Genomic DNA, 57671 nt, shown 5'->3' with positions numbered 1-57671 from the left:
CGGAGATTTAAGATACAATGATCCAATCTGCTGAAAGGACAGAGATAAGAAAATATAAATCTTCTTATCTCTGTCCTTTACTATATCATATAGCAAACAGGCTGCTAAATCAGTTCGTGAATTTCTTGAATATGGAGATTCAGATGATCTAAATATCCTTCTATCATTTCTTTTAAAGTGATTTTTGTCCCTTCGAAGTCACACCAGTAACTATCAAGCTTTGTTTGATCTACCGACTTTATTACCTGAATGATATGTAGATTAAAGAATTTCCATAACTGAATCAGATTATTCCAGTCCGTATGCTGATAATCCTGCAAGGCTATCCACAGATCATTATCCTGCCGATAATCAGGAAAGAAAAGCTGGTCCTTACTGTATTGCAACCTGATCATCCGTTGATGATTGTTTGAGGCGGAATCAATCAAATGTCCGAGAATTTGTTTGATAGTACGATTCTGCCTGTTACGTTTTTGTGTGATTGTCTCTTCCGGCAGGCTGGTTAATACTTTTTCTTCTGTCTCTATAACATTATAAATCCCTTCTGTTATTGGGGAAAAATCAAACTTTGGCATAATTCCTCTCTTTCTGTTTTAAAGTTTCTTTTGCACAACTGAGCAATAATGCAAATATAGACAAATGAATGAAATATATGTGGAATTACATTTTATAAAAGCAAACTTGTTTGTTATTCTGATTGTTAGGATAACATCTTTTCCATATAACCTTTATATTTGCATGATATTAGAACTAACAATTATATAAAAAAGATATGAGAACAGTATTGGCAGCATTAGGAGTTTTGTGTTTCATGGGAAGTTGTTCGTCAGGTATGACAAGTTCAAAAGGCATTGTTTGTGATGCGACCATGAATACAGTGGCGATTGTTACAGACAAGAATGATACTCTTTCATTCAGTACGATGAATGCGAATAAAGAAGAAGTCGATGGCTTGCTTCTGAATGATACTCTGGAAGTATTCTATGCCGGTAAATATACACCGGGGATGCAAGCTTCAAAATTAGTCCAGTATCCGCAATCTCCCAAACTTGGAGGTGATCGGGATGAACACGGTTGTATCGGCTCTGCCGGATATGTGTGGTGTGAAGTGCAGCAAGACTGCATCCGGTTGTTTGAAAAAGGTATCCGGACGGAAGCTGTTGATGGAAGCACTGCTTCTGCTTTCATTGTGTTCAGCCCCGATTCCACACGACTGGAACTTTTCTTCTCTGATGATCAACCGAATGAGATTTTGGAGAGACGTGGCTTACCTTCAGGAGGCTATGCATGGAATGTGGAAGATGATGATACGAAAAATGTACGTTTCGTAGATGGTGTATGGACAATCAGCCAGAGAAATAAGCTGATTTATAGCCAGAAAGCCGGAAACTGACCGCAAACGACCGATTGCCCGGCAGGTGGTTTATGTTGTAATACTTCTGGTAGTCAATTTGGAATAGACATTTTCAGCGTACTGTCTGCCTATGGGAATCGTTGCAGAACATCCTTTCAATGTTATTTCCCGTTTCGAGAATCGTTCTATTTTATTGATAGATACAATGTAAGAGCGATGTGTACGCAAAAAACGATCTTTAGGAAGCATTTTCTGTATAGCTTTCAAACTGGTACGGGATAGTATATAGTTACCGCTTGTACGGAATATTTTTGTATAATTCTCCATCGCTTCGATATAAAGGATATCGGATGTGGTAACGGATATGTTATTGTATTCTTGCTTTATAATGATATTTTCCGGTACTTTGTTGCGCTTCGCTTCTATAAAGCGAAGTGCTTTTTCTACTGCTTTCTCAAATCGTTCATAGGCAAAAGGTTTATGCAGAAAATCTACTGCATCAAGTTCAAAACCATTCAGAGCATATTGTGCATGAGCTGTTGTGAAAATCAAGCAACTTTCGGGAGGCAGCGCATGAGCGATGTCCAGCCCGCTGGTGCTATTCATTTCAATATCCAGAAAAACCAGATCCGGTTTGCACCGGCCAATCTCTTGCAGTCCGATAAGCGGTTCGCTGAAAGCTGTCAGTTCCAGTCCACCTTTTCGTTCGCAGAACTGTCTGATAATGAGCAATGCGATGGGTTCGTCGTCAATAGCGATACAACTAATCTTTTTCATCATAACTGAATACTGAGCCGGATTTTAAACTGGCGGTTTTCTTCTTTCATAATCAGGGTAAAACGGTTGGGATAGAGTAATTCCAAGCGTTTGCGACAGTTTTCTATGCCGATGGCATGAGGGTTAGCATGATTTTCTTTCATAACCGTATTTTCGGTTTCAAAGAGAAGTTCTCCCTTTTTCACTGTGATACGGATAAGAATCAGGCAGTCTACATCCGATGAAACCCCGTATTTGAAAGTATTCTCAACGAAAGTAATGAGAATCATCGGAGGAATCTTCGCGTGTTCGTCATCTATTTGGGTTTCAAATACCACTTGTGTATGCTTGTTTAATCGCAGTGACTGCAAATCGACGTATTGACGGATATATTCTACTTCATTATTTATGGAAATTGTTTCCATAGTGGTCTGAGCATACATATATTTCAGAATATTGGAAAACTTGATGAAAGCGGATTCCGTTTTATTTGATTTGGTTAGTACCAGCCCGTAAAGAGCATTCAGTGTGTTAAAGAGAAAATGCGGGTTGATCTGTGCCTTGTAGAGTGCAAGTTCTGCCCTGTTTTTCTCCGCTTCAATTTCCTGTCTGGATAGTATCTGACGAAAAAGTTCGAAAATCAGTTCGATAGAAAGGCTGAAGCCTGTAACTACAAGAAAGAAAAACCATACGGTTTGCGACCGCAGGTGTTGCCGGGCTTTATGGATTAAAGGGTCTAGCTTATTTGGTTCCGGTGGGTAAGGGAATTGGGTAAGTAGCAGGGTGATAATGACAAGTATTCCCATTAGTAGAAGGATATGTCCGAATTTCCGTTGCATGAAGAGCCTTGGCAGTCTGGCTTTGCGGTAAACGAAGTATAGGCCGTAAAGATAGACAATGAGTGTCAGCATAAAAACAGTGTGATGTACAATCCATCTGTCCACCGGTACCAGCATGATGATAGGCGGCATTATGACCAGGCAGAACAGCAGGTCAATATAAATAGGGATATTGGTTCGTTTCATATTCTCCTTACTATGGATTTAACTCCCGGAAGTATATTTTGTCACTTCTTTGCAAAGATAGAAGATTGTTTTGAAAACCCAATCATTCTTCTTTTGTCGTTCGTCATCACATTTTTGCTGTTCGTCACTACATCTTTATTTTATTGTTTGATAATTCCTAGATTTGGTCAATCGCATTGATTACTGAATGAACTGCTTATGAATCATTAACAATCATTTTAAATAAAGTCACAATGAAACAACTAATCATTTTTGTCGTGCTTTGCTTGCCGCTGCTATACTCCTGCGGAGTTCCGCAACAGCAGGAAACAGACACTACGTACAAGACGCTTACCATCAAATCCGGCGATCAGATCCTGAAAACCGGTTATACAGCTACTCTTCGAGGACGGCAGAATGTTGAAATCCGTCCGCAGGTAAGTGGAATTATCACCGAAATATGTATTAATGAAGGTGATGCTGTCCATAAGGGACAGACACTTTTCATTATTGACCAGATCCCCTATAAAGCTGCATTACAAACTGCGATTGCCAATGTTAAGAGTGCAGAGGCTAAACTTGCTACGGCTAAGTTGACCGCAGATAGTAAAGCCGAACTTTACAAAGAACAGGTAGTATCTGAGTTTGACCTGCAAACAGCCCGGAACGAACAGATTGCTGCTGAAGCTGCATTGGCACAGGCGAAAGCACAGGAGGTCAATGCACGCAATGATCTCTCTTATACTGAAGTGAAAAGTCCGGTGGACGGGGTAGCCAGTATGATTCCTTATCGTGTAGGGGCGTTGGTGAACAGTAGTATCACCGAACCGTTGGTTACTGTTTCGGATGATAGCGAGGTATATGCTTATTTTTCGATGACAGAAAACCAGATTCTTGATTTTGTACAGCAGTATGGTTCACTGAAAAAGGCGATAGAACATCTGGATAAGGTAGAATTGACAATGAGTAACGGAAAGACTTATTCCTCTTTAGGAAAAGTGGATGCTATCAGTGGTACGATAGATGAGGGGACAGGAGCGATCAGCCTGCGTGCCGTTTTCTCTAATCCTGATCAGTTTTTGCGTAATGGTGGAAGTGGTACGGTAGTTGTCCCGACGGTAAAGAAGCAGTGCATCATCATTCCCCAGGCAGCTACTTATGAATTACAGAATCGTATATTTGTTTACAAGGTGGTCGACAGTAAAGCACAGTCTGCTCCTGTAGAGGTCTTCCGGTTGAATAACGGCACGGAGTATGTTGTTGAGGACGGACTTGCACCAGGCGACGTAATCATAGCCGAGGGTGCCGGACTAGTACGTGAGGGAACAGTAATCAAGAGTGAGCCGACTAAAGAATAACATGACGATATGAAAATCAGAACATTTATAGACCGACCTATTCTGGCAGGAGTTATTTCGGTTGTTTTCTTAATTATCGGATTGATAGGACTTTCACAGTTACCTGTTGAGCAATTCCCGGAAATCGCGCCTCCTACCGTCAGTGTTTCGGCCAACTATACCGGGGCCAATGCGGAGACAGTGCAGAAAAGTGTAGTCGTACCGTTGGAGGAAGCACTCAATGGAGTGGAGAATATGATGTACATGACTTCCACAGCTTCCAATACAGGGGCGGCAAAAATTACAGTTTATTTCCGGCAAGGAACCGACCCCGATATGGCAACAGTCAATGTGCAGAATCGTATTGCTACAGCCCAGGGCTTATTGCCGGCCGAAGTGACCCGAAGCGGTATCACTGTCCGCAAACGTCAGACGAGTAACATTAAGGCATTGGCACTATATAGTCCCGACAGTTCTTTTGACGAAAGTTTTCTGAATAATTACCTGAAGATTAACATAGAGCCCCGTCTTTCACGTATTGCCGGTGTGGGTGAAGTGAATGTGATGGGGGCTGACTACTCGCTGCGTATCTGGCTCGATCCCGGAAAAATGGCCAAATATGGTTTGGTGCCATCTGATGTGACTAAGATTTTGGATGAACAGAATCTGGAAGCTCCTACAGGGACACTCGGAGCAGAGTCAAAGAATACTTTTCAGTATGTACTGAAATATCGTGGTCGTTATGAAGAAGAGAAAGATTACGGGAATCTGGTCATCCGTTCTTTGGGAGGAGGAGAAGTACTCCGTCTGAAAGATGTGGCCCGTATTGAATTGGGTTCCAGTTCTTATACATATATCGGAGAAGTGAACGGGCATCCCGGTTCCAACTGTATGATTGCACAGACTTCCGGCTCGAATGCCAACGAGATCATTGAAGAAATAGACAAGGTAACGGCAGATATATCAAAGAGCTTGCCTGAAGGAATGGAACTGGTGGATCTGATGAGTTCGAAAGAATTCCTGGATGCATCTATTAAGAATGTTGTCAAAACATTGATTGAAGCTATATTGCTGGTAGTACTTGTGGTATATGTATTTTTGCAGAGTCTGCGGTCTACCTTTATCCCGGCTATTTCTATTATTATTTCTCTGGTCGGAACATTTGCTTTTCTTTATGTCGCGGGTTTCAGTCTCAATATGCTGACTCTGTTTGCATTGGTACTGGTCATCGGGACAGTGGTAGATGATGCCATAGTCGTGGTCGAAGCGGTGCAGGCCAAGTTTGATGAAGGATACAAATCGGCTTATCAGGCAACTATTGATGCAATGGGTGGCATTACTTCGGCACTGGTTACAACTACCTTTGTTTTTATGGCAGTATTTATTCCTGTATGCTTTATGGGAGGAACTACCGGAACTTTCTATACTCAGTTCGGATTGACCATGGCAGTTGCCGTTGCAATTTCGCTGGTCAATGCCCTGACCCTGAGCCCTGCTCTCTGCGCATTGATTATGACTCCCCATATGGAGGCTGTTAAAGGAGAAAAACTCAGTTTTTCTTCCCGCTTCCACATGGCGTTTGATAGTGCGTTCCATCGACTGGTACTGAAATATAAGAGTGGTGTGTTTTTTATGTTGAAACGTAAATGGCTGGCTGGCGCATTATTATTGGTGGCCTGTGCCGGACTATTCATTCTTATGAAAACCACAAAGACCGGACTTGTACCTCAGGAGGATATGGGGACTATCTTTATAGATGTGCGGACATCACCCGGAAATAGTCTGGAAGAAACCAGAATCGTCATGGACGACATAGATAAGCGGATCAATGATATCCCGCAAATCAGAATGTTTTCGAAAGTGACGGGCAATGGTATGATTAGTGGCCAGGGGGCTTCTAACGGTATGTTTATCATCCGATTGAAACCGTGGGATGAACGCAAGGAAAGAGAAGAGGGGATCAATGCGGTTATTAATGAGATATACCGTCGTACAGACGATATTTCTTCTGCGCAAGTGATGGCTTTTGCATCACCGATGATCCCCGGATATGGTGTGAGCAGTGGTTTCGAAATTTATGTGCAGGACCAGAAAGGCGGTTCGGTGGAAGATTTGCTGAAATATACCCGTCAGATGATTGAGGCGCTGAATGCGCGACCGGAAATCGGACGTGCTTCCACTTCGTTTGACACTAAATACCCGCAATATCTGGTGGAAGTGGATGCGGCTCTTTGTAAACGGAATGGGGTGTCTCCCTCGGATGTGTTGAGCACCTTGTCGGGTTATATCGGCGGTAATTATGCATCGAATATGAATCGTTTCTCCAAACTTTATCGTGTGATGGTGCAGGCTTCGCCGGAATTTCGTCTGGATACGGAAGCGCTGAATAATATGTTTGTCCGCAACTCCGACGGAAAAATGTCACCTGTCAGCCAGTATCTGACACTGACACGGGTATATGGCGCCGAATCATTGACACGTTTCAATCTTTTCTCTGCTATATCCGTCAATGGTGCTCCGGCGGAAGGTTATAGTTCAGGACAGGCTATTGAGGTGGTACGCGAAGTGGCAGAACAGACATTGCCTGCAGGTTATGGTTTTGAATTCGGAGGTATGTCGCGCGAAGAATCTTCTACGGGAAATACCACTACGCTGGTTTTTATTATCTGCGTAGTGTTTATCTACCTCATTCTGTGTGCACTTTATGAAAGTCTGTTTATCCCGATTGCGGTGATTCTTTCCGTACCATTCGGTCTGGCAGGTAGTTTCCTTTTTGCTAAGATGTTCGGTCTGGAGAACAATATTTATTTGCAGACAGGTCTGATCATGTTGATTGGTCTGTTATCGAAGACAGCTATCTTGCTCACGGAATACGCTTCCGAACGCCGACGACAGGGAATGAGCATAATGCAGGCAGCTATATCGGCTGCACAGGTTCGCCTGCGTCCTATCCTGATGACATCGCTTACGATGATATTCGGTATGCTACCGATGATGTTCGCATCGGGGGTAGGAGCTAACGGAAATATATCTATCGGAGTAGGAACTGTGGGTGGAATGCTGATTGGTACGGTCGCCCTGTTATTTATTGTACCTATGCTGTTTATTGTTTTCCAGTACTTGCAGGAAAAGCTGATGCCGGCACGTAAGCTGCCAAAACTGGAAGAGGAAAATCTTTAATTAATGAAACGTATGAAAAAGATAATAATATGTTTATTCCTGTCCGTTGGATTGAGTGGATGTCATATATACCGGGCTTATGAACGTCCGGATGAAGTGGTTGCCGATAGTCTTTATCGTCAGTCTGTTGCTGCCGAGGACACCGTTTCGCTTGCTTCCCTTTCATGGAAGGAGTTGTTTACCGACCCGCAGTTGCAGCAGCTTATTGACATTGGTATCCGGAATAATACCGACTTGAATATCGCCCGCTTGAGAGTGGAAGAAGCAGAAGCATTACTACTTTCTTCTAAGTTGGCTTATCTGCCCTCTGTCTCCCTTACTCCACAAGGGACAATGAGCAGTGCGGGTGGTACAAAAACTTCCAAAACCTATAATTTGGCAGCTTCGGCTGACTGGGAACTGGATATTTTTGGAAAACTGACCAATGCAAAACGGGGTGCTAAAGCTGTTCTTGAACAGAGTGAAGCCTATCGGCAGGCTGTACAGACACAGTTGGTAGCTACTATTGCCAATAGTTACTATACATTACTGATGCTCGATAAACAGTTGGATATTACCCATCGCACTGCCGAAACATGGGACGAAAACTTGCGTGCAATGAAGGCCCTGAAAAAAGCCGGACAAACGACTGAGATGGCTGTCGCCCAAACGGAAGCAACCAAACTCTCGACAGATGCTTCCGTACTTTCTATTGAACAGCAGATCAGTGAGCTGGAAAACTCTCTTTCCGCATTGCTCGGTATGACATCACAAACAGTCAAACGTTCCACTCTCGATAGCCAGGAGTTTCCCGAATCTCTTTCAACCGGAGTACCGTTGCAGTTGCTGCAACGCCGTCCTGATATTCGTCAGAAGGAAGCAGAACTGGCTGCCGCGTTTTATGCAACCAATCAGGCGCGTTCCGCTTTCTATCCATCCATTACGTTGAGTGGCTCTGCAGGATGGACGAACTCTGCAGGTGGTGTTATTGTTAATCCCGGTCAGTGGTTGCTTTCAGCTGTAGGTTCGCTGGTTCAACCGCTTTTCAATCGTGGACAGAATATCGCTAATTTGAAAATAACGAAAGCCCGACAGGAAGAAGCTCTGCTTACCTTCCGCCAGAGTCTGCTTGATGCCGGAGCGGAGGTGAATGATGCTTTGGTGCAGTGGCAGACGGCGCGGGGGCGTCTTAGACTTTCCAAGCAACAAGTTGCCTCCCTTCAGTCTGCTGTCCGTAGTTCCGAACTGTTGATGCGGCATAGCTCGCAAAACTATCTCGAAGTGCTTACTGCGCGGCAGACTCTTTTGCAGGCAGAATTGTCTGTTGCTTCCAATCGTTTTGACGAGATACAAGGAGTCATTAACCTTTACCATGCATTGGGAGGAGGTGCTTCTTTATAGGTCTAATGCTAAAAAATGTGATAATTTAGTAGACGTGGAGCAAAAAAAGAGGAAGAATGTAATTTTTAATACCCAAAAATACTATATTTGTATAGCCGTTGAAAGGTGCGTTCATTGAGACTAAATATCGAAAAGCGTTCAGCTTTTTTACGTAGTAACGAAACTACCAATTTCTTTTACCCTTTGGGTGAATATTACAACACGTAAAAATGACTGAACGCCTACGCTTGTTATACATATACTTTGCGTGGGCGTTCTTCTCATTTGTGTTGTAGGGATTGGTAGTTCCTGTTGCTACATTTGGGAAGAAAAGGCTCACGTTTTTTTATATCTATTCTTGACATAACATTCAAAACATATGAAAAGATCTTCATTTTGGGTTTTATCGTAAAAGTGCGTTGCTTTTTTAACGAGTTAGTTTTCCTTTTTATTAATTAAAAAAAAGACTACTATGGATAAGAAAATCGTAGGTGCCAACGCAGGCAAAGTATGGCACGCCCTTAATGAGGCTGATGGAATTTCGATTCCCGAACTTGCCCGGAAAGTAAACCTGAGTGTGGAAAGTACGGCTCTGGCAGTCGGTTGGCTGGCTCGTGAAAATAAGGTAGTGATTGAACGAAAGAATGGATTAATTGAAATTTATAATGAAGGTCATTTTGACTTTTCTTTCGGATAAGTATAATGAATATAATGCTGGTTAGGTTATATAATGAAAGAAGCTCTCGATAAAAAACTGAATTCAGTGATATTGAAAGCTTCTTTTTATTATATACCTTGTGTAAAAATGTCTTGTTGAAGAGTAACTGTAATGGAGTGTTCACCCTTCCCTGTTATGATAATTACCTTATTTCTTTGTCAGAAACTTCTTGCTCAACCACTTTCTTACAGGCTCGTCATACAGTTTCAGGCAAAGGTAAGCCAACACAATGCTTCCGAAGAAGACACATAAGGCTACCGGCCATGACTGGGAGAAAGTGATATGTGGCTCTTTGCTCCATAGCCAGGCATAGAACAGATACATGAAAGGATAATGTATGATATATACCGGATAAGATATATCTCCCAGGAATTTACAGATCTTGGCTGTACCTTTGTCCGTCGTTTTTCCCGAAGCACCCAGATAGACAAGTAGCGGGAAAATAAGAATGGTGCATATAGCATCGTAAATACCGTTCATCCACTGCGAAGTATGACCGCCAACGTACGGCATGGAAAGTAAAACGAGAGTTGCTACGCTGCATATCCAGAAAGCACCTTTGATATGGACAGGTTTAAAGATGCGTGACATCAATAATCCGATAGAGAATGCGAACAGCATACGTAGAAAACCTCCGATCAGGTTATAGTCGATCATCGACCAGCCTACTCCTAAATGATAGTTGCCGGAAAGATTGAATATCGAGAAGGAAGCCAATCCGATTCCTGCTATCACAACGAGTATCGTAAGTGCTTTGGTAGACAGTCGGCGAATAAATAGGGCATACAAAATATTACCGATATACTCGAAGAACAAAGACCAGCTGGGACCATTCAAAGGGTACATCTCGCCGTTTCCACGGACCTCGGGACCCGTGCCCGGAACAGCCGGAATCAGGAAAAGATTGAGAAGCATAGCCACCATTACCATTGATATGGAAACACGGGTACCGTCCCATTGCTCGCAGCCTTGTATGCAAAATGTGATAGCCCCCAAAACGGCTCCCATAACAACCATCGGATGCAGACGGATTAACCTGCGTTTGAAAAACTCTTTTTGGATCATCGTTGTTTTCCAGCGGTCATCATAAGCATAGCCGATAACGAATCCCGACAGAATAAAGAAGAAATCGACAGCCAGATACCCATGATTGAATTTTTGGTCTATGGGACTTGTAGCAAAACCTTCGAATACATGATACCATATCACTAAAAGAGCCGCAACCCCTCGCAGTCCGTCAAGGAGTACGTAATGGGGTTTAGAGTCTGCAAATGCAGAGGAAGAGATTTTTTGCATGTTTTAAGTTATTGTTCAAATTAGTATTAGTCATTGAAGAAGCCGCAAAAATACGGAATTTATAAGTTTAAAAATTTGTCCTGCATCAAAATCTTGCCGTGTATGGGAATTATTTGTATGCTCTGAGGCGGCTGAGTGTTGATAGTGTGATGCCCAGATAAGAGGCGATATATCCCAATTGTATCCGCTGGCACATTTGAGGAAACTGAAGTTTGAATGCTTCATATCTTTCTTTTGCAGACAGGGTGAGGCGGTCTTTGTGCGAACGGTGCAGGCGTCTGTATTCGTTTTGATGAATCACTCTTCCCCAGTTTGCCAGTTCGATATTGGTCTGAAACAGCCGGAGCAGATCGGTTAGTGATATTCTGTATGCGACGACGTCCTCAAGCGTTTCCACAAACTCTTCACTCATCTTATTATAATACAATTCATCCATGCTGAAGACAATCGCTCCTTCGCACGCAAAGGAAGTCGTTATTTCCTCTCCGTTTACCAGCCAGAAAGAGCGGGTCATTCCTTCTTCAATAAAATAAGCCGATTTGCAAAATTTGTCAGCCTCTATCAGTTGATGTCTCTTTGGAAAATGACATAATACTGTATTTTCTTTTAGTATTTGTATCGTTTCATCCGAAATGGGATACAAAGAGTTCATCTTATCTATAATGTTTCTCATAAAGTAGCCTTAATAATTTTCTGTCAAGTGCAAAAATAGGAAAAACAATTCTGCCTACAATAGATGCTGGTGAAAAAGGGGGTGTTTTATCGGTTCGCTCACTAAGGAGGAGAGAAACCGGAGAGTGGGAACTGCTGCTGAAAGACAAAGAAGGTACATTTCATTCTTTGGTGAAATGTACCTTCTTTGATATCGGGAAGAGGCTAAACACATGAGTATAGCCAGCTTATTCCGGAAACGGTATACATCAATTGACGTTGCTTACCTTGGATTCTGCTGTATATTCGGATTGGCATCTATCTCGCTTTGTGGAATAGGCAGAGCTATTCTCAGGTCGGTAGCTTCTATCTTTTGTGCGTTAGACGCTTTCAAAGTCTCAAGATGCCAGCTGCCCTTGCGTTCAATAGCCAGACCATTGCGTAAGTAGTCATAGAAGACTTCCCCTTCTCCAACCAGTTCCTTGCGGCGCTCTTTAAGAATCCTGTCCAGAGTAAAAGTCTCCGTTGATACTTGCTGACTGGTATCCGTGGTACGGCGGCTGATGATGTCATTCAGATAACCTTGTGCTTCTTCAAGATCCGTTCCTTTTTTCAGTCCTGCTTCAGCCGCGTTCAGATAGACTTCGGAAAGGCGGATGATGCAAATGTTATTAGTTTTGGGATCATCTCCGGTCTTGCCGGGGAACTTGGCAAGATAGACTTTCTCGTGCATGGCGGCAGCCGGAAGTCCGGTGTTGTTTTCGATGACAGATTCCTTTGTCAGGCAGTGGCGTACATCCTTGGGGTCTTCATTCAGCAGGTTCAGGAAATCTTCCGACAAGATCAGATTATTCCAGTCGACCGTTGCTTCGTTGGCATAAACCATCGGAGCACCCTCACCGCCCGTACCTCCTGAAGGTTCGGATAAAGTGATGTAAAGTTCGAATAATGATTCTGACTGGAAATCCTGCCCCCATACATTGGGATATTCCTCATAGCTGTAAAGCTGATAACGTCCGCCGTTGTTTTTGATGACGTCCGTAGCGGCATCATAAGCCTTCTGATATTCACCCATATTCAGATAGACTCTTGACAGTAATGCCTGAGCTGCCCAGTAGTTTATATAGCCATTGGATGTCTCTTGTCTCAATCCGGACAGTGCATTGCTCATGTCGCTGACTACCTGTTCGTAGCATTGTGCTACAGTGCTGCGTGACGGTTTATGTGTGGGATCGGAAGGGGAGGTCTCGATGGGTACTCCCAATGAAGCCCCCTTGTCATTCGTATAAGGCATTCCGAACAACCGGGTCAGGTTGAAGAGGGAAAGTCCCCGCATCACCAGTGCTTCGGACTTGATGCGGTTCAATTCTTTAGTATCACTGCTTTGAATACTGCCCGACTCTATTTTCTGTATCAGATTATTTGTCTGTCGTATTACTTTATAAACAGTATTCCACGGCAGTACAATATTCAGATTATCGGAAGCGAGCACATTGTATTCGTAATAGGGAGATACACGTTTTCCGTCTCCTTTGGTGATACGTGCCTGTACATCGGTGGCACGGCAATCGCCGTAATACCAATAGTTGTCTCCGTAGTAGCTATGGCCGGATGCCAGACGATAAATTCCGTTCAGAGCGATCTGGGCATCGTCCAGTGTTACGATGGCCTGTCCGGTTTCTACCGAGCTGGTGGTGTTAAGGTCTAGCCAGTCTGCCGAGCAGGAGCTGTTCAGTAGAGCCATTGCTGTAAGTATGTATATATGAATTCGTTTCATTATGTTGTTTATTTAGTTAGAATGATAGGGATGTTAGAATGATAATTGAGCTCCGAAACTGAAAGTACGCATGGCGGGAGCCTCACAAAAGACTTCACCGTTAACGGGTGTTTCGGGGTCATACTGTTTCCATTTGGCCCAGGTCAGCAGATTATTTCCCGAGAAATATACCCGTACTTTGTCAATCATCAGCTTTTGAGTCCACTGGTTGGGCAGTGTGAAGCCGAGGGTAAAGTTTTTCAGGCGTAAATGATCGGTACTGTGGATATAGCGGGACGAGTTGGTGGAAGTAGCCGGTTCACCATATACGAAACGTGGGGTATCCGTCTGATCTCCGGGCTTTTGCCAACGGTTCATCATGTATGCGGGCAAGTTGTATCGTGAACTGTAGATGGAACTGCTGCCGTTTTCAATATAAGTTCCCAGTTTGTCGAATGAGTAACCGCCCAGTGAATAAGTTAGTGTAAAGGTCAGGTCTATCCATTTGTAATTCAGGATATTGGTGAATCCTCCTGATACTTTGGGAGTAGCGGTTTTGTACGGAATAGATTCTGCTTTGGCAGCGTCGGTGGTGAGTTCCCGATTGTAGCTTCCGTCTTCATTTTTTGTATTCAGATAATATTGGGCAGAACCGGTCAGCGGGTCTACTCCGGCAAACTCTTTTACATAAAACGTATGATAGGGGAGTCCCACTTTATGGATGAACCATGTTCCCTCAATCGTCTGGTCTAATAGTCCGTTGAGTGAAACGATCTTATTCCGGTTATGGCTCAGGTTGAAAACACTGGTCCAGTTAAAGTCGTTGGAAACAACATTCAGCGTACGCAATTCAAACTCTACTCCCTTGTTGTTCAGGCGTCCGATGTTGCTTAAATAACTGGTAAATCCGGTAGTGGCGCTGATGGGGAGACTGTAAAGCAAGTCTTTGGTATCCCGGTTGTAATATTCCAGACTCGCAAAAATACGATTGATAAATGAAAGATCGATGCCCAGATTCAGGCTGTAATTCTTTTCCCATGTCAACAGATCATTGGGTTGTGCCGATTCATACGATCCGGCTGCCTCCATGTAGTTTTCTCCATAACTGTACAATCCTTTGTAGCCGTAGTATGAACCGGGCTGATTTCCGTTTACACCATACGAGGCACGTATTTTGACATCACTCAGAACTGGCTTTACGGCTTTCATGAAATTCTCGTTGCCTAAATGCCACATACCTGACACAGACCAGAAATTTCCCCAGCGGTTGTTGGGTGAAAGGCGTGAACTTCCGTCGCGACGGTAACTTCCGGCGATGTAGTAACGGTCGTCATAGTCATAATTCAGTCGTGATAGATAAGAAATCATCCGATAGGCTTGGGTGGCAGACTTAAAACTGTTCAATACGGCGGCATTATCCGGTTCTGTCAGTTTATCACTGGGGAGTTTGGACTTTTCACCCGAAGCGTGGTCTGTCTGGTAGCTTTCTATTTCATAAGCCGCCAATACATCGAGATGATGTTTGCGGGCGAAAGTACGCACATAGTTCAGTGAGGTCGATGAGATCAGTTTGCCGTATTCAATGAAGCCTTTGGCTGTCTGGGCGTCGCTTCCGCTTTTAGGACCTGCCGAGCTCAGAGGGTTATAGTAGCGTGAATCCTTCTGGATAGTATAATCATAGCTTAATGTCTCTTTTAGTTTGAGACCTTTGATCGGCTCTATCGCTGCGTAACCGGTTGAAAACATACGTGTCATGCGCACACGGTTGTAATCGGTGAGTATGTCGCGCAACGGGTTCAAGCTGGTGCCGTCATAAGCTCCTACGTAGTTTCCTTCTTCATCACGCACCACCATGGAAGGGGTCATGGTCATGGCTACGCACAAGAAAGGGTTGATGGATGATCCGCGTTCCTCATTCATTTCCTGATTCATTTGCGAGAACATCATATTTGCTCCTACTTCCCCGTATTTGCCGACTTTCTGCGTCATGTTCAAGCGCGCAGAGTAACGGTCCAGGCTGGAGTTTTTGGCCAATCCTTCTTGATTGTTGTAGCCGAGCGAAGCATAGAATGTAGAACGGTCGTTACCGCCGGAGACGGAAGCTTCATAACTCTGATGCATAGCGGTGCGGAGCAGCTCTTTTCGCCAGTCCGTGTATCCCATGGCCGGCTTATATGCATATGTGCCGATATTGGAATTGGCATATTCATTCGGAGACTCCATACCGTTGTCTATTGCGTAATTCAGCAATCCTTCATAGAGCAGTTCTTTCCGTTGGTCACCGTTGAGGGTAGGGCGGAAGTCGACGGCCGCATGAGAGAAGCCGCCTGATACGTTCAAGTCCACGCGTACCTTTCCGGTATTTCCTTTTTTAGTCGTGATTAATATGACGCCATTGGCGGCGCGGGAACCATACAGGGAAGCCGCTGCCGCATCTTTGATTACAGTCACGTTTTCAATATCCGACGGATTCAGTGTACTCATTATATTGGTCTTGGAGTTGTTCATATATGCTGCATCAGGACCACCGGAACTCATACTCCCGGAAGTAACCGGTACTCCATCAATGACAAACAAATGTTCCTGTGAAGCGTTGAACGATCCCATTCCTCTGATGCGAATACTTTGGTTGGCACCCGGTTGACCGGAACTGCTGGTTATTTGTACACCGGTAGTCATACCTTGCAACTTTTGCTCAACGCTCATCACGGGTACTTCTTTCAGCATGTCTGTACGCAGCGTATTGGCCGATCCTGTGAACGAGGATTTGGAGAAATTACCATATCCTGTTACTACTACTTCGTCAATATCCATCGTTTCGGGGATCAGTACTATTTTGAGTTCTTTCTCTCTGCGGGGGACGCGTATTTCCTGTGTCTTCATTCCCACATAAGATACGACCAGCATCTTGGTTCCGGTTTCCACGGACAACTGAAACTGACCGTTGATATCGGTAATCACTCCTTTGGTGGGATTCCCCTTTACACTGACGGTGGCACCGATAAGTGGTTCATTATCCTCTGATGATATAACAACACCGGATATGTTCAGTTGCTGAGCGGATGCATATGAAATACTCAACAAACAAAACAGTAAGCTAAAACATAATGTTAACCTTTGATTAATCTTCATACTTTTATATTTAAAAATACATTTGCTATAAAGTCGATACAAAGGATATACCAATAGGATATAAAGAAATGCTGAAAAGATAAGATACAGATTAACAGCGGGGTTGAAAAAAATGATATTATTGGGGAGGTGTGGAAAAATGTGGAAAGGTGTGGAAAATATCCCCAATCATTGGTACGATAAATAGCATGGCTATATGGATTATCGTACCGATAATGATTGGGGATATAGATATTCACTGTGTAGGCAGCATTCGCTCCTATGTTCAGATAAACGTCAGTTTCTGCGGTAATTCAGATAAACTTCTGCTATAGGCATGATAAACGTAGTGTTCAAACAAGTTAATCTAATCGGCAGATGGATTTACAGAATTACTTAAAGTTCACACTTTGGCATCCGCTGCCCTCCGATGTAAAGTCCCTTCACTTTTAGGTTCATGATTCCTGAAAATGTTGAAGATGGATGTGCTATCGGTTTTACAAAATAGATGTTTTTCATCACAAAATTTTGTATCATCTGGTTGTTGTCTACCATAGTTTGGATAAGAGCCCATTTATTTCCCGGTTTCCAGAACGAACAATTTTTAATTTCGATCTTTTCATATAAAGGCCAAGAAGTGGAACTATTGTAGTTCACGAATCGGATGTCTCCACTACCATTTCTGCCGACTATTGCATGATAATTATCAAAATAGAAGCCTTTTAGTAGTCTGCCGCACGTGTCGGTTTCAGGATTGTTGCTCTTGGTATTGATTCCTGCGCGTATACAGTGGGCTAAGCGTGTCCATCCGATGGCATTGCTAATACGGATGTTCTCGGTATCGGAGTTGCTCCAGTTGAGGCGATCTTTGTTGTAGACACCTGCAGCCGCGAAAGTATTTCGTATTTCTGCCGGATTTGCGTCCGTATTGGTTAAATTGATGGATTTGTTTTCAGTGTAGGTGCGTCTCGGAAATTCATTCGAGGGATTATAATGACCAGTTGCAAACGCATCGTCATTTCCTAAAGTAATGGAGCCATTGACTGTGATGTTCTTGCCACTTGAAAGATTGAGTCCGTCAATCCATCCATGATTGTAGGGAGAAAGGCCTTTTATGTTGTTCAGATTAATGTCCACGACATCATGTGTTTCCCAATTCCATTGCTGAGAATCTCGCATATATGTATCATTAAATGTGATGTTGTTTGATTTCTTTATCACTACACCACCTTGATGTGGGGTGTTTTTTGCGTCTTTTCTGTCGGTTGAGAAAGAGAGGCAGCCTTGCCCATCATGTATGCCACGACCGGAAATTGTTATATAGCTGGAGTAGGCAATGTATATTGCAGGCTCGATAGCTTCTCTACATTCTTTCTGACGGTTTATCATGAGTGCATTTTCGTCGGTATAAACGAAAAGAGGTTTTCCACCATTGTTGGCGTCTCCGTTCCAGTTGTGTATTTTAAGTCCCGACCAGAGATAGACACCGGCGGGGATGTATAATGTATTGAGTTCGGGTGTATTTTTGATTTTTTCCAAAGCCGCTTGTAGTGCATCAGAGAGGTCGTTGTTGTCTCTTGCTCTTAAGTTGGGGAAGGCTACTCTTTTGCTTGTATATGAGACGAACCGACCTGCTTCGTGATTCCAGGTGAATAATCTTCCATCATTAAGACTAGCGTCTGTAACGCTCCCCGCAGGGCGGCAGATCTGTCCGACTGAGTCCGTATTTGGATTTTTTCGCAGATAGTTTTCAGAAAACGTCTTGAAATTAAGTACATTGGGGGCAGAAAGCGAGGGTTGCTTTGCTGGTTCCTCCAGAGGGTCGTTTATAAGCGTAAGTTGCGGGTTAGTTGTGGAGGCATCTTGCGGATCATCCCCGTTGATAATCACTATGGCATATGGCAAGTCTTTCACCATTTCGAATGTGAGTGTTTTTCTGTCAGCACTGATCACAAGCGCCTTTTGTGGATAAAAGCGCACTGGGTGGATAGTAACACTGTTGATCTCGGTCCCTCCTATGATATTGATCTCAATTTTAGGTGTCAAGCTGTTTGAGGCAAAGCGGGCAACATCCATATTATGCCCTTGATTTCCGTTAACAGTATTGTCGTAACGGATGGCAGGTACACTAACATTTGCGACTTTCACACCAAATCGTGCGGATATAACGTCATTTCTTACATGTGAAGGGTAGGCTACTCCGCTCGGTCCTGTGGCTGGGATGGTAAATGGTGTGTATGCATGTACGATATTGTTTTGTGCATACAAAGGTACTTCTGTCAATAAGAATAACATTACTGTCAGAATGTTGCAAAATAAAAAAATTCTATTCATAAAATTATTTATATAATAACTATTATTTATTTCAAATTATAGGTTTACAAAGAACGGAATTTTTTTTGAGAGTAATTAGGCTGAAAAGACACAGGGGGTATCCTTTTACGTTGCATTGCTTAAAAAAAAAGAATTATGATTCAAATTAACCTATAAAATGCAATAAATAATCCCGAAGGAGTGAGTTTTATTCAACCTTGCATTATAAAATTGAAAAATAGAAGGGCAAAGAATCTGTAAGAGCGGTTTCACTGAACGATACAAAACATGTATTTGTCGGATGAACTTTATTTTATCATAAACATATTAGCATTTGTTTTAAAACATCCTATACAGTAAGGAGTTATCTCTCTATCTTTGTTTGTTTGCCGATATGAAAATCAATTACTGAAGATTTCTCACAAACCGGACTGTTTGGGTTATTGACAGAGAATTCAGGAGAATTTTTTATATGGTGGAGTGATAATCTTGAAATGGAATATTTGCAGGCATCCCAATATACCATACCTTCTGCTGATCGAAGTTGGGACGGTTGGAGCAATCTTATGGGGTATATGCAGCTATACATAATATTAATCTTTAAAAGAGTCTGATATCAATGAAGTTTGCTGAATATTGACCTTTGTGTTGGCACGGATGGTGTTTATTGTTTAAAGCCGACTATGATAATCATAATATAAAGAGATATAGTATGAGATAAAAAAACATTTTATGGTATAATTTGAATAATATAACACCATGATAGGAAATATACTACTTTTTGCTTCAATATGAATGAAGGAGCTACATCTAAATTAGTCATTTTTGCTCCCATAAATTCCTAATAAAGAAGTTAAATGAGAAGAATAATTTGCTTACAGTTATTGATATGGTTGGGCTTTTTTTCACTGGTAGCTCAAACATTGAATATTTATCCTATTCCCAAAGAGTTGATCTATAGCAAGCATAATGATGACTTTACAGTTTCAGTACGTTTACCCGGAAAAGAGTGGCAGGATCTATATGAGTATCGTGTTTTGGTAGATATGGATAACCCACAACCGGCCTCGATGGTGCAATTTGACTTCTCCGGCAGGGTGGAACTTCGCATAAGACCTAATAATCAAATGATTCATAAAGTAAAGATACGCCCCTTGTCAAAAGGAATTGAGTATACAGTACGTGAAAATATGATTTATTTCTCTTTGGATAAACCCGGAAAGTTCTCGATAGAGATTAATGAAAATAGAGTAAACAACCTGCATGTATTCGCTAACGAACCAGAGACAGAAGTGCCCAATCCAGATGATCCTGGAGTGGTCTATTTTGCTCCCGGATTTCACCGTCCAAAAGATTTGCCGGGAAATGCATTTACTATATCTTCCAATACTACTGTTTATCTAGCTCCCGGGGCAGTTGTGAATGGAAAGTTTATCTGTAATAATGTTGAAAATGTAAGATTTATAGGCCGGGGATATATTGATAATCCGGTACGTGGATTTGAGTTTACGCATAGTAAGAATATAGAGATAAATGGTATTACAGTTATCAATCCTGATCATTATACCGTATTGGGAGGAGAAGTAGACGGATTGAAGATTAATAACCTGAAAGCGTTCAGTTGCAAGGGGTGGAGCGATGGCATTGACCTTATGAGCTGCAAAAATGTAGAGATTAAAGATATATTTATGCGAAACTCTGATGATTGCATAGCTCTTTATGCACATCGCTGGACATATTATGGGAATGTAAAAAATATAAAGGTATCTGACGCTATTTTATGGGCCGATGTGGCACATCCGATAAATATCGGAGGGCATGGTAAGGGAAACATTCTAGAGGATATTACTTTCTCAAATATAAATATACTACAGCATGATGAAGATGACAGGTTATATCAAGGCTGTCTTTCTATTAATGTGGCTGATGATAATGTTGTTCAGAATGTAAACTTTGAAAATATTTGGATTGATAATATTGAAGAAGGTCAGCTTTTTAATTTTAGGGTATTATATAATCCAAAGTATAGCGTATCACCCGGAGGTGGTATTCAAAATATTAAAGTCAAAAATATATATTATACTGGATATGGGGAAAATCCGTCAATAATTGAAGGGTATAGTAAGGAGCGTTTAATAAACAACATTACTTTTGAGAATATAATAATTAATGGAAAACAAGCCGGTATACTAGAAGATGCCAATATAAAAGTTGGAAAGTATGTTGAAAACCTAACGTTTCGGTAAGTCAATTTTCATGAATAAAAAATCAGTTATATATAATGAGAACAATTTATTTATTTTTTAGCTTCTTCATACTATCTATATTTTCTGTTTTTGGATCTATAGTAGATGTAGAGAAAACGCATATAAGAATAACCTCCCCTGATAGTTTGATACATTTTCATTTTTATCAGCGGATGGATTCTGACGAACAATATCATCTTTATTATTCCATATCGTACAAAGATAAAGTGACCATAAAAGAATCCCGAATGGGATTAGAACTTGATAATAAGGTCTGGGAAATGGCACTCGCAGAAGATATTCAACGAAAAGACAGATGGTATTACGATTTGATTTTTCGTACCGTCGAATATAAGAATTGTAGGAATAACTGGAAACCTCTTTATGGTGAACGTGGCTTGATTACAGATAATTGGAATGGTGCTCTTCTTAAATTTGAAAAGAGTAATAATTCGGGTTATTCCATGGATATTGAAATTCGAGTCTATAATGAAGGAGTTGCTTTCCGTTATCTTTTTCCTGAACATCCGAATGCTATTTACCATAAAGTCATAGCTGATGATACGGAATATACCTTCGAAAAGGGGGCACAGACTTGGTGTGCTTCGTGGGCACAGGGAATTTATAAGCAATTAAGCATACCCGAATGGAAAGGAATTTATGAACGTCCTATGACGATAGGGTTACCCAATGGATTATGGGTTTCTATAGCGGATGCTGATGTAGCTGATTGGTGTTTAAGCCGCTTTAAAAAAAATATTCAGAAACAAAATACAATATCAACGGATATGTATGATGTGGTTGATGTTGTGACTCCTGGAAAGACACCATGGAAAGCTATCTTGATAGCGGAAACACCAGGTAAGTTGCTTGATAATAATGATATGATCCTGAATCTGAATCAAGATTGCACACTTGATTTTAGTTGGGTGAAACCCGGCAAGATTCTGCGGGAAATAACGTTAACTACTGAAAATGCCATTGAGTGTATTGATTTCTGTGTGGAACACAATCTCCAATATATTTTATTTGATGGAGGCTGGTATGGTCATGCTACTACATTTCGGGCGGATGCGAGCTATGTGTCTGTACCAATTGATCTAGCAAAAGTGATTGCATATGGTAAGGAAAGAGGAATAGGTGTCTGGTTATATGTTAACCAACACGCTTTACAAAAACATGCAAAGACACTATTTCCTCTCTATAGGGAGTGGGGTATAGTAGGTTTAAAGTTCGGATTTGTACAATATGCAACCCACCGATGGTCAGTCTGGATGCATGATTTAGTTAAATTGGCCGCTGAAAATCAGCTTATGGTAAATATACACGATGAATATCGTCCCTCAGGTTTTAGCAGAACTTATCCTAACTTGTTGACCCAGGAAGGGATTCGGGGAAATGAAGAGTTTCCGGATGCAACTCATAATACCATACTACCATTTACCCGTTTGATTTCCGGTGCTGCGGACTATACTATTTGTTACTATGATAAACGGCTGAAAACAACACACGCTCATCAATTAGCAGCGTCAGTAATTTTTTATAGTCCGTTGCAAACATTATTTTGGTATGATAAGCCTTCTTTTTATAATAATGAGCCTGAAATTACTTTTTTTGAAAATTTGCCAACAGTATTCGATGATTCAACTGTGCTTTTGGGAGAACCGGGTAAACAAGTTTTTATGGCACGCCGGAAAAAAGATGATTGGTTTGTTGGCGGTATTACCAATAATAATGGTTCTAACGAGATAATTACATTAAACTTCTTAGAGCCGGATAAAACTTATTTGGCAATTGTGTACACCGATGATGAGAATGAGAGGACCTCAACTCATGTTAAATGTTCCAGTTTTCTAACGGATTCGTCACAACAAATGAAATTTAAATTAAAACCTAGTGGTGGAGTGGCTATTCATTTTGTTCCGGTGATGAGAGGTGAACGGATTAAATATAAGAAATATAAGGGGCAATGGTTGTGATATATAGTACGATTTTGCTCATGAATAGGAATATCCCATTTTTTGTGCTAAAATGTCCTTGTGTTTTTTTATCAGATGACTCATATTTGCAGTGACTAATTAAAGTGATGTTATGAAAAGCATGGAAACGAAAGCATATTCGATAATTGAAGAAGCGTATAAAGAATATTATCCGGTTATATACCGATATGTTAGATGCCGTATAAAATGTAAATATGAAGTTGAAGATCTAGTGCAAGACGTTTTTATGCGTTTGTTGGATTATGACAATATGCTTCAAAAATCTACCATTCAGTCTTTTCTTTTCACTATCGCACGTAATCTTGTGACAGACTATTTGCGCTGTTATTATAGAAAACAGGAAATGATATCGTGCGCCTATGAAAATGCTATTGAATTTACTTGTGGACCTGAAGAAGAAATCATTGTTAAAGATTTACTTTTCATGGAAAAAATGAGGTTAAGTGTATTTCCGCAACAACGTCAAAGGGTTTATTCCATGAGCCGATTTGAGGAAAAAACACTAAGTGAAATTTCAAAAGAACTTCAATTGAGCATGAGTACAGTAGAAAATCATCTGTTTATAGGCAGAAAAATTATGCGTAATTATATTCGAATGTGCATTTAAGTGAATATATAATGCATCAATATGATTGGTGCGATAGTAATTTATTGCATCGTGTATAGTAATTGTTTAAATGTTGGACTGACAAAATCATTTATACAGGGAACGTGAAGGTATTCTTGCATATATGATTTAGTATATTTTAATTTTATACAGTCAAATTAAAATTAGTGTTAATTAATATTTTGTTAAACATCAATCTTGTACAATGAAGAAAAAGATTTTAAAATGCTGTATGGTAAGTGCCCTGCTTCTTACTTCTACTGTGTATGCACAGCAGATTCAGAATATACGGGGTATGGTTGCCGATACTGATGGAAAGCCCTTATCAGGGGTGGTAGTCCAAGTGCCGGGGACGAAAAAGCAAGCATTAACGGACGTGGACGGCTATTTTGATTTACCGATTACAGAGGGAACGAAACTTAGTTTCTCTCATCCTGATTTTTACTCTCAGGAGACATGTTACAAGAAAAAAGGACGTTTCATTGTCCAGATGGCTTCACGTGCGATGCCCGGTCCGGAAGATAAAGAGATAGTGGTCGACCGTTTACGGGGGACTTCTAAGAAAGGAGAATTGACAGAAACAATTGGTTTTATAAATGGGACGTCAGTTACATCCACTCCTACTTATAATTTTTTAGGGGCTATACAAGGAAGGATGCCGGGGCTGAATATTTATCGTCAAGGTGGTGATATGCCAGCTGCTTATGGATGGAAAGTACGTAATTCACGTACGAATTTATTTTTAGTGGATGGAATTGAACGTGACTTTTACACTATGGACCCAGATCAAATCGAAAGCGTACAGGTGTTGAAAGATGGACTTTCTACCGTGATGCTGGGACAACGTTCTGCTGCAGGTGTCATTAATGTGATAACAAAGAAAGGTAACGTAGGTCGTCCTAGGTTTTCATTTACTGCCGAAACAGGTTTTGAAAAAGCGTTAAAGCTGCCGGATTTGCTTGGAGCCGTAGATTATATAACATTAGTGAACGAGGCCTATGCTAACGATCTCTGTGAACCGGGAGCTTATATTGAGGCCTATAATCCGGCAATTATAGAGAAATACCGGAATAAGGAGAATCCTTACCTTTATCCTGATGTGGACTGGTATGATGAGTTGTTAAATAATACAGCTCCTGTTCATCGCTACAACTTTAATGTATCTGGAGCTACGAATAGCTTTAATTACTTTGTAGATCTTGACTGGTATCGTGAGAATGGTTTTTTTAAAACAAATGATGCGAATAGTTACAATACCAATGCACAGACTAACCGATTTTCTGTACGCTCTAATTTAGGCGTCAAAGTAACTTCAACAACTTTTATGCAGATTAATCTGGCTGGACGCCAAGAACGTTATAATCAACCTGCTACAGGCACCCGGTCATTTTATAGTAATATACTTACTACACGTCCTAATCGTTATCCTGTTTATAATCCGGATGGATCTTATGGTTCGTATAAGGATTCGAAGGCAAATCAGAATTTGAAAGGTCTGTTATATGACAATGGTCATCAGTTTAAAGACAGCCGTCATATGTCTTTTGATTTGACGATCAAGCAAAATATGGATTTTTTGCTTGATGGTCTTTATTTGGAAGCTACTGGTTCTTATTATTCTGCGACTTCATATCTTACTACTCGTAGTAAAGAGTTTGCAGCTTATTTATATAAAGAAGATGGTTCTTATCAGCAGGTAGGTGAAGATAAGGACCAAGGTAACTCTGGAAATAAAGACCAGCGTTATCGTATTACTTTCTTGAAGGGAGCGGTTGGCTATGATCATTCATTCGGTAAACATAGAGTGGCTGCTTTGTTTGTAGCCGATCTGAATCAAATCCAAGATCAAAATGTACAGAAGGGATATTTGAGAAATTATACAAATTATTCCGGTCGAATGAATTACAACTATGATGATCGCTATTTGGCTGAGGCTGTATATACTCGCGGTGGATATAACTGGTTGGCTCCGGGCAACCGTTGGGCCGATTACTGGGGTATGGGAGCTGCATGGAACGGACATAATGAATCATTTGTGAAAGAATTGAATATCTTTAGTACACTGAAGCCACGTATTTCTTATGCAGTAACAGGGCAGGCTATATGTGATTATGCTGAATATAAACAGTCCTATAGCACCTCTAAGGTTCATGTGTATGGTGGTCCTTTTGATAATAAATGGACAGAGGAGAACAAAACAGCTTCGCGGCTTAATCCGGAAATAGCTAAGAAATTAAATGTAGGTATTGATTTGGGATTTCTCAATGATCGCCTAGCCTTTACATTTGATTATTATCAGAATAAGTTTTCTGACGTGGTGGCTACTTCTGAAATCAAGACGGCGATTCTTGGCAATGTTTACCCACGTTCTAATTGTGAAAAATATTCTTATACAGGTACGGAAATGGTACTTACTTGGCAAGATCGTATAAGAAATTTCAATTACTTCATTAATGGTAATTTAAGTTTTGAACAATCTAAATTCGAATATTCTCCGCAACTACCGAAGGCTTATCCGTGGATGAGTCGATTAGGAGATCCGGTAGGAATGACCTATGGATATGTGGCTGATGGAATTTTCCAAAGTCAGGAAGAAATCGATGCTTATGATGCTTTCTTGCCATCTGCTGTGAAGAGTACGATTATGCCGGGGGATATTCGTTATAAGGATTTGAATGGTGACCATATTATTGATATTCACGACCAGACCAATTTAGGTTCAAAGAAGGCTAAGGGATATTATGGTATTTCTGCTGGATTTAATTATAGAGGATTTGATTTTTCTGTATTTGCGCAGGGAACTCTCAATCGCCAAGTGTATTTGAACGGTGACTTTATGGACGGTTCAGGAAAAAGCGGCGAGGGTGCTATTACTTCTTATGTTTTAGGACGTTGGACTCCCGACAATCATACTAACACTCATACTCGCGTATGGTATGGTAGTAATAATAACAACAGGCAGACTTCCTCATTTTGGATATATGACGCAGATTATTTTCGCTTGAAAAACGTAGAAATTGGTTATACGTTGCCTACATTGTTGACACGCAAATTAGGTATTCTTTCCGTACGCATCTATGCACAAGGCATGAATCTGCTGACGGCTTCTGAGATTTTTGATGTACGCAATGATATTGATCCTGAAATATGGGGCGGCAGTTTCCCTATGACACGTACTATTAACTTTGGTATAAGCATAAAACTATAAAAGATGAAACGATATATACATATTTTAATTGGTGTATTGACTGTGTTCGGTGTCTTTTTTACCTCATGTGAGGATATGGAAAACGAACCGCTTGAAATTCAGTCGGATATTTATGTGTGGGACGAGGATGATTATACGGGTGAAAACGCAAAACAATGGTTAAACTTTATTTACTCGTTTATACCTGCAGGTATGGACCGTTTTAATGGACAACCTATGGAGGTATTGACTGATGATGCAATTCCAACCGACAGGGCCAATGCTAACTGGTCGGTAATAAATTCTGGATATTCAACTACTAATATGTTTCCTTTAGAGCATAGAAAAGCGGATACATATGGTGAAAGTTGGACATTGCTTTACAAGGCAATTCGTTATTGTAATATATTTTTGCAGAATTATGAGAAAGTGCCTTGGTCGGATTGGGAAGAGGCATCTTATCACGCCAATGAGGCTCGTGCTTTGAGGGCATATTTTTATTGGCTCTTGGTACGTACTTACGGAGGAGTCCCTTTGATTTATGACAAAGTGTTTACGATGGATAGCCCTGAACTACGTACATTACAAAGAAATAGCTTTGCAGAATGTGTCCAATACATTAAGGATGAAATAGATGCGGTGAAAGATAACTTACGTCTCTATTCAGATATTGGTGAGCGTAAATCACCTGATGAAAAAAAGAATAGCTTTGCCGAGGGAATAGACAGCAATTGGAAACATGTACGTAAGTGGGGCTTGTTGGGACTTGAAGCCCGTATGTTGCTATATGCTGCAAGTCCATTGGTTAATGGTACGGGTAATGCGGCAGAACCTTGGCTGGGTTATCCCGAAAATGATCCTAACAGATGGAAAGAAGCAGCGGATATTTGCCGCACAATCATTAATACGAATCAGTTTATACTTGAAAAGGATCGTACACGATTGAGTCGTACAACAATCAATGGGGAAGTATTGTGGATGAAAAAAGGGCAGGATGGTAACGCTCTCTATGCTGATAATTGGGGATATAAAAATTCACCTATGAGTTTTAAAGATATGGGAACTTGGGCGGGTAATGGTCGTCCTTGTCGTGGTCAAACTAGCCCTACACAAGAATTGGTAGATGCATTTCCAATGAAGAATGGAAAATCTATTGATGAAGCAAAAGAGAGTGGCGAGTATAATCCGCAAGATCCTTATAAAAATCGTGATCCACGTCTTACGCAAACTGTGTTTTATCACAATAGTCGTTGGTTGAGAGCAAATGTAGATGTTTCAGAAGGTGGGAAAGACAATAATTCCATAGAGCCGACGCAGGAAGCGACTCGGACGAAGACCGGTTATTATCTGAAGAGACATTTAGCCGAAAATGAAGAAGACACCCAATTTGGTAAAACTAATTTCCACTCTTCGATAGTTTCTTCTTGGCCGGTGGTACGTTATGCTGATATTTTATTGATGTATGCAGAGGCACAAACCGAATATTTGAATAAAGCACAAGGAGCAAGTATTATCAATGATGAATTGGTGTATAAGTCGATTGAAATGGTACGTCAGCGCGCAGGACTTAATCCTTATACTTTGAAAAGAGGAATGAGTTATGATCAACTCATTAAATTGATACGTAATGAACGCCGTTGTGAGTTTGCTTTTGAGGAAAGCCGTTTTTGGGATATTCGTCGGTGGAAAATTGCTAACGACGTTTACTCCAAACCATTGCATGGCGTGAGGATAACTAAAAAAGAAGATGGAACTTTTCATTATGATTATAATATGGAGGTAGCAAAACCTTACTGGGACGATCGTATGTATCGTCTTCCGATAGATCATAATGAAGTTTTATTTAATCCGAATATAGTACAAAACCCGGGTTACTAATTTGTAAACAGAATATTTATGAAAGTTAAGAATATCATACTATTCTTGTTGTTCCTCTTCCTGGGAGCAACAATCTACGCCCAAAATACGGTAGTTAGGGGTAAGGTTCTGGACGAGAATGGCGAGCCGCTAGTAGGTGCTACCGTGCAGGAAACAGGAAATAAAGCAAATGGCACTATTGTAGATGTAAATGGTGATTTTGTTCTGAAAGTGAAGAGTTTGAATGGGAAACTTACCGTTTCTTATGTAGGTTATCACACTTTGGAGGAATCCATGGGTAATCGATCTTTTATAAAGTTGGTTTTGGCACCGGACTCAAAGGGGTTGGATGAAGTTGTGATTTTGGGTTACGGCCAGCAAAAACGTATTACTATGACTGGTGCTGCAAGCAGTATTAAAGCAGAGGAGATTAAACGTGTACCTGTGGGTAGTATAAACAATGTGTTGGCTGGGCGCTTGCCGGGTTTTTTCTCCGTGCAACGTAGTGGTCAACCGGGAGCCGATGCTGCAGACTTTTTTATTCGTGGAAGTAATTCATTGAATGGCGACAGAAAGCCTTTGATAATTGTAGATGATATAGAATATTCGTACGAGCAATTGGCACAAATCAGTGCTAATGAAATTGAGAGTATTACGATTCTAAAAGATGCTTCTACTACTGCTGTTTATGGATTGAAAGGTGCCAATGGTGTATTGGTTATAAAGACTACTCGCGGACAGGAAGGCAAACCTACCATTAACTTTACAGCTGAAGGTGGTATTAATAGGGCCATTAAAATGCCTACAATTCTTGACGCTTATACAACGGCATCCCTTTATAATGAAGCGCAGTTAAATGATGCATATGGGCTGAGTGAGCAACCGGTTCTTCAGTTTTCTCCCAGCGATTTGGAGTTTTATCGCAATGGTCTCGATCCTTATGGTCATCCTAATGTAGACTGGGTAAATACGGTGCTTGCCAAACAATCTTCTTCCGCACGTTTTTCCGTAGATATACGTGGTGGTAACAAGTTTGTGAAATATTTCACATCTTTGGCATATTATACTCAAGGCGGTATGATGAAACATTATACTCCTATTCAGCCTGGTGAAGATGTTGATAACAACTATTATTACCGGCGTTATAATTTCCGTTCTAATTTGGATTTTACACCGACTAAGACTACAAGTATTCGCTTGGACTTGAACGGGCGTTTTGAGACACAGAACACTCCTGCCGGTTCAGTAAAAGGTTCGCTTTTTGATGAGATTAAGAATTACAGCATATTGACTCCCTATGCAATGCCATTGACTCTGCCTAATGGTAAGCCTTCGTATGCCACTCATCCTGGTGTGGATACTTCAAATCCGGTAAATCCAATTGCCCGTTATGCCAATTGTGGTTACAAGCGTTATTATAAGAATAATTTTAATGTATTGTTGAGTGCCGAACAAAAACTTGATTTCATTACCGAAGGATTATCGGCAATGGCTACGGTTTCATATGCCGGTAACTTTAATGAAAGACGTGAATTGACACGTAGCGTAGATCTTCCCGCTTATTTGTATGATCCGGACAATAATTCTTATATTGCCCGCGGAGGAGGTTCTAAAAAATTTCCGACTTATTCACTAGGTGGAAATGATGATACCTTTAACTATAAGGTTACTTATCAGGGTAGATTGAATTATGATCACACTTTCAATGCGACACACCATCTTTACATGTTGTATCTTATCAGTCGCCAGTCATACATAAATCAAAAGAATTTGTCGGACAATGACCAAAGTATGACATGGCGTTTGGGATATGATTTTAAACATCGCTATATGGTGGAATTCAATGTCGCTTATAATGGTAATGACCGTTTTGTCGGAAAGAAAAAGTTTGGCTGGTTCCCGGCTGTTTCGGTAGGTTGGAACCTGTCGGAAGAGACGTTTTTCAAGAGTGCTTTCCCGTTCTTCGACTTGTTCAAGTTGCGTGCCTCTTACGGTCTGGTCGGTAGCGATAATTCTTTTGGAAAAGATAAAAATACAACGGATGTCATTTGGAAAGGGGGAGGTAATCCCTGGGGAAATACGACAACTGAGGGAGAACTGGTGTATGTCGATGCCACCTGGGAGAAAGAACGTAAGCTTGATGTTGGTTTGGATATGAATATGATTGATGGACGCTTGCGCTTTACGATAGATTACTTTCGTAACCAGCGTTATGATCAGCTGATTGCAAGTGGTGACATACCTGCTATTATCGGACAAACACTACCCAAACGCAATATCGGTAAATCCGAGAATTCAGGTTTTGACGGTGAATTGAATTATCGTGGTTCTATAGGTGATTTTAGTTACAATGTGGGTACTACTTTTTCTTATGCTAAAAATAAGGTGGTATATGTTAGTGAAGCACCGGCTTACCCTTATCAGGCACAAACCGGACATCGTATAGGCACGAAGTTGGGATTGAAGTGCGTTGGCTTTTATCAACAAGAGGATTTTGATGAAAATGGTAAGTTGAAAGAAGGTATTCCGGCTCCAGCTTGGGCAAGCAATTTGCAACCCGGTGATTTACGCTATGCTGATTTGAATGGTGATAATTTTATCACTGATGCTGATAAAACATATATATCTAAGCCCGATACGCCTACTTGTACCTATGGTATTACTCTTGGAGGTAGCTGGAAAGGATTATCGTTTAATATGTTGTGGCAAGGAGCATTCGATTATGCTATTCCTAATATGGGAGGTAATCTTATACCTTTTGTCAACAATATGCAAGAATTGATGCTTGAACGCTGGACTCCGCAAAATACGAATGCTCGTTTTCCACGTTTGGGAATTACTACTTGGGAAAATAATAATTATAATACCCATCTTTCTGATTTCTGGTATTTGGATGCTTCGTATATTCGTCTGAGAAGTGCGGAAATTGCCTATCAGTTGCCACAGGACTGGCTGCGAAAAACTACAAAAGATATAGTGAAAGCAGTGCGCTTGTATGTTACCGGTTACAATCTGCTCAACTTTTCTAATCTGACGAAGCTGAGTATGGACCCTGAAAATACGAGCAGTTCGGTTTATCCTACACAGGCAAGTTATATGTTTGGAGTTCAATGTGCATTTTAAGAAATAATAATATGAGACTGAAATATATCACAAAGTTTTTTTTAGTTGCTGCTTGCGGACTTGTCACTTTTGCAGCATGCAGTGATGAGTATCTTGATAAGAAAGTAGACGTTTCTGAAACGCAAGAGAAGGTCTATTCGGACAGTGCGAAAGTTGCAGGTGTTGTCAATGGCTTTTACGGTCAAATCGGCTATTCCCATAGTTATAAACGGTTCGGGCAGTGTGGTCTTGATTTTCCTGCCAAAGAACTGGAGGCAAGAGGGGCGGAACTAAGCATGGGTATGTACTTAGCTCAAGGAACGGTCAATGTTAATAATGCGGGAAACGATGCGTGGAACAATACGTATAATAAATGGCGCGCTATCAACATTTTCATGAACAATTACAATGAGGGGAAGGTAGCGGCTATTCTGAGTTCAGACCCGAATAAACCGGGTGAGACCCTTACTAAGGGCACCATTGAATATTGGAAAGGACAGGCTTTCTTTCTTCGTGCATGGTTTATAGCCACGATGATAAAACATTATGGTGGAATTCCTTTGATTGAAGACCGGGTGTATACTGAAAATGATAAGATCGATGTGCCTCGATCTACATATGGAGAAAGTGTTAAGTATGCAGTAGACCAGTGTGACAGTGCTTTCTATTATTTGGAGCGTTCGGGACATATTTACAGTCAGGGGACTGTTAATCCTGTAGGAAGCATTCATGGGAAAAGCGAAGGGCGTGCATGCGGTATGGCGGCTCTGGCTTTGAAGGCGCGTATTCTTCTGTATGCGGCAAGTCCGTTAGTGAATTGTAAACGTGAAGATGATCCGAACTTGCTGGTTTCTTATGGAGATTACGACGCAGCTCGTTGGAAGACTGCTTATGATGCAGTTAAAAGATTTATAGACCTTAATAATGCTAATTCATGGTATGAGCTACGTCCCGGTCAAAAAGACAACACTACAGCGGCCAAAAGCTGGTGGCCTCGGTTCTATTATGCGTTTATGCATGATGCTGTTACGAATAAAGAACCTATATTTTGCGATTTTCTTTCGAATGAACAAGGTGACAGCCAGAATCGTGTAGCATTGGATGCTTATTATTCTCCTAATTCACGTATATCACGATTTGCTAATTTGAATAAGCTTACAGGCTTTCCTACACAGGAACTAGTAGATGCTTTCCCTATGGCTGATGGTTTTCCGATTCGTGATAGCCGGAGTAAGTATACATACGAGGATGGTGATGATATGTATCTGAATCGTGATCCGCGTTTGAAGGCAACAGTATCTTATAATGGTGCTTATCGTATGATGAATGCTTATAAGGATGCGTTAATGAGGACATATACTGGTGACATGGTAACAACCGGGAATCCTGATGAGACAAGTGCTATAAAAGATGGTATTTATCAGCCAAATGCGACAACTACAGGATACTATCGCATGAAATTTATTTTGGATAATGGTGGCTTGGAAACCTACGACTATCGCCCGACTATCCTGATGCGTTATGCGGAGATTTTATTGATTGCTGCAGAAACTGCTAATGAATTGGTTGCAGACGGAGCATTGGCTCCGGAAGAATCAAAGGAGTATATTCGTATGATTCGCCAGCGTGCTGAGATAGAAGAAGGAGAATCTAATAAATACGGTGTTATGGATGACATCAAAAAAGAAGATATGCGCAAGCTGATTCAGACAGAGCGTCAGATAGAACTGGCGTTTGAAGAACATCGCTATTGGGATGTACGCCGTTGGAAGATTGCAAAAGAAGTGTTGGGCGGTCCTAGTCATGGAATGGAGATTACACGCAGGGTACTTGATGATGGAGGCGAAAGCTTTAGTTATCGTCGTATAGAGGTGCTGAACCATGTATGGGATGATCGGCTGTATTGGTGGCCCGTTCCACAAAGTGAAATGTCAAAGTCTGGCGCATTGATTCAGAATCCCGGGTATTAATGTTAATAAATAAAAAATAAAGAAACATGAAATCTATAAACTATATATTGATAGTTGCCTTGATGTTACTGTTTCACGGTTGCGTGCAAGGCGAAGGCATGGTTTCCGGGGAAGGGGAAACGTATAAGATAAAGGCTGACCTTCAAACAAAAGGGGAGGTAGAAGGCTTTTATGACAAAGGAACAGGAACATTGACGTTGCTTGTGTCGTGGACCGATCTGTTTGTAAAAGGAGAAGATGAGATAGTCGGTGTTAAGATTTACAAGGGAGCACAACACAATGGAGCGATTCGTTTTCTAAAATATTTGAATAATAATCCCACTAATGAAGCTGGCATAAGTTTTGTTATTTCTTCTTATCAGGGGCTATCAGCTGCTGAAGAACAAGCTTTGTTGGCAGGCGAACTTTATTTGGCTATTTCTACGGAAAAGCATCCTGATGGCATTGTTTCCGGACAGATTACAACTTCTGTTTATGAACAGTTGAATTCACATAAGATAAAGAAAATCAAACTACAGGATGATGCTACGGAATTTCGGGTGAAGATGGGTACTACAGCTAAATTGCCGCTTTTAGTTATACCTTATTATGCTGCGAATCCGGCGGTGAAGTATGAATCATTGAATACAGATGTGTTTACAGTAGACAGTGAAGGTATGATTAGTGGCTTGAAACCGGGAGTTGGAAAAGTAAAAGTAACTTCTACGGACGGGACAAATATTGTAGCCACTTTTGATATTAAGATAACTAGTCCGGAAACGGTTAGTGATATAATCTTTGCCGACTCGGATAATTTGTTTATTATTAAGGGTGAGGAACCACTGCAACTGGTATGGTCGGTATTACCTGAAACAGCTGTAAATAAATCTGTTAAATTCATTTCGTCTGATGAATCCATAGCTACGGTTGATGCGGAAGGACGTGTTACGGCACTTTCGTCAGGTACGGTAACTATCACAGCAATGGCGGCTGATGGTGCTGGAACTTCGTCTACCTGTGTGGTGAAAGTTTATGGCACTTTCCGAATGCTTGATCGTGCAAAATGGACGGCAACAGCTACTTCCTGGCAAGTGAACAATGAGCCTTGGAAGGCTATTGACGGAGATGGTACCTCTTCTTCCTTGTGGCACAATATATGGAACAATGGTACAGGAAATGGTAATTTACCGCAGGCGTTGGTGATTGATATGGGTGATGAGGAACGAGTTTCACAATTAGAATTGGATAGGCGGAATGACAACAATACAGCGGACGTTCACACGGTGGAAATATACGTTGGCATGGATGCCGATACAGCTCCATTGGTCGGAACGATCGTTTTTGGTGATTCAAGCAACAAAGAGATTACAGGACGTGTATCTTTTGAACCTATGCAAGCTCGTTATTTGAAACTGGTGTTTACTAAGAGTAATCGAGGAAAATCTGTCAGTGCGGCTGAGGTCAGAGCTTATTTGCTGGAATAAAAGGAATTGTTTTTCAGGATGTAGAGAGGAATGTCATCATTCAACATTAGGGTTTGAACTTGTAATTTGAAACTTGACTATCCTTTTTGACAAGACAAGAGCCATATCGCAACTTAAATAGAGTTCGGTATGGCTCTTTAATGTTATTTATCGTGTCACAGTCCGGGATATTTTCCGTTTTAAAGAAATAATACGCCCATCCTCAGAAACTCCTTGCACGAGAATTGTATAGGGTGTATCGCTATCTGAGGTATAAAAATCAAAAGAAGCTTCTCCATTATCAGTTATAGGTACACAGGGATTCCAATAGAGAGTCGACCGGTTATCTTCCGATACAGAACTTTGCTTCTCTTCGGTATCATAACAGACCGGATAAAAACGTTTTAACCGCTGATACCCCAAAGGGGATACACGTACTACGTTCCTCACAAGTTCGGGGCGTGTTATTTCTCCCCGTTTTGTCATGATCAGAATAGCCCCGTTTGCTCCTTTCATTCCAAAAACTGCTGCTGACGCATCTTTTATGACTTCTATTTCATCTATTTCATCAATGTTTATATTCCTCACATCTTCAAATGTAGTAGGGATGTCATCCAGGAAAAACAGTTCATTTTTAATCCCACTCAGCATTACACTATCCCCGCTTATATATACTCCGGGAAATCTTTCCAACATGTCCGTCAACGATCTCGGATGGGGAGTCATTAATTCTTCCGCTGTTTTTACCCTTCCCATAAAAGAATGATATACTGATTTACCTATCTTCTTTACTGAATCTGCTTTTACAATGACTTCGTCCAACTGATAACTGTTCATTGCCTGGGCCAAGGAATCAAACCGTTCCTGGTTTTCATTCCGATAAGCATAAGATTTAGCTGAGTTAGCGTTATGGTTGACAACAGAATGTTTGAATGGATAGAATACTTCCGGTTCCACTATCGGCTGGATTGATTTATTACCTCTCTTGCCTGTTGCTCTTATGAGAAAAGTAGAGCCTTCGGGAAAATCAAACCCGGTAAAACAGAATCTACCCAAAGAGTCTGTATGTTGTTTGGCGCTAAAAAGAGATTCTATGCCAAAAATCGAAACTTCAGCATCTGTTTTTGCTTTGCGGCTATAAAAATCATAAGCGATTCCTTTTATTTCAGGAGATACATCAAAACGACCGCCCGGATGTTGATAATTACCGTTTAATAAATTCTTGAGATTGTAGCGTGGCCACTGCTGCCGGTCAGCAGACAAATCGGATTCCCATAGTAAATATGGAGCGATCATGCAGAGACTATTCAAACATACACTGGCATCATCCGTCACCGATACGGAAAAATTCCCTTTCAAAGGTTTTCCTGTCTCATCAAGCAGCTTCATGACAACGTTAACCTGTTCTCTGCGATTATAAGTTGGTTTATCTGTCGTAAACTTTATATCCGGACCTTTTCTTTCATTCGTACACAATAAATGTTGATCTAGAAGATGTAGCCGGTCATCCAGTAATAATGTCTGGACTACACCTGCCGGAAAGGTACTGATATCAAATAAATAGCGTTCACGTTCTTTTTCGAGGGCTTCAGCATAAAATACGATTCCACGGCAATGCATGGTCAAATATAACTTTTCTCCTCGTGATAATTTAGCTAAAACAGCCGGAGATAAAGCTACTGACAGAATATCATTTTGGTGATTTAAGTCGAACAATGATGCTGTAGCATCCTGCTGTTCATCTTTTATCTTCAATGTTTCATATATATTTCCTGTAATGACCGGATTTATCACTGGCAATTCGACATCAAACAGGCAATCCTGATTCAGATTCTCCATAAAACGAGTATAAGCACATAAATGGTAGCTACTCTGCGGAACAGATATAGGAATTGGCATATAGCCGCAATAAATAGAGTCACTCAAACAAACTCTAACCCGATGAATAACCGAATCCGACTGATTGATAAGTTCTACATAGACACATCGACTCACAGTTGCAGGAATGTGTGTAGCTGCATCGACCACATGCGCACGAAACCAAATTGTATCTCCTGCAATATAAGCAGATTTATCTGTATGGAGATAAAGTTTCTCTTGCGGAAATAGCATCAATTGATCTTTAAAACGATCTTGAATGGAATCAACCAGTGAGGATTGTGCCATACAGGGCAGCAACATTCCGGCATATAGAATGGTAGGAACGATTATTTTTATTGTTTTCATATTATTCTAGCAAACGGAAAATCTCTCACGACACCATTACAGATACAGACCAGCTAATAAATATAGAAAAATAGCAGTACAGGAAATTACCCTTTATTCTTTTCCCTGTATTGGCTGGGTGTCATTTGGAATTCCTCTTTAAAGTGTGAATTAAAATATTTTAAGGTGTTGAAACCTACCATGTAAGAGATTTCATTTATGTTATATTGACTGTTGGTTAGTAATTGCGCCGCCCTTTTTAAACGGATGGACCGGATAAATTGGAGTGGCGTTAAATCGACAATAGATTGCAACTTCCGGTTCAAATGAGTCTTACTCAGTCCCAGGTCCTTACTTAAATCTTCAATCGAATATTCCGGATTGTCGATGTTCTCTTCTACGAAGTGTAGAGCTTTTCTTACCAATTCCTCATCAAGAGATGTGGTAGTTATGCTGCTAGGAGTTATTTCGATAGTTTTATGGAATAACATTTTCCTGTTTTCCTGTTGCTCAATTAGTTTCTTTATTCGTATACACAATAGCTCGAAACTGAATGGCTTGGAAATATAAGAATCAGCACCGGCCTCATAACCTTCCATTTTTGATTCGTCCGAAGTACGGGCCGTTAGTAGGATGAAAGGAGTGTGAGAAGTTTGTATATTGGATTTAACGCGTTGACACAATTCGATCCCGTCCATTTTGGGCATCATCAAATCGGAGATGATTAAATCCGGATATTCCGATAGTATCAATTTTTCAGCTTCTTCTCCATTCGAAGCATCAATGACACGATAGCATTCACTAAGTTGCTCGGTTAAGTAATTGCGGAACTCGTCGTTGTCTTCAACAACAAGGAGTTTTTTTCTATCGTCTTTTTCTTTTGTGTTGGGTATGATGTCGTTTATTTCATTCTTTTCTTCTTTTTCTTCCTGATGATTTTTATCATTGCTTTTAGGCAAATCAACCGGTATATACACTGTAAAAGTACTGCCGATGTTAATTTGGCTGCTCACTGTTATATCTCCGTTATGTAATCTGGCGTATTCTTTAACCAGATGCAGGCCAATACCGCTTCCAGCTGGTGCATTATCGTCTTTTATCTGGTAGAAGCGTTCAAATATATGAGGCAAGTCTTTTTCGTCGATGCCACATCCGGTATCGCTTACTTCTATCATGATGTATTCTTTATCGTTTCTGTCTGCTTTATTCACAGTAAGTTGTATATGCCCATTTTGTGGAGTGAATTTAAATGCGTTAGACAACAAGTTATTAATGATTTTATACATCATATCATGATCGTAATTGATCAGGAGATAATCAACCGATGTTTCTAGGGTGAAATCGATATTTTTAGTAGTGGATAACTCTTTGAATTGTAGATATATATCTTTTATGAATTGTATTATGTTTCCTGTCTTGAATAAAACTTTCTCCCCTTTTATTTCCAGTTTTCTGAAGTCCAGAAGCTGATTAACCAGACTAAGCAGCAGGTGTGCATTTTGATAGATGGAATCCAGCTTCTTCTTCAATACCATATCGCTCTGCTGTTTTATTAACGTTTCGAGAGGAGTTAATATTAATGTTAAAGGAGTGCGGAATTCATGACTGATATTGGTGAAGAATTGAAATTTCATTAGGTCCAGTTTTATTTTCTGTTCCTGTTCATATATCTCTTTTTCCTTGAGTATTTTTTTCTGCGTCCGTCTTTGATATCGTTTTAAAATGTAAATAAAGATAGCTATGCTCAATATGATATAAATGATTATAGCATAAGAAGTAGCCCAAAACGGAGGAGTAATTATAATGGTTAATTCGTAGGGTATTTCTCCCCATACTTTATCATTATTGGCTGTATATACAATAAAATTATATTTTCCCGGGCGGAGGCCGGTGTAAGTAGCCTTGCCCAGTTCATTGCCTGAAATTTCATTCCAATCTTCATCAAAATTCTTGAGCATGTATTTATAGTATGTCTGTGATGGATTAACATAATTCATACCTGCGAACTCAAATGTAATGAAATTCTGATTGTATTTAAGGGTTATTTGCTTGGTTTTATTTATGGGTTCTTTTAATATGATTTTTCCATTATACTTTTCTTCTTCTTTTATGAGGGAATTGAAGATTCTGAATGCTGTTAATACAGGTTTGTTTTTACTATTATTGTAGATGATTTTGTTGGGATCAAAATAATTAAATCCATGTGCTCCTCCAAAATATAATGTGCCGTCTTTGGTTTTAAGAGCTGAATGATCATAGAATTTTCCCCATTGTAATCCATCTGAAATTCCGAAATTTACTATCGAAAAGTTATAAGTATCATTAGATTGAATGGGGGCGATTTTGCAAATGCCGTTCAGTGTTGAAGCCCATATTACTCCATTGTCGTCTTCAAGCAGGGAGGATATTTCATTATTAGGTAGTCCTTCAGTGACGGTGAGCTTATATAATTTGGTTTTGTCCCAAACTCTGATGCCATCTTCGGTAGCAAACCATTCAAGTCCCCTGGTGTCTTTTAATATCCCGAAATATTTAATGTTCTGTTCAAAATCGGGATTGTCAGTTCCGGGAATATACAAGCTGTCTTGTTTGGTATTGTAATAGTAGATACCTTTATCTCCTAGTGCAGCGAATGTTTCATCGTTAATTGGATAGAGGTGATAGATTAGGGTATAGTCTTTTATTTCCGGATATTTATCGGCTAACATATATAGCATTTTTCCACTAACCGGATCGATTTGTCCTACACCGCCTGTCACACTGGCCCAGAATCGGCCGTCTGTATCTTCATAGATGCATCTTGAAATATTTTGGTTCGGATCTTTCTCCAGATTGATTGATGACCTGAGATATTGTCTTATTTGCTTTCCTTCTATACAAAAGAATCCACCCAGATAAGTTCCTACCCATATTCTGCCGCTATGGTCTTTCCTGATAGAGAGACACAGGTCGTTGATTTGTTCTTTAAACAATCGTTCCACTTTCTTTGATTCCGGGTAGAAACGATATAAACCGTCTCCAGAGCCAATTAAGACAGTACCGTCTTCTTCTTCCAGGAAACAGCGTATGGTTTCGTTAGTAATTTGTGTTCCGGTATTAATGGTCTGAATTAGCTGAAACTTTTGCATGCTGGGGTGATAGTAACATAATCCCTGAAAAAGTGTACCTATCCATATGCCATTATTAGGATCTATAAAGAGTGTGTAGATGTCATTGTCCTGTATTCCCCCGTTTATGAGACGCATGCCTGGCAGGTGAGTAACTTCGAATGTTTTGCCGTCAATATATCTTAATCCGGATTTGGAAGTTCCTACCCATACATTTCCGTCGTTATCCATGTCCATGCAGGTGAAAAAATTGGATATGCCTTTAATCGTGGCAACTTCTTTCCAGTCTCTGTTTATCCTGTGGTGAAAGTAAACAGCATTGTTATACATCAGCCAGATATTCCCCACAGAGTCAGGATGAATATATATTCTATCGGTAAAGTCGCCTATGATATTCAAAAAACGGGTTTCCTGAAAAATAAATTCGTGAGAGGTATAGTCCCAACAGCGTATTAATCCGCTGCTATATACAATCCAACAGAGATTTTTGTACTGGGTCAGTTCCATCGGGATTCCGTATAGCCTGGTGAAATCACTCTGACCGTCTTCTATCGTAATAAGTTTGCTTTGGGTTGTATCGTAAAAGGTAAATGTATTATCTTCTGTCAGAAACCAGTAGTTCTTGGAATCGTCAATAAAGAGATTCTTCAGATGTTTGGTAATACCCAATGTGGCTAATTCTTCCGATATATTGTAGTTGAATTTGTTGGTATTCAGGTCAAGAAGCAACAGATATCCGAGTTCTTTCATCCATATTCTCCCTTGATTGTCATAATATTCTTTGGTGGGGCGATTATAATTCCATACGTATTTCTGCTTTTTATCATAATGGAAGTATTCAAAGGTCGTTCCATTATAGATGTTCATTATAGAAGCGGTTCTGACAGCAATACGTCCGTCGGGGGTGATGCTCAATCCACGTATCTGATTATCGGACAGGCCATCGACGATATCAATTAGACGGAATTTATATTGATTGATAGCAAAACTGCTTATGCTTAAAAGCAATACTAGGATGGATGACAGATATCTCATTATTAATAGGAATTGGTTTTTCTACTACAAAGAAAACAAAAAAAACGGTATATTCATAGTACTCATTGCCTCATGAGGTAGTACAATTTGAACCATTTCCTTAGCCGGGAACATTACTGTTTATCGAATCGATCAGTTTATGATTCTATATGACATAGGGTTAATTTTATTTATCCGTATCTTTGTAAGTGCTAAAATGCTGTAATCGTTGCTTTAATCATTAAACTCAGGGATGTATTTATGACATTAAAAACAAGAATTTATTTATTATGCTCTTTTCTTTTGGTCGGCTGTAATCAGCCCAAAGAGAAAGTTGAGACTCAAATGACGGAAATTAACAACCCTATCCTTCCGGGATATTTTGCAGATCCTTCGCTGGTGCAGTATGAAGGTAAGTTTTATCTCTATGCGACGGTCGATCCGTGGGGAGCGGATTTTCTGCCGTGCTGGGTTTCCGAGGATTTCCGGAACTGGACGTTTCATCGGTTGAACTGGCCTACGAAAGCGGCTTGTACATCTGCTCTCTCCCATAAAAACATGGTATGGGCGCCTTCTGTTATTCAAAAAGGAGATATGTTTTATATGTATGTATCTGTGGGGTCAGAGGTCTGGTGTGGTAAAGCTGCCCATCCGCTTGGTCCATGGGAAAACGTGTTGGGAGATAAACCCATGATATCGTTTGATACCACTCGCTATTATCATGTAATAGATGCTGAAGCCTTTATTGATGATGATGGAAAAGCCTATCTTTATTGGGGATCCGGTTGGGGATGGACTAACGGTCATTGTTTCGGAGCCCGGCTGAATGACGATATGGCTTCTTTTGCGACAGAACCGGTGGAAGTAACGCCTGCGCACTATTTTGAAGCTCCGTATATGCTGAAACATAACGGTAAATACTATCTGACTTATTCGGAGGGAAAAACAATTGATGATACTTACAAGGTATGTTATGCTGTAGGCGATCATCCACTTGGTACGTTTGAAGAAGCTGGGAATAGTCCAATCCTGACTACAAATAAAGAATTGAAAGTTTATGGTCCTGGTCACCACACCCTGTTTACTTACGATAACAAAACCTATATGTTGTACCATCGGCATCGTTGGCCGTTTTTAAATGATGGGTCGGCCTTCCGTCAGACTTGTTTGAGTGAACTCACTTTCAATGATCCGGAAAATGAAATTAATAATATTGTGCCGCATCATGCCCAGTTATTCCCCGATCTAAACAAGGATGACAGGCAATTCATAAAAGTGGATGAAATCTTATCAAGTTCGGAGCGGAATAAAGACTTTATGGCGAAAAATGTATTGGATGGCAGCTATGCTACACGTTGGGAAGCAACAGATGGCGAAGAAGATTCCTATTTATCAGCCATTTTTAAGGATAGTGCATATATCGATACCATGGAGATTCGTTTTGAATATCCTTGGAAGAGGTATTTCATAAAGGTTGAAACTGCTGATGATAAAAACAACTGGGTGGCAGTTGCAGATTATACGGTCGAGGGGATTGAGGGGTCACCCGTTCATATTCCGATTTCCAAGGTATGCAAATCGGTAAAAATTTCCTTTTTAAATAAACCCGGAGCGGCAAAACCCTCAGTGTGGGAGTTGCTCTTTTACTAAACTTTTCATTGCTATGAGATTAAGAAAAATATGGTTACTTTGTAATTTGGTATGCATTATTCCCGGTGCTTTCGCCCAACAGTTTATTCATCCTGGAGTACTCCACTCCGAAAAATCATTGGAGCGGATAAAGCGTTTAGTTGATCAGAAAGCCCAACCGGCTTATGGTTCGTATGAAATTCTCGCAAAGCTACCGGAAGCCAGGGCCGACTATCAGATGAAAGGACCTTTCGAAATAATAAGCCGGGATGGAAAGTATGGATACACCAAAGGACCTAGTGAACGTGATTTTAATTCCGCCTATTACAATGCCCTTCTTTGGAAGATAACCGGAAAGAAAGCCCATGCGGACAAATCCATGGAAATTATCAGAGCTTATGCTCGTACCGTTCGGCAGATACCGCCTACTAATGATGCTCCGCTTTGTGCGGGATTGCAGGGATTTATACTGGTTAATGCGGCTGAGATTATGCGCTACACTTATATGGAGACTCATTATCCGAATGGTTGGAGTGAGCAGGATACAGAGTGTGTAGAGGCTATGTTCCGAAAGGTGTTTCAGCCGGTTTTAAGCAAATTCTTTCAAACGGCCCCTTATACTAATGGTAATTGGGGAATTGCGGTAGCTAAAGCGCAGCTTTCTTTCGGGGTATTTTTGAATGACCGTAAGCTCTATGATGATGCAATTGACTTCTTTTATCATGGAAAAGATAACGGAAGTCTGCCTAATTATATTGCCGAAAGCGGGCAATCGCAGGAAGCCGGTCGGGACCAACAGCATGTAATGCTTGGTGTCAGTTGCTTTGCTGATATGGCGGAAGTGGCCTGGACACAAGGTGATGATTTGTATGGTGCTTTGGATAACCGCATTATGAAAGGATATGAATACATTGCCAAATCAAATCTGGGGTACGATGTTCCCTTTGTTAAATGGAAAGATATAACCGGAAAATATTCACATCTTTCTACTTTTGGAAAAGAGGGCATGGGGCGTTTCCGTTCGGTTTTTGAGATAGCCTATAATCATTATGTGCTGCGAAAAGGGCTGGAAATGCCCTATACGAAAATCGTTTTAGGTCTTGTACGTCCAGAGGGACCGGGTTTTACTTGCGACAATACCGGTTTGGGCAGTCTGCTTTATTATTTGGGTGATGATTTGAATACCGGAAAAGACAGAGGAAGGATAGAAGAAGATCTTACCCAGTTGAAAGCATGGAACTTCTCTACAGCCTCATATCGGGCAGTCAACGGAGTGATGTCATTGGTCTCTTCGGGGGTTAAACTACAGAAACGTGTTCAGTACGATTCTTCTGCCTATCCCAATATAGTGGTAAAAGCTCCTGGTATTCCGGCATCGGCAAATAAGAAATGGTTAACTTTATCTTATAGTATAAGTGCGGCGCCGGAGTCTTGGGAATTTGATTCGGACAAAGCAATGAAAGTGGGTGAGGATATATATGTATTTAAAATAACAGATGTCCGGTCAAAAAATGGATACTCATTCTCTAAGGCTTTAACGAATGCAACCATGACTCTGGATTTTGGCGATACTTGTGGTGAACCTGTGGTAATTGAATGGGTACGTTCACTTACCAATGCGGAGTTGCAGTCTGTTCAGTAAAACAATCACAAAATATATATATGAAAAGTCGGTTTAGAATAAGAAAATTCACTTTAGCACGGTTAATACTCCTTTCGCTAGGTTTAATGAATACATTTGCCGCTTTTTCAAAAAGTAAGGATGTTACTTTTTTAGTGAATGGTGTGTCTTGTCAATTGGAGCAAGGTGTTTTGAAGGTTGAATTTGTCACTTCGGATATTGTGAGAGTACAATATACGGGGGAAAATGTATTTAAGGGGAATAGCACAGGTATTTGTATGCCTCATGTTACCCGACCTGTCCGTTTTACCTCTGGTAAGGAGATTGATAGTTGTGTCTTAAAATCGGACAGCCTGATTGTTAAGATTGATTTAAACACTGGTTTTATCTCTTATTTAAATACGGATGGTTCCTTATTGCTTCGGGAAGACGGCAAGCTGCCGAGAGTTGGAGAAAAGAAGGTGATGGAGCATGTCGTATACGACGAACAATCCAAACGTATTGAGAAGACAGCGGATGGAGATAAGGAAGTGAAAAATATTCTTCGTCGTGATACCATAGGTTATACTTGGAAGTACAGGATAAATTTCGACTGGCAACCTTTAGAGGCTTTATATGGATTTGGCTCACATATGGAGGATTATATGAACCTTCGGGGAAAGGAACTCTATTTGTGCCAGCATAATCTGAAGGCAATGGTTCCGGTGCTGGTATCGACCAACGGGTACGGTTTGTTGTTCGATGCGGGTTGCGGGATGGTATTCAAAGACAATTCGGAAGGCAGTTATGTGGAATTGGAAGCAGCCAAGGAGATTGACTATTACTTTATGAAAGGCCGGACGTTGGATGGGGTAGTGGCTAATTACCGTTTGCTGACAGGTGCATCACCCATGATGCCTCTTCATCTTTTCGGATATATTCAGTCGAAAGAACGGTACGTCAGTTCCGATGATCTGATCAATACTTTAAAAGAATATCGCCAAAGGCAGATTCCTATTGATATGATTGTGCAGGACTGGAACTACTGGCCCAGAGGTCAATGGGGACGAATGAGTATGGACCCGAAACATTATCCTGATAAAAAGAAACTGGCAGATGAAATTCATTCTTTGCACGCCAGATTAATGGTTTCAATATGGCCTAATGCCATGAATTGTCCTCAACACGCTGATTTTAAACAGAAGAATCTACTTCTGCATTCTTCGGCTATTTACGATGCTTTTAATCCGTTGGCAAGGAAGTTGTATTGGAGCTATGCGAAGAATGAGTTTTTTGATAATGGTTTCGATGCTTGGTGGTGTGATGCTTCTGAACCATTGGATGCTGACTGGACTCATATGGGTGATCTTTATGGAGATGATAGTCACAAGCGTCGCTGGGAGTTAAATACCAAACTACTGAGCGATGTATTGGGAGCGGAACGAAGTCAGCTGTATTCTTTATATCATGCAATGGGGATTTATGAGAATCAGCGTGCTACAAGTTCAGACAAGCGTGTGGTTAATTTGACTCGCTCCAGTTATGCCGGGCAGCAGCGTTACTCTACTATTACATGGAATGGCGATACCTATGCTTCCTGGAACTCTTTTGCCCGGATGATTCCGGCGGGACTGAACTTTATGGCTACGGGATGTCCTTATTGGACAGTCGATATTGGTGCTTTCTTTACTAAAAAAGGTGGTCAATGGTTCAGGAAGGGGGATTATAATAAAGGAGTGGCTGATATGGGATATCGTGAGTTGTATACCCGTATGTTTCAATATGGCGCATTCTTGCCTGTATTTCGTAGCCATGGTACCGATACTCCCCGTGAGGTGTGGCGTTTTGGCAAACCCGGTGAGCCCTTTTACGACAGTTTGATTCAAATGATTCATTTGCGGTATCGCTTATTACCTTATATTTATTCTTTGGCGGGAAAAGTTCATACCGATAATTATACGATAACCAGAGCGCTTGCTTTTGATTTTGCTTCGGACACGCAGATTGCTGATTTGAAGGATGAATTTATGTTTGGTCCTGCTTTCCTGGTTGCTCCCGTCACAACTCCGATGTATTATTCGGTTGACTCCCAGCTATTGGAGAATGTAGCCAAAACACGCCAAGTATATTTGCCCGATGGTGCGAACTGGATTGATTTTTGGACAGGCAAGAAATATAAAGGCGGACAAAGGGTTACTATGGAAGCGACAATCGACCGTATTCCTTTGCTGGTTCGTCAGGGGGCCATCGTTCCAATGGGGCCGGTTGTGCAATATACATCGGAAAAGAAAGATGCAGCTTGGGAAATACGGATTTATCCGGGAGCGGATTCTTCGTTTACGGTGTATGAAGATGAAGGCGATAATTATAATTATGAGAAGGGAGCTTGTTCGAATTTTGAAATAAAATGGGATGACAAAAAGAAATTGTTGACCATTTCCGACCGTAAAGGTAATTATCCGGGAATGACCCAATGCCGGAATTTGAGATTGGTGAAGGTTGACAAGAATGCCGGAATAGGAGTGGAGGAAAGTACTGGCGGAAAGATTGTTAAATATGAAGGTAAACAGTTGAAAATAAGAATGAAATAGTAATTGAGAAGCATAAATAACTAAGTTGCTAAGAAGGGTACACTTCAATTTGTGTGTGAAGTGTACCCTTCATGCATATTAACCAAGATGTTTTCCGATCATTTTTTAATATCCCGGATTTTGATACTCGCTGCCGTTGATAATGGTAGCGGTAAAGGTCGTAGAAATGGGACGTAAAGCATAATTCGGATCAAAGAACCGTGCGAGATCCGGGTGAGTATCTTTCAGATAATCGGAACTCTTGAACATCCCTGTCCGTTTCAAATCGTAGAAACGGCAATATTCACCGCATAGTTCGCGTCCTCTTTCGTCTAATACGTCACGAACCGTCATGCTGCCCGTTAACGGGTTTGCTCCGGCACGTTCGCGAACCTTATTCAGGTATTTGGCGGCATTCGCTCCTCCGTTCAGATAAATGTCAGCCTCTGCGGCAATCAGATAGACTTCCGCCATACGCATGATAAACGTAGCGTTTAAGTTTCCGTTTCTTTGTTTGGAGGCGTTTGCAACGTAATAGTTACTGCTGTTGTGCTTGTTTAGTGACGGATAATAGTAACGGAACAGATTCTCGCTGGTACCGTCGTTCTTGTAATTCCCTGTTACATTTGTATACGAGTAGTTCATGTTCACATTGTTGTTTCTATCACTGTAGACATGGTTGTAATCAATCAACAAATAGTCGGTCTTGTGCTCATTCTGTTTTTCCGTAGAATAATCCGCATCCTGCGGCATGATAAATTTAATGGCCGGATCACCTTTCTTCAGAGTTTTGCCGATAACTGTTTCGTCTTTGTCGTACATGTGTACGGCACTTTCGTCCCAAGTATAACTTTTATTGGCCTTCCATTCGGTAGTGAATGACTGGTGGAATCTGGGATCTAACGTGCCGTCATTCTGTACATACAGATTCAGCAAGTGTTGCGTAGGCATGAAGATGCCGCTGATGGAGCCTTCCCATGTCAGTCGTGTCTCCTGATTGTCTTCACGGGCACCGAACTTATTGATGTCACACAGGAAATACTCGTCATTGCGGTTTAGCTTGTAGTTACCGTTGCTCGAACCGTGTCCGTCCGTGCCTGCATACCAGCGATGTTTCCAAAGCGCTTCCTTGTTTTCCCAGTTATTGCTTTCTTCGAATACTTCACTGTACGTAGGATACATATAAGTGTTGTATTTCCCGCCACCCGATTCGCAGTCGGAGATCAGCTGTAAAGCTGCGTCGAGAGCTTCCTGCAGGTATTCCGTGCTTCCATACTCGTAGGTCTGCAGACAGGCTTTTGCCAGAAAGCCGAGAGCGGCTTTCTTGGTCGGAGTGGTAGTCGTGGCATGATTCCCGATTGACAGCCATTCGGATGCGAATCTTAGGTCGGGCAGGATGACTTCTTTGTAGATAGTCATCGGGTCGGTGCGGACAGGAGAGTAGTTGAGGCTGGTTTCCGGTTCCGTAAGCATGGTTACCCCTCCGAATTGTTCCACTGCGTTGAAGTAATAGACAGCTCTCATGAAGCGGGCTTCGGCAACTTTCGCATTCCGTTCCTCTTCTGTGGCGTAGGGAGGCTTGTCGCCTAAGGCGATGGCTTCGTTGCAGGAACCTATTCCGTCGTATGTCCCGTTCCACCAGTTATTGGTGTAGGTCGTGTTGGGCGATGTGCCGGCGAAAAACCAGAACCATTCGGTGTAGCTTGTCGATTGGTTAGCCTTGTACGTCCAGAGGTCCGTATCCCCTTCGGTCAGCGACATCCAGTCTGCGGCACCGTAGTAAAACCTTTCCATTGCGAAGTAGCACTGGTTGATCAGTGTTTCGTATCCCTCGGTTGAGGTAGCCAATGTTTCATTGGTAAATGCGCCCGGGTTGTACTCTTCCAGCGAGCAGGAATGCAGGAATAGTGCGGACAGCAGGACAGAGCAAAAAACTGTTTTTAAATGTATACTTTTCATTGTCATTTTCTTCTTTAATTAGAATGTAAGATTAACTCCAAATACAAATTGCCGATAGGTGGGAAACGCGTCCGAACCGTTCGTTTCGGGGTCTGTGTCCTTCAGTTGCTTGTCTTTCACAAAGATGAACGGATTGTAGGCCGTAGCGTAGATGCGGCATTTCTCCATCAATACCTTGCGGGAAATGTTGGCGGGGAGGGTATATCCCAAAGTGATATTCTTGATCTTGATGAAGGAGCCGTCGTGTACTCTCAGCGAAGGATATACCTTTTTTTGTTCGTCTCCCGTTCCGGGACGCGGGAAGTATGCGCCTTGATTGTCCTCTGTCCAGTAATCCACGCCTGCCAGCTGATTCTTGGTCACACTTTGCTCTGCGGTATAGTAGCCGAGCAGGTCACTGTTGATTGTCTGCCCGTAGCGTGCCATTGCAAAGACGGATAAATCGAAGTTCTTGTAGGTGAAGGAGTTGTTCAGTCCGATGATCCAATCCGGATTCGTATGTCCCAGAATTTGTCTGTCGTCGGTGCTGTATTTATGTACTCCGCCGTCTCCGTTTTTATCCACTGTCTCTATCTTGATAAATCCCGGATTTACGCCATATGCATCCAGCGTCTCCTTCGGAGTGTCACTTCCCCAGATACCTGCATATTTATAGCCGTAAATGGCGTGAATCGGTTCGCCGGTAAACAGGTTCTCGGAGATCAGGTCACCGTCGGGCAGCTTGTCTATCTTCTCCTTGCTCCAAGTAGCGGACAAGGTCGTGTTCCATGTAAAGTCCTTGTGCTGTATATTGTGGGAGTTCAATATCACTTCCACGCCCTGATTGCTGGTTTGGGCGATATTCTGCCAGATAGACAGAGGAGAACCCCATCCGGTCAGTCCGCTGGTGATGGGCAATATACGCTTGAATAATAATCCTTTGGTGGTTGTTCTGAACCATTCAATGGAACCGTCGATGCGGCTGTTCAGTATGCCGAAGTCCAGACCGATGTTCCAGTTGTACGATTTTTCCCAACCGAGGTCGGCACTGCCGTAAGTCTCCGAGTATTGTGTGAAAGGAACGATTTTTCCATTGACGGAGACTCCGCTGGCAGAATATACGTAGGCTTGGGTAGTGGTGCTATAGGCGTCTGTTCCGCCGGAGTTGCCCGTGATGCCGTAGCTGACTCTCAGTTTCAGGTTGTCCAGCCAGCTTCGTGTCTTTTCCATAAAAGCCTCGTCGGAAATTCTCCAGGCTATGGCGCCTGCCGGGAAAGCATCCCATTTGTGTCTGGCGGAGAATTGTGAGACACCGTCCCAACGGGTGGAGAAGTTGAATAAGTACTTGCTCTTGTATGAATAGTTGAGGCGGAAAGCAAAAGACATTTTCTGTGTCTGTGCGAAGTCCGATTCCACATGTGGGGAGGAACCCGAAGTCAACCGCCAGAACGACCATTGGTCTACCATCTGTCCGCTTGCGGCAGCCATGTTGCTTTCCGACTGGTTCTTGTTCCACGAAGTGATTAAAGAACCTCCTACCGTATGCGCTTTGGCAAGGGTCGTGCTGTATGCTAGAATGTTTTCCCACGTGTAATTCCATGCGTTGTCATTGGTGATGGAGGCGTGAGGCGAACCCGCATAACTCGGACGGTTGGCGTTGCATTGGTTTCCCCAGTATTGTCCTCGTCGGGAATGGTTCAATGTCCCGTTGATCCGGCTGGTGAATGTGAAATCTTTGAGAGGAGTCAGTTCGACATACCCGCTCATATTCAGGTAAGTGGAACGGGTGTTGTTCGCATATTGATTCTCTATAAAATCTCCCATCGGCGAATACTGCCCTGTGATATATTCGTGATTGATCTTGCCTTCCTCATCGTAGGCATCCCCCAACGGGAAAGCGGAGAGGGAACGGGTAAACGTGTTTTTCACGCCGGAATTTAAATCACGGTACACCAGATTGGAGGTGAAACCGACTTTCGCCCACGAAAAGAGTTGCTGGTCGATGTTGAGCCGCAAAGAGTACCGGTTCAGATTTTCATTGCTGAGCAGGCCTTCTTCCCGGTTGTAGGAGGTCGAAGCGAATATCCTTGTCTTTTCCGTTCCGCTGCTTACCGAAAGGCTGTACTTTTGTGTGGTAGCTGTATTACCGGAAACCTCGTCTACCCAGTCAATCCATTTTCCGGCATTATACGCATCTGTAAAAGCCTGCTTGCCCAGTAGGGCAGACATATCGGAAGGGAAATCACCGTTCTTATATCGGTATGCCTCTTTCTGGTAAGTCACCCATTCATCCTGAGTCATTCCGTGTTTGTAGTTGGGCGATCCACTGAAGCCGTAATACGCGTCAAAGTTGATTGTGGCTTTGCCTTCTTTTCCTCTTTTGGTGGTGATAATCACAACACCGTTTGCTCCTGCCGAACCGTAAATGGCGGTGGATGAAGCATCCTTCAGAACATCGACACTTTCAATATCGGAAGGGTTGACCTGATTATAGCTTCCGGGGATTCCGTCGATAATGAACAGTGGCTCGTTATTGCCATATATGGAACGCGAACCACGCAGCAGGATGCTGACTTCACCGCCTACCTGTCCCGATGTTTTGGTGATGTCCATGCCGGGTATCTTTCCTTGAAGAGCTTCCATCACATTACTGGTAGGAGCAACCAGTACCTCGGCACTTTTGATAGAGGTTACCGCTCCTGTCAGATCCCGCTTTTTGACGGAGCCGTATCCTACTACTACCACTTCGTCAATCAGTCGGGCATCTTCCACCATCGTGATTTCCAGTTTACTTTTATTACGTGTGCTGACTTCCTGTTCTATGTATCCCATGTAAGATACTTTGAGTACTGCGTTGGGCGACACACGCAGTGTGAAGAGTCCGTCTACATTTGTAATAGTCCCGTTGTTTGTGCCTTTTTCTACAATATTAGCTCCGATTATCGTCTCTCCCTGAGAGTTTTTCACTACGCCGGAGATGCTTCTGCTCTGCTGGCCGTAGACTTGTGTGGCTCCGACTACCGATATTATTCCTGTTAAAAGGAATAGCAGGTAGAATCTTATCATATAAACTGTCTTTAGGGTAACGTCTGTCCCTATGTTTGTTTTATCAGAAAATGATTTCATGTTTTTTGTTTAATTGTATGTTCACTAATTGGTTTTTGAATAGTTAAATCTCTGAATGATTTAAATCTATGTCCCGATTATACCGATTTGATTTACTCCATAGGCTATTAGATTTTATTGGTTAAAACTGCGATTGTACCGTGAATTGACGGTCAATCTCTGAGTGTATGTATTTGATGTGGCGCCACGATCAATATCAGTTTATTTAGACTGATTGGACAAAAGTAGGCATAGAGCGTTGGGGATTGAAAAAAATAAAGTTGACTTTGAATCAGAATGGGTTGATTTTTACTATCTTTGTCTCAATGTAATCACATAAAGAACAATAATATGGATGTCGAAGTAAAAAATAAAGCAAACAGGAGGCACGTCGGACATAACCTGCAAAAGATCCGTGTTTATTTTGGTATGAAGCAGGAGGCTTTAGCGGCTGATCTTGGTGTAAATCAACAGGTCATTTCAAAGATTGAAAAACAGGAAGAAATCGAAGAAGGGCTTCTAAATCAAATAGCTTCTGTATTAGGGATATCTGCTGAGGTGATTAAGGATTTTGATGTTGAGAAGGCAATATATAATATCAATAACATTAGAGATAACACCTTTGAACAAGGAGCTACATCAATAGCCCAGCAGTTCAATCCATTGGATAAAATCGTGGAATTGTATGAACGTCTGCTGCAAAGTGAGAGAGAGAAAATTGAATTATTAAAGAAAAGGTGATTATTATTAGTTGATTAACTAATTTAACTAAGAAATAAATATTATGGAAACAGAAACTTATACAAACAGTTCACATTTGGGGCGTAAAATAGAAAGAATACGCCGTCTTCGTGGTATGACTCAAACAGATTTGGGCGAGTTGTTAGGGGTGACAAAACAGGCTATTTCCAAAATGGAACAAGCGGAAAAGATAGATGATGAGAAGTTAAAACAAGTGGCTACTGCATTGGGGGTTACAGAAGAAGGCTTAAAGAAATTTACAGAAGAAACTGTATTATACTATACAAGCAATTTCTATGAGAACTGCCATGTAAGCGCATCTAATATAGGACCTATTACTCATGTGGAAAATCTCAACCATTTTTCAATGGACCAAGCTGTGAAACTATTTGAGGAGTTACTTAAAATCGAAAGAGATAAATATGATAAGGGAAAAGAGGAAAGCGCTAAATAATAATAGGTTTATCCTTTTCCTTATTTAGGATTCTTAGAAATATATGATAAAGCTCCATTTAGTTGTTCGGACATTGAAGAATAACTAAATGGAGCTTTAATTTGATAGATATTGTAATAAGCAAATAATTGATAGAAGTCAGCAATTGAATTATTGCTTCTTGCCTATCATTTAAAATGGGTTGAACGATTCAATAATGGGCTAACCGATACGCAAAAGAACTAAATCGTCCAAATATGAATTCAAATCATATAAATCTAAAAGTCGTTTATTGGATAAAGAATTCCTATACTAAATTTAGCTTTGGCTTGTGCAATAAATAATCTCTTTCAGTACATAAATTAATTCGTCCGACTATAGCCGGACGCAAGTTTGCCTATAGCCGACGTTACGTTTGCCTATAGTCGGACGCAAAGTTGCCTATAGGCGGACGAATTAATTTATGCACCCGCGGATATTATTTTTTATAGAGAAAATGTTTATTGTGTTCGTCTGCAATGATTGCAGTAACTCGAAAGTAGATTCAAGAAACATCAATAGAGTAAGTAACTCATAGTCACTTTATCCCATAATACTCTATTATACAAATGAATACAATGTACCTTCTTTTTTTGGGTATTATGTTCTCTCTCTGTATATTTGAATGTCGCAATCATGCTTTTCTATCTATGATATTGATTGGTGCATATAGTGCGACAACTAACTCACATAATGTGCAATAGCTACCGCACATGATATGGATTAGCTATCGCACATCATGTGAGTTAGCTTAAGGGCATAAATTATTTTATAGAATGACAATTTCAAATCAGCAGACTATGTGTCTGTTTACATTAAAAGAATAAGAAGATGCATTGTAACAGGCTGAACAGTTGAATGATAGATGAAAATATGATTTGCTGACGAAGTTTTATTTTATTCATAGCTACATAGCAATAGGTCAAACGGTATGAAATTGGTTAGTTATCTTTGGTCAATGAGACTAGCGAACTTTGAAAATTATTATCTTTGTTACCTTATGTAATGATACAGTTTGGTCTAGAACAATAGATACTGTAATTTGTGACTGAAAATTTGATAATTATGAACATTGGCGATAGTGATATTCTATATTCTTTTGATAGAGCCCGTCTAATTGACAGAGCTTGCAATGGATTCATGAGAATAGACGGGCTTACCTTTAAACGAGCTAGAGATTATATGGACAAATATAGTGCTCGTGATTATTTGATGCAATGTCCACTTGACCTTTCAACGAAAGAATTGGTCAGTGGGATGAAAGATTATTGCCTGCAGCGTAGAGCCGAAATGCTCGAACCTTATCGAAAAAAAAGATATTCAATTAATGGTGATCCCATACATCATCTTTATATTATAGGTAATGGATTTGACAGATATCATGGTGCTGATTCTACATATATGGATTTTCGCAGCTACCTATTAAAGCACAATGATTTTGTCGTGAAGATGTTCGAACTCTTCTTCGGTCCCCGATCTATGATGAATAATTTTGATGATTATAATGATTATCTTTTGTGCCTACAATACGGACGCAAATTGCCAGCTCCAAAGAACACTTGGGCTAAGGACTATTTATGGAAGGATTTTGAAAAATATCTTAGTGAACTGAACAGGGAACGTATTTTTGATTTTGTTGATGAGAATTTGCCGCGATTATACGAAGATGACGAGAATTTTAGTTATGCTGAATATTTAGGTCCTATAGATATTGTTGCTGATGTTGTTTCTTCTTGTACCTTCGAAATACAATATCTGTTTCACCGATGGATTAATACAATACATTACAAGAAAGGATTTAGGAAGAATATGCTGTATCTTGATCCGAACGCTGCTTACCTGAATTTTAATTATACATTGTTTCTTGAAACAGAATATAATATTTCCCGGGAACATATTCTTTATATTCACGGTGATAGAAGGCAGAAGTTTGGCTCTTTGGTTTTAGGGCATAATGTAGAGGATAATGAAGTCGCTTTTGATGAGTGGGTTCATAAACATAAAAATCGTCGGAGATATCGCCCGAATCTGAAGGATAAGAAGGGTAAATATTTTGCCAATGATAAGTTGGTCTATCTCGCTTTCTTTTTAAAGGATATGAAAAAAGGGAATTGGAAAAATCCAATAAGGTATTATGCTGTAGATCATATTGAGGAGCGTTTGGAAAATTATTATGCGAAGAACATAAAACATTCTAATGACATAATAGATCATAACTTGGGCTTTTTTGAGTCGCTGAATGATTTGAAAGAGATTACATTGCTTGGTCATTCGCTGGGTGATGTAGACTTTCCATATTTTAAGGCAATTGTTGAAAATGTAAGAAATGTGGATGATCTGATTTGGAATTTTAGTTATTATAGTGATAATGATATTATAAATATCAGAAGATTTTGCAGACATCTGAATATTTCCCAAGGAAAAAATGTCCGGCATTTCAAGATGTCTGATATAAAGCGGTAGCCGGACTCACACCATTCGCATACCTTTAATTCTAAACTATCTGTTTGGCGGTATGTGACTAGTTAATGCTGCTATTATGCAGTGTTCTATTGTATAGGTGTGTACGCTCTCTGCCTTGAGCGGAGTTTCTAAAACCAGAATCGCTAGTAGGTCTTTAAGACTCGAATGTGATTTGTTTAATGGTTATGAGGGCAGGCACAAGCCTGCCCTCTTTTCAAAATTGAAGGATATCACAATCCTCTTTTTTTATTTGAATAAATAATAATAATTGCTTGCGGCAAAAAGAGCCAGAAACCGGAGGCAGGTTCAATAATACAACCGATTATGGTAAGCAGCAAAATAGAGTAACCTAAAAATACGGGTGCCGGTTTTTGTTCTTTTCTGATATAATATTGAAGCGTTTGCCCCAAAAGGATAAGGATTATTCCACAGATCAAGAACCAAAAGGCGAATCCTTGACTATAATTCTCTCCAATAGAATTTACCAATCCATTTCTGAGCATTTCCGAAAAAGTATCTTTTCCGATAAATAGTGCATAAATCGTATGAATGATTCCTGTCGCTGTTAAAAATGTCCCACTATATTTCCAAAGTTTCATGTTCTCACTGTTTATATACTTAGTTAATGCTGCAAATATAAAGGATAGTAAGACACGAGTATTGGATGAATTCGACTTTTTTTATTTTGTATAAATGATAATAGTCTCATTATCGAGTGGCAATGATAAAAAGAAATTTGGAGTACTACCTGATAGCTTTTTTATTTCTCTTGATAAATGAGAGGCATCATAATATCCGGCTTTTACTGCTACTGATAAAAGGTTGTCGAATGATTCGTTCCTCAATATTTTAATCGCATTCTTGAATTTTACTATACTATTATATTTTTGAGGAGTGAAACCTGTATGTAACTTGAATTTTCGTTCAAAGTGTCGTTGGCAAAGATTAACTTCATTCATTAAATGGCTTATGGATATCTTGCCTTCATGCGCATTTATTTGATTCACAGCATATGCGATTTGTGCATCCATTGTATGGCTGCTTTTATATAGGTGCTCTTTCAGATAGCGTTCTATTAAATTAATCTTGCACTGAATACCCTGTTCTTCGAATAACTTTTCAGCAAAAGAATCACTGAAAATAGTGTTTAAGTCATTCACACTTAACCTTATATTTGTCAATTCGCTGAGAGAAATTTTCATAAAAGGGGATAGTCCGCATGGACGAAAGCGAACTCCAAATGTATTGATAGTACCTGATGATGTTATTAATGTCGAACAGACGTTCATGGGACCAATAAAATAAGAATGATAAGGTTGCATCATAATGCCATGATTAACAGTGGTTTCTAATATGAACATAAAGTCCGTACATCCATCTGTAGATAATTTTATTTGCATACCTTGTTCTGTTTGGCCTTTGAATTCCCAATATCTATCAACGTAAGGAGCAAGTATATGGCATGGTAAGTATTCTTTGTACATATTTAGAAAGGGTATCTGTTGAAAAACGATCTGATAGTACAAATATAAGCGTAATCCCCCGATAAAGTACCCGTATAAAAAAGAATCGCTATAGCAA

The 57671-nt window shown here is 40.8% G+C and carries 33 protein-coding genes; 19 read left to right on the top strand and 14 right to left on the bottom strand.

Going from position 1 to position 57671, the window contains the following annotated elements:
* Nucleotides 1-104: 104 nt before the first annotated feature.
* The gene (locus tag DW640_RS15875; RefSeq protein WP_016268780.1) at nucleotides 105-575 is read right to left on the bottom strand and encodes a DinB family protein; all 471 of its coding nucleotides are present in this window, start codon (nucleotides 573-575) and stop codon (nucleotides 105-107) included.
* A 197-nt stretch (nucleotides 576-772) separates the two neighbouring features.
* Here DW640_RS15875 and DW640_RS15870 point away from each other — a divergent pair, with 197 nt between their 5' ends.
* Nucleotides 773-1393, top strand: coding sequence for a hypothetical protein (locus DW640_RS15870; protein ID WP_054959552.1), 621 nt, complete (start codon nucleotides 773-775; stop codon nucleotides 1391-1393).
* 30 nt (nucleotides 1394-1423) lie between these two features.
* Here DW640_RS15870 and DW640_RS15865 read toward each other — a convergent pair whose 3' ends face one another.
* Both DW640_RS15865 and DW640_RS15860 read right to left on the bottom strand, forming a co-directional pair.
* A complete protein-coding gene (locus DW640_RS15865) occupies nucleotides 1424-2134 on the bottom strand; it encodes a LytTR family DNA-binding domain-containing protein (protein WP_022471375.1) in 711 nt (236 codons plus the stop codon).
* Entirely contained in the window at nucleotides 2131-3135 is a 1005-nt protein-coding gene (locus tag DW640_RS15860) for a sensor histidine kinase (RefSeq protein ID WP_117578674.1), read from the bottom strand. Before DW640_RS15860 ends, DW640_RS15865 begins: the two co-directional genes overlap by 4 nt.
* A 233-nt stretch (nucleotides 3136-3368) precedes the next feature.
* On the opposite strand from DW640_RS15860, the gene DW640_RS15855 reads away from it, so the two are divergent.
* The 4 genes from DW640_RS15855 to DW640_RS15840 all read left to right on the top strand — a co-directional run bounded on the left by DW640_RS15855 (nucleotide 3369) and on the right by DW640_RS15840 (nucleotide 9687).
* Nucleotides 3369-4472 (top strand): efflux RND transporter periplasmic adaptor subunit, encoded by a 1104-nt coding sequence (locus DW640_RS15855; protein ID WP_117578672.1) that lies wholly within the window; start codon nucleotides 3369-3371, stop codon nucleotides 4470-4472.
* A gap of 9 nt (nucleotides 4473-4481) precedes the next feature.
* Nucleotides 4482-7631 (top strand): efflux RND transporter permease subunit, encoded by a 3150-nt coding sequence (locus DW640_RS15850; protein WP_117578670.1) that lies wholly within the window; start codon nucleotides 4482-4484, stop codon nucleotides 7629-7631.
* Nucleotides 7632-7643: 12 nt separating this feature from the next.
* Complete coding sequence (locus tag DW640_RS15845; RefSeq protein WP_016268775.1) at nucleotides 7644-9011, top strand: efflux transporter outer membrane subunit; 1368 nt, start codon at nucleotides 7644-7646, stop codon at nucleotides 9009-9011.
* 451 nt (nucleotides 9012-9462) lie between these two features.
* A complete protein-coding gene (locus tag DW640_RS15840; RefSeq protein WP_008763800.1) occupies nucleotides 9463-9687 on the top strand; it encodes a winged helix-turn-helix domain-containing protein in 225 nt (74 codons plus the stop codon).
* Between the two features lie 168 nt (nucleotides 9688-9855).
* On the opposite strand, the gene DW640_RS15835 is transcribed toward DW640_RS15840, so the two are convergent.
* The 5 genes from DW640_RS15835 to DW640_RS15815 all read right to left on the bottom strand — a co-directional run bounded on the left by DW640_RS15835 (nucleotide 9856) and on the right by DW640_RS15815 (nucleotide 18856).
* Nucleotides 9856-11004 (bottom strand): acyltransferase, encoded by a 1149-nt coding sequence (locus DW640_RS15835; protein ID WP_117578668.1) that lies wholly within the window; start codon nucleotides 11002-11004, stop codon nucleotides 9856-9858.
* A gap of 109 nt (nucleotides 11005-11113) precedes the next feature.
* Nucleotides 11114-11677: a Crp/Fnr family transcriptional regulator gene (locus tag DW640_RS15830; protein WP_008763802.1), complete on the bottom strand. Its 564-nt coding sequence runs from the start codon at nucleotides 11675-11677 to the stop codon at nucleotides 11114-11116.
* A 261-nt stretch (nucleotides 11678-11938) separates the two neighbouring features.
* Complete coding sequence (locus DW640_RS15825) at nucleotides 11939-13432, bottom strand: RagB/SusD family nutrient uptake outer membrane protein (protein ID WP_074859634.1); 1494 nt, start codon at nucleotides 13430-13432, stop codon at nucleotides 11939-11941.
* A gap of 33 nt (nucleotides 13433-13465) precedes the next feature.
* Nucleotides 13466-16543, bottom strand: coding sequence for a TonB-dependent receptor (locus DW640_RS15820; protein WP_117578666.1), 3078 nt, complete (start codon nucleotides 16541-16543; stop codon nucleotides 13466-13468).
* 375 nt (nucleotides 16544-16918) lie between these two features.
* Nucleotides 16919-18856, bottom strand: coding sequence for a hypothetical protein (locus tag DW640_RS15815; protein ID WP_117578664.1), 1938 nt, complete (start codon nucleotides 18854-18856; stop codon nucleotides 16919-16921).
* An 836-nt stretch (nucleotides 18857-19692) separates the two neighbouring features.
* On the opposite strand from DW640_RS15815, the gene DW640_RS15810 reads away from it, so the two are divergent.
* The 8 genes from DW640_RS15810 to DW640_RS15775 all read left to right on the top strand — a co-directional run bounded on the left by DW640_RS15810 (nucleotide 19693) and on the right by DW640_RS15775 (nucleotide 35267).
* Nucleotides 19693-21081 (top strand): glycosyl hydrolase family 28 protein, encoded by a 1389-nt coding sequence (locus tag DW640_RS15810; RefSeq protein WP_008763807.1) that lies wholly within the window; start codon nucleotides 19693-19695, stop codon nucleotides 21079-21081.
* 35 nt (nucleotides 21082-21116) lie between these two features.
* Nucleotides 21117-23060, top strand: coding sequence for a glycoside hydrolase family 97 protein (locus DW640_RS15805; protein WP_016268771.1), 1944 nt, complete (start codon nucleotides 21117-21119; stop codon nucleotides 23058-23060).
* A gap of 112 nt (nucleotides 23061-23172) precedes the next feature.
* Nucleotides 23173-23688 (top strand): sigma-70 family RNA polymerase sigma factor, encoded by a 516-nt coding sequence (locus DW640_RS15800; protein WP_008763809.1) that lies wholly within the window; start codon nucleotides 23173-23175, stop codon nucleotides 23686-23688.
* 205 nt (nucleotides 23689-23893) lie between these two features.
* Nucleotides 23894-26896: a SusC/RagA family TonB-linked outer membrane protein gene (locus tag DW640_RS15795; protein ID WP_117578662.1), complete on the top strand. Its 3003-nt coding sequence runs from the start codon at nucleotides 23894-23896 to the stop codon at nucleotides 26894-26896.
* Between the two features lie 3 nt (nucleotides 26897-26899).
* Complete coding sequence (locus tag DW640_RS15790) at nucleotides 26900-28753, top strand: RagB/SusD family nutrient uptake outer membrane protein (protein ID WP_054959518.1); 1854 nt, start codon at nucleotides 26900-26902, stop codon at nucleotides 28751-28753.
* Between the two features lie 18 nt (nucleotides 28754-28771).
* Complete coding sequence (locus DW640_RS15785; protein ID WP_074859651.1) at nucleotides 28772-31855, top strand: TonB-dependent receptor; 3084 nt, start codon at nucleotides 28772-28774, stop codon at nucleotides 31853-31855.
* Between the two features lie 11 nt (nucleotides 31856-31866).
* A complete protein-coding gene (locus DW640_RS15780) occupies nucleotides 31867-33804 on the top strand; it encodes a RagB/SusD family nutrient uptake outer membrane protein (protein ID WP_022471365.1) in 1938 nt (645 codons plus the stop codon).
* A gap of 26 nt (nucleotides 33805-33830) precedes the next feature.
* Nucleotides 33831-35267: an Ig-like domain-containing protein gene (locus tag DW640_RS15775; protein ID WP_016268767.1), complete on the top strand. Its 1437-nt coding sequence runs from the start codon at nucleotides 33831-33833 to the stop codon at nucleotides 35265-35267.
* A gap of 147 nt (nucleotides 35268-35414) precedes the next feature.
* Here DW640_RS15775 and DW640_RS15770 read toward each other — a convergent pair whose 3' ends face one another.
* Nucleotides 35415-37472 carry a TonB-dependent receptor gene (locus DW640_RS15770; RefSeq protein WP_090615454.1) on the bottom strand — a complete coding sequence of 686 codons (2058 nt, stop codon included), beginning with the start codon at nucleotides 37470-37472 and terminating at the stop codon, nucleotides 35415-35417.
* A gap of 86 nt (nucleotides 37473-37558) precedes the next feature.
* Nucleotides 37559-41593, bottom strand: a complete 4035-nt coding sequence (locus tag DW640_RS15765; RefSeq protein ID WP_055300674.1) for a hybrid sensor histidine kinase/response regulator transcription factor — start codon at nucleotides 41591-41593, stop codon at nucleotides 37559-37561.
* Nucleotides 41594-41917: 324 nt separating this feature from the next.
* On the opposite strand from DW640_RS15765, the gene DW640_RS15760 reads away from it, so the two are divergent.
* The 3 genes from DW640_RS15760 (at nucleotide 41918) to DW640_RS15750 (ending at nucleotide 47392) form a co-directional block, all read left to right on the top strand.
* On the top strand, nucleotides 41918-43222 hold the full coding sequence (locus DW640_RS15760; RefSeq protein ID WP_225665432.1) for a family 43 glycosylhydrolase: 1305 nt from the start codon (nucleotides 41918-41920) through the stop codon (nucleotides 43220-43222).
* Nucleotides 43223-43235: 13 nt separating this feature from the next.
* Entirely contained in the window at nucleotides 43236-44843 is a 1608-nt protein-coding gene (locus DW640_RS15755) for an alginate lyase family protein (RefSeq protein WP_016268763.1), read from the top strand.
* 86 nt (nucleotides 44844-44929) lie between these two features.
* On the top strand, nucleotides 44930-47392 hold the full coding sequence (locus DW640_RS15750; RefSeq protein ID WP_233525446.1) for a TIM-barrel domain-containing protein: 2463 nt from the start codon (nucleotides 44930-44932) through the stop codon (nucleotides 47390-47392).
* Between the two features lie 105 nt (nucleotides 47393-47497).
* Here the strand turns inward: DW640_RS15750 and DW640_RS15745 are convergent, their stop codons facing one another.
* Nucleotides 47498-49330 carry a RagB/SusD family nutrient uptake outer membrane protein gene (locus DW640_RS15745; protein WP_117578692.1) on the bottom strand — a complete coding sequence of 611 codons (1833 nt, stop codon included), beginning with the start codon at nucleotides 49328-49330 and terminating at the stop codon, nucleotides 47498-47500.
* Between the two features lie 18 nt (nucleotides 49331-49348).
* The gene (locus DW640_RS15740) at nucleotides 49349-52435 is read right to left on the bottom strand and encodes a TonB-dependent receptor (protein WP_048694711.1); all 3087 of its coding nucleotides are present in this window, start codon (nucleotides 52433-52435) and stop codon (nucleotides 49349-49351) included.
* Between the two features lie 330 nt (nucleotides 52436-52765).
* Between DW640_RS15740 and DW640_RS15735 the strand changes: the two genes are divergently transcribed.
* The 3 genes from DW640_RS15735 (at nucleotide 52766) to DW640_RS15725 (ending at nucleotide 56090) form a co-directional block, all read left to right on the top strand.
* A complete protein-coding gene (locus DW640_RS15735) occupies nucleotides 52766-53155 on the top strand; it encodes a helix-turn-helix transcriptional regulator (RefSeq protein ID WP_010535380.1) in 390 nt (129 codons plus the stop codon).
* Nucleotides 53156-53198: 43 nt separating this feature from the next.
* Nucleotides 53199-53609, top strand: coding sequence for a helix-turn-helix domain-containing protein (locus DW640_RS15730; RefSeq protein WP_011108252.1), 411 nt, complete (start codon nucleotides 53199-53201; stop codon nucleotides 53607-53609).
* Between the two features lie 1083 nt (nucleotides 53610-54692).
* A complete protein-coding gene (locus tag DW640_RS15725) occupies nucleotides 54693-56090 on the top strand; it encodes a bacteriophage abortive infection AbiH family protein (RefSeq protein WP_117578657.1) in 1398 nt (465 codons plus the stop codon).
* A 230-nt stretch (nucleotides 56091-56320) separates the two neighbouring features.
* On the opposite strand, the gene DW640_RS15720 is transcribed toward DW640_RS15725, so the two are convergent.
* Together DW640_RS15720 and DW640_RS15715 are read right to left on the bottom strand one after the other, a co-directional pair.
* Complete coding sequence (locus DW640_RS15720) at nucleotides 56321-56689, bottom strand: DUF6463 family protein (protein ID WP_117578655.1); 369 nt, start codon at nucleotides 56687-56689, stop codon at nucleotides 56321-56323.
* Between the two features lie 81 nt (nucleotides 56690-56770).
* Nucleotides 56771-57574: an AraC family transcriptional regulator gene (locus DW640_RS15715; RefSeq protein WP_117578690.1), complete on the bottom strand. Its 804-nt coding sequence runs from the start codon at nucleotides 57572-57574 to the stop codon at nucleotides 56771-56773.
* Between the last annotated feature and the right edge of the window lie 97 nt (nucleotides 57575-57671).

It is taken from the genome of Bacteroides sp. AM23-12, assembly GCF_003434395.1.
In the GTDB taxonomy this organism is placed as follows: domain Bacteria; phylum Bacteroidota; class Bacteroidia; order Bacteroidales; family Bacteroidaceae; genus Bacteroides; species Bacteroides thetaiotaomicron.
The sequence above is the reverse complement of the archived record's forward strand: the minus strand, read 5'-3'. Positions and strand labels throughout refer to the sequence as shown.

Excerpts from the sequence above, each read along its gene's own strand:
- DW640_RS15825 (WP_074859634.1), bottom strand. The coding sequence starts at position 13,432 with ATGAAACGAATTCATATATACATACTTACAGCAATGGCTCTACTGAAC.
- DW640_RS15785 (WP_074859651.1), top strand. The coding sequence starts at position 28,772 with ATGAAAGTTAAGAATATCATACTATTCTTGTTGTTCCTCTTCCTGGGA.
- DW640_RS15720 (WP_117578655.1), bottom strand. The coding sequence starts at position 56,689 with ATGAAACTTTGGAAATATAGTGGGACATTTTTAACAGCGACAGGAATC.
- DW640_RS15760 (WP_225665432.1), top strand. The coding sequence starts at position 41,918 with ATGACGGAAATTAACAACCCTATCCTTCCGGGATATTTTGCAGATCCT.
- DW640_RS15790 (WP_054959518.1), top strand. The coding sequence starts at position 26,900 with ATGAAACGATATATACATATTTTAATTGGTGTATTGACTGTGTTCGGT.
- DW640_RS15800 (WP_008763809.1), top strand. The coding sequence starts at position 23,173 with ATGAAAAGCATGGAAACGAAAGCATATTCGATAATTGAAGAAGCGTAT.
- DW640_RS15805 (WP_016268771.1), top strand. The coding sequence starts at position 21,117 with ATGAGAACAATTTATTTATTTTTTAGCTTCTTCATACTATCTATATTT.
- DW640_RS15870 (WP_054959552.1), top strand. The coding sequence starts at position 773 with ATGAGAACAGTATTGGCAGCATTAGGAGTTTTGTGTTTCATGGGAAGT.
- DW640_RS15775 (WP_016268767.1), top strand. The coding sequence starts at position 33,831 with ATGAAATCTATAAACTATATATTGATAGTTGCCTTGATGTTACTGTTT.
- DW640_RS15810 (WP_008763807.1), top strand. The coding sequence starts at position 19,693 with ATGAGAAGAATAATTTGCTTACAGTTATTGATATGGTTGGGCTTTTTT.
- DW640_RS15740 (WP_048694711.1), bottom strand. The coding sequence starts at position 52,435 with ATGAAATCATTTTCTGATAAAACAAACATAGGGACAGACGTTACCCTA.
- DW640_RS15795 (WP_117578662.1), top strand. The coding sequence starts at position 23,894 with ATGAAGAAAAAGATTTTAAAATGCTGTATGGTAAGTGCCCTGCTTCTT.
- DW640_RS15735 (WP_010535380.1), top strand. The coding sequence starts at position 52,766 with ATGGATGTCGAAGTAAAAAATAAAGCAAACAGGAGGCACGTCGGACAT.
- DW640_RS15780 (WP_022471365.1), top strand. The coding sequence starts at position 31,867 with ATGAGACTGAAATATATCACAAAGTTTTTTTTAGTTGCTGCTTGCGGA.
- DW640_RS15865 (WP_022471375.1), bottom strand. The coding sequence starts at position 2,134 with ATGATGAAAAAGATTAGTTGTATCGCTATTGACGACGAACCCATCGCA.
- DW640_RS15765 (WP_055300674.1), bottom strand. The coding sequence starts at position 41,593 with ATGAGATATCTGTCATCCATCCTAGTATTGCTTTTAAGCATAAGCAGT.
- DW640_RS15745 (WP_117578692.1), bottom strand. The coding sequence starts at position 49,330 with ATGAAAAGTATACATTTAAAAACAGTTTTTTGCTCTGTCCTGCTGTCC.
- DW640_RS15850 (WP_117578670.1), top strand. The coding sequence starts at position 4,482 with ATGAAAATCAGAACATTTATAGACCGACCTATTCTGGCAGGAGTTATT.
- DW640_RS15875 (WP_016268780.1), bottom strand. The coding sequence starts at position 575 with ATGCCAAAGTTTGATTTTTCCCCAATAACAGAAGGGATTTATAATGTT.
- DW640_RS15830 (WP_008763802.1), bottom strand. The coding sequence starts at position 11,677 with ATGAGAAACATTATAGATAAGATGAACTCTTTGTATCCCATTTCGGAT.
- DW640_RS15750 (WP_233525446.1), top strand. The coding sequence starts at position 44,930 with ATGAATACATTTGCCGCTTTTTCAAAAAGTAAGGATGTTACTTTTTTA.
- DW640_RS15860 (WP_117578674.1), bottom strand. The coding sequence starts at position 3,135 with ATGAAACGAACCAATATCCCTATTTATATTGACCTGCTGTTCTGCCTG.
- DW640_RS15755 (WP_016268763.1), top strand. The coding sequence starts at position 43,236 with ATGAGATTAAGAAAAATATGGTTACTTTGTAATTTGGTATGCATTATT.
- DW640_RS15855 (WP_117578672.1), top strand. The coding sequence starts at position 3,369 with ATGAAACAACTAATCATTTTTGTCGTGCTTTGCTTGCCGCTGCTATAC.
- DW640_RS15770 (WP_090615454.1), bottom strand. The coding sequence starts at position 37,472 with ATGAAAACAATAAAAATAATCGTTCCTACCATTCTATATGCCGGAATG.
- DW640_RS15820 (WP_117578666.1), bottom strand. The coding sequence starts at position 16,543 with ATGAAGATTAATCAAAGGTTAACATTATGTTTTAGCTTACTGTTTTGT.
- DW640_RS15730 (WP_011108252.1), top strand. The coding sequence starts at position 53,199 with ATGGAAACAGAAACTTATACAAACAGTTCACATTTGGGGCGTAAAATA.
- DW640_RS15815 (WP_117578664.1), bottom strand. The coding sequence starts at position 18,856 with ATGAATAGAATTTTTTTATTTTGCAACATTCTGACAGTAATGTTATTC.
- DW640_RS15845 (WP_016268775.1), top strand. The coding sequence starts at position 7,644 with ATGAAAAAGATAATAATATGTTTATTCCTGTCCGTTGGATTGAGTGGA.
- DW640_RS15715 (WP_117578690.1), bottom strand. The coding sequence starts at position 57,574 with ATGTACAAAGAATACTTACCATGCCATATACTTGCTCCTTACGTTGAT.
- DW640_RS15725 (WP_117578657.1), top strand. The coding sequence starts at position 54,693 with ATGAACATTGGCGATAGTGATATTCTATATTCTTTTGATAGAGCCCGT.
- DW640_RS15835 (WP_117578668.1), bottom strand. The coding sequence starts at position 11,004 with ATGCAAAAAATCTCTTCCTCTGCATTTGCAGACTCTAAACCCCATTAC.
- DW640_RS15840 (WP_008763800.1), top strand. The coding sequence starts at position 9,463 with ATGGATAAGAAAATCGTAGGTGCCAACGCAGGCAAAGTATGGCACGCC.